The organism is Kitasatospora sp. NPDC058048 (assembly GCF_042885555.1).
Taxonomy (GTDB): Bacteria; Actinomycetota; Actinomycetes; order Streptomycetales; family Streptomycetaceae; genus Kitasatospora; species Kitasatospora lactacystinica.
This window is the reverse complement of record NZ_JBHVRT010000021.1, coordinates 1-56,535: the sequence shown is the minus strand read 5'-3', so window position 1 is coordinate 56,535 and position 56,535 is coordinate 1. Positions and strand designations below refer to the sequence as shown.

Here is a 56,535-nt window from a genome sequence, read left to right as displayed (position 1 = left end):
ACGTTGCGGCGGGTCTCGGAGACGTTGTCGCCGCCGAACTTCTCGTTCACCGCGTCCGCCAGCACCAGCGCGACCATCGCCTCGGCGACGATGCCCGCGGCCGGCACCGCGCAGACGTCCGAGCGCTGGTGGTGCGCCTTGGCCGGCTCGCCGGTGCGCACGTCCAGGGTCTGGAGCGCCCGCGGCACGGTGGCGATCGGCTTCATCGCGGCGCGCACCCGCAGCACCTCACCGGTGGACAGGCCGCCCTCGGTGCCGCCGGAGCGGCCGGAGGTGCGCTTGACGCCCTCGGCGGTCGGGACGATCTCGTCGTGCGCCTTGGAGCCCGGCACCCGGGCCAGCTCGAAGCCGTCGCCGACCTCGACGCCCTTGATCGCCTGGATGCCCATCAGCGCGGCGGCCAGCCGCGCGTCCAGCCGGCGGTCCCAGTGCACGTGCGAGCCGAGGCCCACCGGCACGCCGTACGCCAGCACCTCGACCACGCCGCCCAGGGTGTCGCCGTCCTTGTGGGCCTGGTCGATCTCGGCGACCATCGCCTTCGAGGCGTCGGCGTCCAGGCAGCGCACCGGGTCGGCGTCCAGTCGCGCCTCGTCCGAGGGCAGCGGCACCACACCGGCCGGCGCCTTGGCGGCGGCCAGCTCGACCACGTGGCTGACGATCTCGATCCCGGCCACCTCGCGGAGGTACGCGCGGGCGACGGCGCCCAGCGCGACCCGCGCGGCCGTCTCCCGGGCGCTGGCGCGCTCCAGGATCGGCCGGGCCTCGTCGATCGAGTACTTCTGCATGCCGGCCAGGTCCGCGTGGCCGGGCCGGGGGCGAGTGAGCGCCTCGTTGCGGGCCAGGCCCGCCAGCACCTCGGGGTCGACCGGGTCGGCCGACATGACCTGCTCCCACTTCGGCCACTCGGTGTTGCCGACCATGACCGCGACCGGGCTGCCCATGGTCAGACCGTGCCGGACGCCGCCGAGGAAGGTCACCTCGTCCTGCTCGAACTTCATCCGCGCCCCGCGGCCGTAACCGAGCCGGCGGCGCGCCAGCGCGTCGGCCACCACAGCGGTGGTGACCGGTACACCGGCGGGCAGGCCTTCCAGCGTCGCGACGAGTGCGGGGCCGTGCGACTCCCCCGCCGTCAGCCAGCGCAACGTACCCAACGGAGCTCCTTCATCAGCGGACCGGACCTCGGCACCGCCGGGGCCCGCCCCGGGCGTGCCTTGTGCCTGAATCCTTTCATGCCCCAGCAGCACCTGGGGGCACAGTCCGCGTGCCGGACGGCAACCGGCCACCATCCGGCCGGGAACCACCCGGGGAACCGGCCGCAGGACGGGCCCGGCACCCGGCCGGAGGACCGGGTCCGCGGACCGGCGCCCCGCCACTCGGCGCGGGGGCTCAGTGCCCGGCGAGCGCCTTCTCCCCCGCCTCGCGCATCGCCGCCAGCGGCCCGGGCGTCCGCCTGGTGAAGGCCTCGCTCTGCAGCACCGCCTGGTGCACCAGGAGGTCCAGCCCGCCCAGGACGGTCGCCCCGCGCCCGGCGCAGGCGGCGGCCAGCGCCGTCGGCCACGGGTGGTACAGCACGTCGAACAGCGCGCCCGGCTCAGCGGGCAGCGCCTCGGCGAAGACGTCCGTCGCGCCGACCGGCGTGGTGGAGACGGTCAGCGGCCGGGCCAGCGCCTCGGCGCCGCGCTCCCAGTCGGCGGTGCGGACGGCCACGCCCAGCCGCTCGCCCAGCTCGGCCATCTCCCGGGCCCGCTCGGCACTGCGCACGTAGACCGTCACCTCGCCGGTGCAGATCTGGGCGAGCGCGGCCAGCGCCGAGGAGGCGGTGGCCCCGGCGCCCAGGACGGCCGCCTCGGGCACCTCGGTGATCCCGCGCTCGCGCAGCGCGTTGACCAGCCCGGGAACGTCGGTGTTGTCCCCGGTGCGCCGACCGTCGGCGGTGAACACCACGGTGTTCACCGCGTCCACCGAGCGGGCCGTCGCACTGACCTCGTCGAGCAGCGGGATGATCGCCCGCTTCAGCGGCATGGTGAGCGACAGCCCGGCCCACTCGGCCTCGTCCAGCGCGGCGACGAACCCGGGCAGCCCGGCCTCGTCGACCTCGAAGCGGTCGTAGCGCCAGCCGTCCAGTCCGAGCGCCGCGAAGGCGGCCCGGTGCAGGTCCGGCGAGAGCGAGTGGGCGATCGGCGAACCGAGAACGGCCGCCCGGTGCTTGCTGGTCAACGCTGCCTCTCCGCGAACTGGCGGACTGTCGTCCGGCCGTGGCTACTTCTTGGTGGTGCAGTGGCCGCGCGTCTCGTCGAAGCCCTGCCCGGCCGACTGGCAGTACTCCTTGACGTTGGCGTAGTGCTCCTTGCTCGTCTCGGCGAACCGGGTCTTGGTCGGGGACATCGCGATGAAGTACAGCCACTTCCCGTCCGCCGGGTGCAGCGTCGCGGTGAGCGCCTCGTCGCCGGGGTTGGAGATCGGACCGGGCGGCAGGCCCGGGTTGATGTAGGTGTTGTACTTGTTGGACGCGTCGTCCATGTCCTTCTTGTCGAGGTCCTTGCGGTTCAGCGAGTACTGGAGCGTGGTGTCCATGCCCAGCCGGTGGTTGATCTCGCCGCCGGCCGCCAGCCGGTTCTGGATGGTCTTGGCCATCTTGGCGAAGTCTTCCGGGTTGTTGCCCTCGCGCTGGAGGATGCTCGCCTCGATGAGCACCTCGTAGCCGGTCTTCAGCCCCACCGAGGCGGCCTGGGCGTCCAGGTCGGCGTACTTCTCGGTGGCGTTCTTCACCATCTGCTTGAGCAGGTCCTCGGGCTTCATGCCCTCGGCGATGTTGTAGCGGGTCGGCCAGAGGAAGCCCTCGATGTTGCCGTTGGCGTACGGCGGCAGGCCGAGGTCGTTGACCTGGGCCTTGGCGACGCCCGCCGTGGTGCCCGCCTGCAGCTTCAGCTTGGTGTCGATGAGGGTGTAGATCTCGGTGGAGTTCTTGCCCTCGGGGACGACGATCGCCGCGCCGCCCGCCTGGGCCAGCAGCTCCTTGAGCGCGGCCGCGGCCGGCATCTCCTTCTTCAGCCCGTAGTAGCCGTACTGGATGGTGCCGCACTTGGGCTCGGCCTTGCAGGCCGCGGAGAACGCGTCGACGCTCTTGACCACGCCGGCGTTCTTCAGCGCCAGGCCGATCTGCCCGCCGACCGCGCCCTTCTTGACCTCGACCTGGACGGAGCCGGTGCCCTCGCCGGTGAAGTCCGCCGGCGGGCCGAAGTGGTCCTGGTAGAAGCCGTAGCCCCACCAGCCGGCCCCGCCCACGGCGCCGAGCAGCACCAGCGCGACCAGCAGACAGGCGCCGCCGTTGCGGCGGCCCGACTTCTTGCCCTTCTCCTTGCGCTTCTTCTGGGCCTCGCGGGACTCGTCCTGCTCCCCGAGGAAGGCGGCCTCCCCGGCCTCGGCGTGCTCGTCGAGGTAGCCGTCGTCCTCGTGGCGGACGTCCTGGTGGCGGACGTCCTGGTGGCCGTCCCACTCGTCCGTGCCGGCCTCGCGCGGGGCACCGACCGGGTCGGCGCCGGCCTCCAGCGCGGCGGCCTCGGCCTCCCAGTCGATCCCGTCCGGGCCCGGGCCGGACGCCGGCGCGGGCGCGGGCGCCGGGGCCTCCGGCTGCTGCCGCCGTCGCCGCCGCGGCGTCTGCTGCTCCTGCTGGGGAGCCTGCTGGGACTGGTCCTGCTGGGGCTGGGCGTGCTGCTGGGGCAGGGGCACCTGCTGCTGGGGGGCCTGCTGCTGGGCGGCCTGCTGGCCGCCGGGGAAGCCCTGCTGGTAGCCCTGCTGCGGCATCGGCGCCTGCTGCTGGGGCATCTGCTGCTGCGGATAGCCCTGCTGCACCTGCTGCTGCGCGTACCCCTGCTGGGGGTAGCCCTGCTGCGGCACCTGCTGCTGCGGCACCTGCTGGGGGTAGCCCTGCTGACCGCCCGGGTAACCCTGCTGCGGCATCTGCGCCTGCTGCTGCGGATAGCCCTGCTGCGCCATCATCTGCTGCTGCATCTGCGGCGTCATCTGCTGCTGGGCGTACCCCTGCTGCACGTCCCCGTACGGCTGCTGCTGGGCCGCCTGGCCCTGCTGCGGGTACTGCTGCTGCCACTGGCCGTCCTGCTGGCCGGGGACCGGCTGCCGGCCGTCGTACCCGGGATCACCGGGGTGCCACGGCTCGCCCTGGGGGCCGTAGCCCCCACCCAGATCGGTCATCGATCCCCTTAACCGACGGTGACGACCGGAGGATCAAACCGGCCGTCCGGGACGACGCCGTCCCGGCTGATTCTCGAACCGGCGTGCTAGCGCAGCGCCTGGAGGGAGACGTTACCGTACCGCAGCCTTACCCCCGGCCGGGCGGACGCACGGTCAGTGAGCGATCTCACCGACGGCACACAACACCGTTACGGTGCCCCCGACACCGTCACGGCGTCCCCGCACCGGACCCGGACGGCACCCCGGCCCCGCCCGCGCCCCCCGGGCCGGAGGACGCCGGGGAGGACGGGCCCGCGGCCGGGGCAGTGGGCCTGGCCGCCGCCCGGTTGGCGTTGAACTCGGCCACGTTGCGTTGCTGAACGTCGAAGCTGTCGGTGAAGCGGGTGTCCCCCGGCTTCACGGTGACGAAGTACAGCCAGTCCCCCGGCGTCGGGTCCAGCGCGGCCAGGATCGCCTGCCGCCCGGGGTTGGAGATCGGGCTCGGCGGCAGCCCGGGGTGCTGGTAGGTGTTGTACGGGGAGTCCAGCTTGGTGTCGGTCACCGAGGTGTTCAGGGTCGAGCGGCCGAGCGCGTAGTTGATGGTGGAGTCCAGCTGCAGGGGCATGCCCTTGGCCAGCCGGTTGTAGATCACCCGGGCCACCTTGCCCATGTCCTCGGTGTTGTCGGCCTCGCCCTGGACCATGCTGGCCACGGTGATCAGCCCGTACACGCTCTGCCCGAGGTTCTGCGCGACCACGGTGGCGTCGTCCCGGCCGAACTCCCTTCCGGCCCGGTCCACCATCTGCTTCAGCAGGTCGAAGGCGGTGGTGCCCTCGGTGACGCTGTACGTCGCCGGGAAGAGGTAGCCCTCCGGGCTGCCGTTGGTGAAGTCGGGCAGGCCGAGTTCGGCGCCCTGGTCCTGGGCGGTCTTCTGGGCGGTGCCCGCGGGCAGGTTCAGCTTCCGGTCGATGGCCGCGTAGATCTGGTAGCCGCGCCAGCCCTCGGGGATGGTCAGGCCGTTGGCGTTGGCCGGGTCGATCAGGATCGCCAGCGCCGCCGCGGCCGACATCTTCTGCTTCAGCGTGTACGTCCCGGGCTGGATCCGCCCGGCCGCCGCCGCGCTGCCCTTCGCGGCCCGGGTGAAGGCCAGCGAGCTGGCCACCACCCCGTTGCGGACCAGCGCGGAGGCGATCTGGGAGAGGCCGGCGCCCTCCGGGACGGAGACCTGCACGCTGCCGGTGCCCTGCCCGGCGAAGTCGGCGGCGGCCGGGGGTTTGCGCTGCGCCTGGAGCCAGGTGTACCCGGTCAGCCCGATCCCGCCGAACACCGCGATCAGCGCGAGCGCGGTGAGCCCGCAGGCCAGCCCGTTGCGCCGTCGGTGCGGATCCGGCGCATCGAAGCGCGGGCGGGGCGCGCCCGGCGGACGGCCCTCCGGTTCCAGCACCGGCGCGCCCAGATGCCCCGGCGTGAGCCCCGGGTGGAAGTCCTGGTCGGTCATGGCTCGCGCCCCCTCGGCGGTCCCGGATCGATCCGGATCGTTATCAATCGATATGAATCGATCCATAACGGACACGGAAGCGAACGAAAAAGGGTCCGTGCGGACGCGTCCGCACGGACCCCTCAAACGGGACGTTAGATCAGACCGGTCAGCCGACCGCCTCGACGCTCTCACCGGGCGGGCGTCCGCTCACCCGTTCGGACTCAAGGGCGGTCTGGAGGATCACCACCGCGGCGGCCTGGTCCACCACCGAGCGGCCCTTCTTCGCCTTGACCCCCGAGGCGCGCAGCCCGTGGGTCGCGGTGACGGTCGACATCCGCTCGTCCACCAGCCGCACCGGCACCGGGTAGAGCCGGTCGGCCAGCCGGGCCGCGTACGCCCGGACCTTCTCCGCCGCCGGACCCTCCTTGCCGCTGAGCGAGCGCGGCAGCCCGACGATCACCTCCATCGCGCCGTACTCGTCGACGATGGCGGCGATCCTGGCCTGCGACTTCACCCCGGCCGGGACGGTCTCCACGGGCGTGGCGAGCACCCCGTCGGGGTCGCAGGACGCGACCCCGATCCGGGCGTCCCCGACGTCGACGGCGATCCGCCGCCCACGCCGGAAGGGCCTCTCCTCCTGCTCCATCAGCTGGCGCGCTCCGCGACCAGGCCGCGCACCGCGGCGATGGCCTCGCCGACCGCGGCCGGGTTGGAGCCACCGCCCTGGGCGACGTCGTCCTTGCCGCCACCGCCGCCGCCGAGGGTCTTGGCGGCGGTCCGGACCAGCTCGCCGGCCTTGATGCCGCGGCCGCGGGCTTCCTCGTTGGTGGCGATGACGGTCAGCGGGCGGTCATTGGCCACCGTGAAGGCGGCGACCACGGCCGGGCGCGAGCCGAGGCGGCCGCGCACGTCCAGGACCAGCTTGCGCAGCTCGTCCGCGCCCACGCCGTCGGCGACCTGCGCGGCGACCACGGCGATGCCGTGCACGTCCTCGGCCGAGTCGGCCAGACCCGCCGCGGCGGCCAGCACCTTCTCGGCGCGGAAGCGCTCGATCTCCTTCTCGGCGTCCTTGAGCTTGGCGAGCATGCCCGAGATCTTCTCCGGCAGCTCCTCCGGGCGGCCCTTGACCAGCTCGGTGAGCTGGGCGACCACGGTGTGCTCACGGGCCAGGAAGCGGTACGCGTCGGTGCCGACCAGCGCCTCGACGCGGCGCACGCCGGAGCCGATCGAGGACTCGCCGAGCAGCTTCACCAGGCCCAGCTGGGCGGTGTTGCCGACGTGGGTGCCACCGCACAGCTCCTTGGAGAAGTCGCCGATGGTCACGACCCGGACCTCGTCGCCGTACTTCTCGCCGAACATGGCGATGGCGCCGGCCTTGCGGGCCTGGTCCATCGTCATGACCTCGGCGGTGACCTCCAGCTCACGGCCCAGCACGTCGTTGATCTTCTGCTCGACGTCGACCAGCACGCTGCCCGGGACGGCGGCGGGCGAGCCGAAGTCGAAGCGGAAGCGGCCGGGGGCGTTCTCGGAGCCGGCCTGGGCGGCCGTCGGGCCGAGCGCGTCGCGCAGCGCCTGGTGGGTCAGGTGGGTGGCCGAGTGGGCACGGGCGATCGCCCGGCGGCGCTCGATGTCGATCGTGGCGTACGCCGAGGCGCCCAGCACGACCTCGCCGAACAGCACCCCGCCGGAGTGCACCACGACGCCCGGGACGGGCTGCTGCACGTCGCGGATCTCCACCACCGCGCCGGACTCCAGCCGGATCCGGCCCTGGTCGGCGAGCTGGCCGCCGCCCTCGGCGTAGAACGGGGTGCGGTCGAGGATGATCTCGACCTCGTCGCCCTCGGAGGCGGCCGGCGACGGGACGCCGTCCACCAGCAGGCCGACCACGGTGGCCTCGCCCTCGGTGAGGGCGTAGCCGGTGAAGACGCTGGCGCCGGACTTGTCGGCGACCTCGCGGTACGCGGCGACGTCGGCGTGGCCCATCTTCTTGGCCTTGGCGTCCGCCTTGGCCCGGTCCCGCTGCTCCTGCATCAGGCGGCGGAAGCCGGACTCGTCCACCTGGAGGCCCTGCTCCTCGGCCATCTCCAGGGTGAGGTCGATCGGGAAGCCGTAGGTGTCGTGCAGCTTGAACGCCTGCTCGCCGGAGAGCACCGCGCCGCCGGCCTGCTTGGTCTCGGTGACCGCGACGTCCAGCAGGTTGGTGCCGGCCTTCAGGGTCTGGAGGAAGGCGCCCTCCTCGCCGACGACGACCGTCTCGATGCGCTTGCGGTCGCTTTCCAGCTCGGGGTACTGCGGGGCCATCGCCTTGATCGCGACGTCGATGAGCTCCTTGGCCACCGGCTCGGTGGCGCCCAGCAGGCGCATGTTGCGGATGGCGCGGCGCAGGATGCGGCGCAGCACGTAGCCGCGGCCCTCGTTGCCGGGGGTGACGCCGTCGCCGACCAGCATCAGCGCGGTGCGGATGTGGTCGGTGACCACGCGCAGCGAGATGTCCGACTTGTGGTCGGCGCCGTAGGTGTGGCCGGTGAGCTCGGCGGCGCGGTCGAGGATCATCCGGCTGGTGTCGATCTCGAAGAGGTTGTCGACGTCCTGCAGGATGGCGGCGAGGCGCTCCAGGCCGAGGCCGGTGTCGATGTTCTTGCTCGGCAGGTCGCCGAGGATCTCGAAGCCGTCCTTGCCGTCGCCGTGGCCGCGCTCGTACTGCATGAAGACCAGGTTCCAGATCTCCAGGTAGCGCTCGCCGTTGACGGCCGGGCCGCCCTCCTCGCCGTACGCGGGGCCGCGGTCGTAGTTGATCTCCGAGCACGGGCCGCACGGGCCGGGGACGCCCATCGACCAGAAGTTGTCCTTCATGCCCAGGCGCTGGATGCGCTCCGAGGGCACGCCGATGACGTCACGCCAGATCTGCTCGGCCTCGTCGTCGTCCTTGTAGACGGTGATCCAGAGCTTCTCCTTCTCCAGGCCGTAGCCACCGTCCGCGACGGGCGTGGTGAGCAGGTCCCACGCGAACTTGATGGCTCCTTCCTTGAAGTAGTCGCCGAAGGAGAAGTTGCCGCACATCTGGAAGAAGGAGCCGTGCCGGGTGGTCTTCCCGACCTCCTCGATGTCCAGGGTGCGCACGCACTTCTGGACGCTGGTGGCGCGCGAGAACTGCGGCTTGACCTCGCCCAGGAAGTAGGGCTTGAACGGCACCATCCCGGCGTTGACGAGCAGCAGGGTGGGGTCGTCGGCGACCAGGGACGCCGACGGAACGACGGTGTGGCCGCGCTCCTCGAAGAAGCGCAGCCAGCGGCGGCGGATCTCAGCCGACTCCATTAGTGGTCCTTCCGGTTCGGGGTGCCGCCCCGCGGCGGCAGGGCGCGGCGGGGCGTTTCTTCAGTGGTCCGGGGGGTGGTACGGGAGCTGCGGGACGGAGGCAGGGCGGCGGCCGGGCTACCGGGCGCCGCCGAGATAGCTCGGTACTGCGGCTCGCCGGAGGGGGGCAGCGCGGAACGCTTCCCCAGAAGGGACCGGCGGTCGCCGCGGGGCTCCACCACGGCGGTGCCGTGCAGCCCGAGGTCGTCCTTCAGCTGCTCCTCGCGCTCGGCCATGCCGGCCTGCACGTCCCGGGCGAACTGCTTGGCCAGGTCGCCCAGGTGCAGCGCGCCGCGGGCGGCGGTGCCGGAGAGGCTGTCCGGGGTGAGCCGGTGCACGGCCTCGTTGGCCTTGTTCATGGCCCAGACGGTGGCGCCGGCGCCGACCGCCATCCAGAAGATGCGTCGCACCATGCCGTCAGCCCCTCACCGCGCGCCGGACCCGGGAGAACAGGCCGCTCCTGGGCGCGGTCGCGGCGCGCACCTCGGCCCGGATCAGCCGGGCCAGCTCCTCGCGCTCGCCGGCCTGCGCCGGCACCGGCGGCAGACCGCCCTGCTGCCGGGCGACGGCCTTGCGCACGCCGTAGCTGAACGCCGCGACCTTCACCAGCGGTCCGCCCAGGGTGGCGGCCACGGTGGAGGAGAGCGCGTTGGCGTTGGCGGCGGCGTCCTGCACGTTGGCGGTGATCTCGTCGACCCGCTCCAGCTGCTCGTTGGCGCTGCGCACCGCGGCGCCCGCGTCGGTCAGCAGCGGAACGGCCTGTTCGGTGACCGCGGAGACCAGGACGGTGGCCTCCTTGAGCACTCGCGAGAGGCGGACCAGCACCACGGCGAGCAGGGTGACCAGGACCGCCCAGAACACGGCGACGAGCAATCCGGCCAGCTCTCCCACGGACACCTTTGCGCGCTCCCTCGCCTTGCAGTTCTCCTGGGCCTGTCAGACAGGCCCCAGCAGGAAACCCTATCGCGCCCGGGCCCGGTTTCCGGACCGGGTTGTTCGCCCGGCGATCCGGTCGGGTGTGCGATCCGCGCGCGTAACCTACCGATCGGTCACCTCGTTCTGCCTGGCAGGCCGTCGCACATACGGCCCGACGCACGTCCGGACCCCGACCGGTCCGGCCTGGAGCACGGGGAGCAGCCTTTGGCCGGGGACTGGACAGCACCGCCCGGGGAGCCCGCGGCCGGGCCGCACGGGCCGGAGCCCGGACGGCTGCCGGCCGAGGTGACCGGCTTCGTCGGGAGGCGGGGCGAACTGGCCGAGCTGGCCGGGCTGCTGGACTCGGCCCGGCTGGTGACCGTCACCGGGCCGGGCGGCGTGGGCAAGAGCCGGCTGGCCCTGCGCGCGGCGGCCCGGGCGGCCGACGCCTTCCCGGACGGCACCTGGCTGGTGGACGTGGCCCCGGTGCAGGATCCGCTGCTGCTCGGCCACGCCGTCCTGGAGGCGCTGCGGCTCGCCGACGGCTCCGCCCGTCCGCCGCTGGACGTCCTGATCGAGCGGCTGGAGGGCCGGTGCCTGCTGCTGGTGCTGGACGGCTGCGAGCACCTGGTGGAGTCCTGCGCCGAGCTGGCCGACGCGCTGCTGCGGGCGCTGCCCGGCCTGCGGCTGCTGACCACCAGCCGCACCGCCCTGCGGGCCTCGGGCGAGCACCTGCTGGCCCTCACACCGCTGCCGGTCGGCCCGGCGCCGTCCGGCCCGGTGCGGCCGGACGCGCTGCCGGACGCGGTACGGCTGTTCGTCGAGCGGGCCGGGGCGGTGCTGCCGTCCTTCGAGGTGACGGAGGCCAACGCGGAGGCGGTCGCGCTGCTCTGCCGCCGGCTGGACGGCATCCCGCTGGCCCTGGAGCTGGCCGCCGGCCGGCTGCGCGCGCTGTCGGTGGAGCAGGTCACCGCCCGGCTGGACGACCGTTTCCGGCTGCTCACCTGCGGCTCCCGGACGGCCCTGCCCCGGCACCGGACGCTGCGCACGACGGTCGGCTGGAGCCATGAGCTGTGCACCGTGCAGGAACGTTTACTCTGGGCCCGCCTGTCGGTCTTCGCCGGCGGATTCGACCTGGAGGCCGCCGAATACGTCTGCGCCGGCGAGGGCATCGAGGCCGAGGACGTCCTCGACCTGCTCGACGAGCTGGTCGCCCAGTCCGTGGTGCTGCGCGAGGACAGCGCCTTCGGCGTGCGCTTCCGGCTGCTGGACACCCTGCGCGAGTACGGCGGCCAGTGGCTGCGCGCCGCCGGCGAGGAGCAGCGGCTGCTGCGCCGCCACCGGGACTGGTACCTGGGCGTCGCCACCTGGGGCGAGGTCGAGTGGTTCGGCCCCCGGCAGGCGGAGACCGCCGAGCGCACCGGGCTCGCCCACGGCAACCTGCGCGCGGCGCTGGAGTTCTGCCTCGCCGAGCCGGGCGAGGAGCAGATCGCCCTGCTGCTGGCCGGCACGCTCTGGTTCTACTGGATCGGCTGCGGCCACCTCGCCGAGGGCCGGCACTGGCTGGACCGCGCGCTCGCACTGGACCGCGAGCCCACCGAGGCCCGGGCCAAGGCCCTCTGGGTGACCGGCTACATGGCCACCCTCCAGGGCGACCTCGGCTTCGCCCGCCCGGCACTGGAGGAGTGCCGCCGCCAGGCGCTGGACACCGGCGACGACCGGGCGCTGGCCTACGCCGTCCACCGCCAGGGCTGCGTCGCCCTGGTCGGCGACGACCCCGACCGGGCCGCCGAACTGTTCGAGGAGGCGCTCTGGCACTACCGGACCATCGGCGAGCTCAACAGCAACGTGGTGATGGCCATGCTGGAGCTGGGCCTGGCCCACCTCTTCCAGGGCGATCCGGACAGCGGCGAGCTCTGGCTCGGCCAGGCCCGCGAGCTGTGCGAGGAGCACGGCGAGCAGTGGGCCTACGGGTACGTGCTCTACGCGATGGCGTTCTCGCACTGGCTGGACGGCGCCGTGCAGCCCGCCCGGGTGCTGGCCCGGGAGTGCGTGCGGCTGAACCACCTCTTCCGCGACCTGCTCGGCATCGTGCTGGGCATCGACCTGCTGGCCCTGCTGGAGACCGAGCCGAGCGGACCGGGCGAGCCGGGCGACCTGCGCGAGGCCCGGGTGCTGCAGGGCGCCGCGCACCGGATCTGGCGCACGGTCGGCAACCCGTTCCTGGGCTCGCGGAACTTCTTCGGCCCCCACCAGGAGTGCGCCGAGCGGGCGCTGGCCGGGCTGACCGCCCAGGAGTACGAGGAGTGCTACCAGGCCGGGACCCTGCTGGACCTGGACGCGGCGGTCACCCGGGCGCTCGGCGGCGGAGGCCGGAGGCAGGGCCCGGAAGCGGCGCGGGGCCCCCGCTCGGTGCCGCCCCCGCCGGCGCCCCCGCCGGCACCTTCGACGGCGCGGAATAGTTGAAACTTGCCGATTGCTTGAGGAGGCAAGGAACTGCCCGGAAGGAGCATCATGGCCGTCCACAACGCCGCCAACGAGTACCGCATGGCGAAGTTCTACTTCGATTCCAAGGCGTACACCGACGCGGCGCGCACGCTCGAAGGTGTCCTGGCCGAGGAGCCGACCAACCTCTCCGTCCGGATGCTGCTGGCCCGCAGCTACTTCCACTCGGCCCAGCTCCGCCGCGCCGAGGCCGAGCTGCTGCGGATCCTGGAGGCCGACCCGGCCGAGGACTACGCCCGGCTGATGCTCGGCCGCACCCTGGAGCGCCAGGGCCGGCCCGAGGAGGCCCGCCCGCACCTGCGGCTGGCCGCCGCGATGACCGGCGAGAGCATCTGACCGCAGCGGGAAGGACCGCACGGAAAAGGGGCGAGCCCCCGTCGCCTCGAAAGGCGACGGGGGCTCGCTCGTGGTGCCGCGAAGAGCGGAGCCGGGTCAGCGCGAGTAGTACTCGACGACCAGCTGCTCGTCACAGATCACCGGGACCTCCTTGCGCTGCGGCGCACGGTCCAGGCGGAAGGCCAGGGCCTTCAGGTTGACCTCGAGGTACTTCGGGGTCTGGCCCTCACCCGCGTAGCCACCCTCACGGGCGACCTGGAAGGGGACCTTCTCCTTGGAGCGCTCGCGGACGGTGACCACGAAGCCCGGCTTCATCTGGAACGACGGCTTGTTGACCTTGCCGCCGTTGACCTCGATGTGGCCGTGGACGACCATCTGGCGGGCCTGGTAAATGGTGCGGGCGATGCCCGAACGCAGGACCAGGGAGTCCAGACGGGTCTCCAGGTCGGCGACGAGCGCCTCACCGGTCTTGCCCTCGGCCTTCTTCGCGCGGTCGAACGCGCGCGCCATCTGCTTCTCGCTCAGGTCGTACTGGGCGCGCAGACGCTGCTTCTCGAGCAGACGGACCTTGTAGTCCGAGTTCTGCTTGCGGCCACGGCCGTGCTGGCCGGGCGGGTACGGGCGGGCCTCGAAGTACTTGACGGACTTCGGGGTCAGCGGCACGCCGAGCGCACGCGCGATCTTGACCTTGGGACGCTTCTGGTTCGCCATGAACCAAACCTTCCTTGCTTACGAATACGGCTTCACCAGGTGTTGACGGAGGTCGCATCTCGCGACCCGGAGACAACCCATCGCCGAGGCGATGCGGTCAGCCGCTCTCCGGAGCCGGGCACAAAAGTGCTGGTCACACGGACCGGCCCAGAATCTGGGCCGTCCGCGACACCGAAACGGTGCGCGACGCTCCTGGTGCGGGCCCCTCGGAGGGGGCCTACGGCCGGTGCCCCGCTGGTGCGGCCGGTCGGTGGGGTCTCCCCCGCCGCCGTCCCGGGACATGGCACTCCGACCGAGTATACCGGTGGATCACTCGCCCTTTTCCCCGGGCTGCTCCTCGGCCTTCCGCTCCGGCTTCGCGGGCGCCTTCCCGTCCTTCTTCCCGGCCTTGCCCTCCACCCTGCGCTCCCCCCGCAGCCGCCCGCGCGTCCACTCCGCCACGTCCGCGTACCGGGCCTCGCCACCCCGCCTGGTCGGCCGGTAGTACTCCTTGCCGTGCACCGCGTCCGGCGCGTACTGCTGGGCGGCGATGCCCTCCGGCAGGTCGTGCGGGTACCGGTAGCCCTGGCCGTGGCCGAGTTTGCCCGCGCCGCCGTAGTGCGCGTCCCGCAGGTGGGGCGGGACGGCGCCCGCCAGGCCCTGCCGGACGTCCGCCAGCGCCGCGTCGATCGCCAGGTAGGCGGCGTTGGACTTGGGCGCCAGCGCCAGCGCGATGGCCGCCTGGGAGAGGATGATCCGGGCCTCCGGGAAGCCGATCAGGGCCACCGCCTGGGCCGCCGCCACCGCCGTCTGCAGCGCCGTCGGGTCGGCCAGGCCGACGTCCTCGCTGGCCGAGATCATCAGCCGGCGGGCGATGAACCGCGGGTCCTCCCCCGCCTCGATCATCCGGGCCAGGTAGTGCAGGGTGGCGTCCACGTCGCTGCCGCGGATCGACTTGATCAGCGCGCTCGCCACGTCGTAGTGCTGGTCGCCGTCCTTGTCGTAGCGCACCGCCGCCTGGTTGACCGCCGTCTCGGTGGTGGCCAGCGTGATGCTCGGCTCGCCCTTCTCCAGCGCGGCGCCGGCCGCCGCCTCCAGCGTGGTGAGCGCCCGCCGGGCGTCCCCGCCGGCCAGCCGCACCAGGTGGTCCTCGGCCTCCGCGGACAGCTCCAGCGCGCCCTCCAGGCCGCGCTCGTCGGCCACCGCGCGGCGCAGCAGCGCCCGGATGTCCTCGTCGGTCAGCGACTCCAGGGTGAGCAGCAGCGAGCGGGACAGCAGCGGGGAGATCACCGAGAAGTACGGGTTCTCGGTCGTCGCCGCGATCAGGGTCACCCAGCGGTTCTCCACGGCCGGCAGCAGCGAGTCCTGCTGGGCCTTGGAGAAGCGGTGGATCTCGTCCAGGAAGAGCACCGTCTCCCGGCCGGACATCCCGACCGCCCGCCGGGCGCCGTCGATCACCGCCCGGACCTCCTTGACCCCGGCGGTGATCGCGGACAGCTCCACGAAGCGGCCCTCGACCGCCTGGCTGATCACGTGCGCCAGGGTGGTCTTGCCGGTGCCGGGCGGCCCCCAGAGGATCACCGAACTGGTCGCCGCCGGGCCCCGCGAGCCCGCGACCAGCCGGCGCAGCGGCGAGCCGGGCTTCAGCAGCTGCCGCTGCCCCGCCACCTCGTCCAGGGTGCGCGGACGCATCCGTACGGCCAGCGGCGCCCGACCGGGCTCCCTGGTCTGGCGTTCCTCGGCTGCGGCGGTGAAGAGGTCCGGTTCGTCCACACCGGAAGCCTATGCGAGGCCCCGGACAGCCCGGCAGAACCCGCGACCGGCCCCGCCCTACTCCAGCCCGGCGGCGTGGTCCGGGACGTACTTCTGCAGGTCCCGCGGGGACCGCTGGTAGCCGCGCGAGGCCGGGCGGGGCGGCAGTTTGACCTGCGGAACCCTGATCTCCTGGTACGGCACGGTGGACAGCAGGTGGGCGATCATGTTGATCCGGGCCCGGCGCTTGTCGTCGCTCTCCACCACGTGCCAGGGCGAGTCCGGGATGTCGGTGTGGAGGAACATCTCGTCCTTGGCCCGCGAGTAGTCCTCCCAGCGGGTGATCGACTCGATGTCCATCGGGGAGAGCTTCCAGCGCTTCATCGGGTCCTCCAGCCGGCCTCGGAAGCGCCGCTCCTGCTCGGTGTCGCTCACCGAGAACCAGTACTTGCGCAGCAGGATGCCCGATTCGATCAGCATCCGCTCGAAGGTCGGGCACTGGTGCAGGAACTGCCAGTACTCCTCGTCGCTGCAGAAGCCCATCACTCGCTCGACGCCCGCGCGGTTGTACCAGCTGCGGTCGAACAGCACGATCTCCCCGGCGGCCGGCAGGTGCTCGACGTACCGCTGGAAGTACCACTGGGTCTTCTGCCGTTCGGTCGGCGTGGGCAGCGCCGCGACCCGGGCGATGCGCGGGTTCAGGTACTCCGTCACCCGCTGGATCGCTCCGCCCTTTCCGGCGGCGTCGCGGCCCTCGAAGACCACCACCAGCCGGGCGCCCTCGACCCGCACCCACTCCTGGAGCTTCACCAGCTCCTCCTGGAGCCGCAGCAGCTCCCGCTCGTACGGCCTCCTGGCCAGTTTCTCCGGCTTCCCGGTCCGCCGCTGCTCGGCCACCCTCGGGTCCTCCGTTCGGTCGAATGCTGATGAGCATTCACCGTAGGCGCCGGCGGCCGGATCCGCAGGTCGGCGAGGCCGTGGCGACCGGGCCGGTCTCGTGGACCGGCCCCGGGAGAGGCTCCCGAGGGAGCGGCGCTCGGGGCGGGGCAAGAGCCTGGAGGCAGGCTCTACACTGCGACGAAGGGCTCGGGGTAGCGGCAGAGCCCGCGCGGGGCCCCGTCGTACGCCGCCAGCGGCAGCACCTGGAAGTACGCCTCCGGCACCTCGAACGGGCCGGTGACCTCGTGCCGTCCGGCCGGCGCGAAGCCGAACCGCCCGTAGTACTCCGGATCGCCGAGGACGACCACGAGCTTCTCGCCCGCCTCCTCGGCCGCCGCCAGCACGGCCCGGACGACCAGCTCGCCGACGCCCCGGCGCTGCCACTCGGGCGCCACCGCGACCGGCGCGAGCGCCAGCGCCTTGCCGTCGCCGACCCGCAGCCGGGTCAGCAGCGCGTGGCCGATCACCAGCCCGGCGTCGTCGACCGCCACCACGGACAGCCCGGGCAGCCAGGCGGGATCGCGGCGCAGCGCGTCCACCAGGTCCGCCTCGTCCGGCCCCGGGAACGCGGCCATGTGGACGCGTCTGGTCGCCGGGACGTCGTCCGGACATTCGACTCTCGTTGTGACCTGCATTGAGTCAACCCTCCCTGTGTCACACACCGTTGTGGACCGGCCCCGGACGACGGGCGAGCCGTCCGGGGCCGTTGCAGGTTAGCGGATGACGCGACGTCAGGACTTGGGCTGAGCCTCGCCCTTGGCGTCCTCGCGGACCTTCGGCTGGGCGTCCACGCCGGCCTCGCGACGCTGCGCCGGGGTGATCGGGGTCGGGGCACCGGTCAGCGGGTCGCCGCCGGTGGACGTCTTCGGGAAGGCGATGACGTCCCGGATGGTGTCGTACCCGCCCAGCAGCGTGACGATGCGGTCCAGGCCGAAGGCGACGCCACCGTGCGGCGGCGGGCCGTAGTTGAAGGCGTCCAGCAGGAAGCCGAACTGCGAGGCCGCCTCCTCCTCGGAGAGGCCGATCGCGTCGAACGCCCGCTTCTGCACGTCGCGCTGGTGGATACGGATCGAACCGCCGCCCAGCTCCGAGCCGTTGAGGACCAGGTCGTAGGCGTTGGACAGGGCCGAGCCCGGGTCGGTGTCGAAGGTGGCCAGCGACTCCGCGGTCGGGGCGGTGAACGGGTGGTGCACCGCGTGCCAGCCCTGGAACTGGCCCTTGTCGTCCTCGATCGGCTCGAACATCGGGAAGTCGACGACCCAGAGGAAGGCCCACTGGGACTCGTCGATCAGCTCGCAGCGGCGGCCGATCTCCAGACGGGCGGCGCCGAGCAGCTCCTGCGAGGCGCGCTCCTTGCCGGCCGCGAAGAAGATCGCGTCGCCGTTCTTGGCGCCCGCGGCGGCGGCGAGGCCGGCCAGGTGCTCCTCGGAGAGGTTCTTGGCGACCGGGCCGCGCAGCTCGCCGGTCTCGGCGTCGATGAGCACGTAGGCGAGGCCGCGGGCGCCGCGCGCCTTGGCCCAGTCCTGCCAGGCGTCCAGCTGCTTGCGCGGCTGCGAGGCACCGCCGGGCATGACCACGGCGCCGACGTACGGGGCCTGGAAGACGCGGAAGTCGGTGCCCTTGAAGTACGCGGTCAGGTCGGTGAGCTCCTGGCCGAAGCGGACGTCCGGCTTGTCCGAGCCGTAGCGGCCCATGGCGTCCGCGTAGGTCATCCGCGGCAGCGGGTTCGGGATCTCGTAGCCGTGGACCTCGCGCCAGACGGAACCGATGATCTTCTCGCCGAGGGCCAGGATGTCCTCCTGGTCGACGAACGAGGCCTCGATGTCCAGCTGGGTGAACTCCGGCTGCCGGTCGGCGCGGAAGTCCTCGTCGCGGAAGCAGCGGGCGATCTGGTAGTAGCGCTCCATGCCGGCCACCATCAGCAGCTGCTTGAACAGCTGGGGCGACTGCGGCAGGGCGTACCAGTGGCCGGGCTGGAGGCGGACCGGGACCAGGAAGTCGCGGGCGCCCTCGGGGGTGGAGCGGGTGAGGTACGGCGTCTCGATGTCGAGGTAGTCGTTCTCCTCCATCACCCGGCGGATGATGTTGTTGACCTTGGAGCGCAGGCGCAGGCCCTTGGCCGGGCCCTCGCGGCGCAGGTCCAGGTAGCGGTAGCGCAGCCGGACCTCCTCGTTGACCGTGCCCGGCTCGTACTCGGCGACCGGGAAGGGCAGCGGGGCGGCCTCGGAGAGCACCTCGATCGCGCTGACGACGACCTCGACCGCGCCGGTCGGGATGTCCGGGTTCTCATTGCCCTCGGGGCGGACCCGGACGTCGCCGACGACCTTGACGCAGTACTCGGCGCGCAGGCCGTGCACCGAGTCGAGGTCGCGGACCACGATCTGCACGGTGCCGGAGGCGTCGCGCAGATCGATGAAGGCGACGCCGCCGTGGTCGCGGCGGCGGGCGACCCAGCCGGCCAGGGTGACGGTGGTGCCTGCGTGCTCCGGGCGGAGCGTGCCCGCGTCGTGCGTGCGGATCACAGCTGCTTCTCCTTCAGGGTGGTGACGAGTGCGTCGAGGGCGACGGGGGCCTGTTCGCCGGTGCTCAGGTCCTTGAGCTGGACGACGCCCTCGGCGAGGTCCCGGTCCCCGGCGATCAGGGCGAAGCGGGCGCCGGACCGGTCGGCGGACTTCATGGCGTTCTTGATGCTCTTGACGCCGAAGGCGAGGTCGGTGGCGACGCCGGCCCGGCGCAGCTCGACCACCTTGGCGAACAGGATGTTCTTGGCCTCCTCGCCGAGCGCGACGGCGTAGACGGAGGTGGCGGCCGGCAGGTCGAGGTCCACGCCCTCGGCCTCCAGGGCCAGGAAGGTGCGGTCCACGCCGAGGGCCCAGCCGACGGACGGCAGCGCGGGGCCGCCGATCATCTCGGACAGGCCGTCGTAGCGGCCGCCGCCGCCGATGGCGGACTGGGCGCCGAGGCCGTTGTGCACGAACTCGAAGGTGGTGCGGGTGTAGTAGTCCAGGCCGCGGACCAGCTTCGGGTCGTCGACGAAGGCGACGCCGTTGGCGGTGAGCAGCTCGCGGACCTTCTCGTCGTACGCCTTGCACTCCTCGCACAGGTAGTCGCGGAGCATCGGGGCGTCGGTGAGCTGGGCCTGCACCGACTCGCGCTTGTCGTCGAGGACGCGCAGCGGGTTGATCTCGGCGCGGCGGCGGGTCTCCTCGTCCAGGTCCAGGCCCGAGAGGAACTCGATCAGGGCAGCGCGGTAGACCGGGCGGCACTGCTTGTCGCCGAGGCTGTTGAGCAGCAGCGAGTAGTTGCTCAGGCCCAGCGAGCGGAAGGCGTCGTCGGCCAGGATGATCAGCTCGGCGTCCAGCGCCGGGTCCTCGGCGCCGATCGCCTCGGCACCGACCTGGGAGAACTGGCGGTAGCGGCCCTTCTGGGCGCGCTCGTAGCGGTAGTACGAGCCGGAGTACCAGAGCTTGACCGGCAGGTTGCCCTGCTTGTGCAGGTTGGCCTGGAGGGCGGCGCGCAGCACCGAGGCGGTGCCCTCCGGGCGCAGCGCCAGCTCGTCGCCGCCCTTGGTGGTGAGGGTGTACATCTCCTTGGAGACGATGTCGGTGGACTCGCCGACACCGCGGGAGAACAGCTTCACGTCCTCGAAGACCGGGGTCTCGACGTAGCCGTAGCCGGCCCGGCGGGCGGGCGCGGCGATGCGCTCGCGGATCGCCAGGAACGTCGCGGAGCTGGGGGGCAGCAGGTCGTAGGTGCCCTTGGGGGCGGTGAAGGTGCTCAACTTCTCTTCCGTCACATTCCTCGTCGCGGGAAAGCCGGGGCGCCGGCCGCCCCCGCTGCCTGTCGGAGGTAGGGGTTGGTGGCGCGCTCGCGGCCGATGGTGGTCTGACCGCCGTGGCCGGAGAGGACCACGGTGGAATCGTCGAGGGGCAGGCACACCCGGGCCAGCGAGTTCATGATCGCCGCGCTGTCCCCGCCCGGGAGGTCGGTACGCCCGATGGAGCCGGCGAACAGCAGGTCGCCCGAGAACAGCACCGGGGGGAGGTCCTCGGCACCGGGCGTCCGGAAGGTCACCGACCCCCCGGTATGGCCCGGGGCGTGGTCCACGGTGAGCTTCAGGCCGGCCAGCTCCAGCACGCTGCCGTCGGTGAGCTCGCGCACGTCGTCGGGCTCGCCGACGGTGAGCTCGCCCATCAGCTGGGTGCCCAGGGAGCGGCCGAGCGCCTTCTCCGGGTCGGACATCATGTACCGGTCCTCGGGGTGGATCCAGGCCGGGACGCCGCGGGCGCCGCAGACCGGGACCACCGAGGCCACGTGGTCGATGTGGCCGTGGGTGAGCAGCACGGCGACGGGCTTCAGCCGGTGCTCGCGGACCATGTCCTCGACGCCGCGGGCCGCCTGGTGGCCGGGATCGACGATGACGCACTCCTCGCCCGCCGCCGGAGCGACCAGGTAGCAGTTGGTGCCCCAGGCTCCAGCGGGGAATCCGGCGATGAACACGCGCGTCCTTCGGGTGTGCGGCGGTCGGCTGCGGCGGCTACCAGTGGTGATCGCTGCCAGTGGTGGTGCAGGTGCAGCCTACCGGCGCCGCGGGTCCGGTTGCGAACCAGATAGCGGTGACGGGGCGCCGCGGCCCGGCAGGTTCACCGGGTTCTTACAGGCCCGGTCCCTACACTTGGCCGCCGAGGGATGCGATGATCCGCTCCGGAATCCATCCACTTTTCCCGCACATCCGTAGGAGACACGGCCGGTGGTCAGCAGCGAACAACGGCGGCGGCAGCTCGCCCGAGACAAGTACGAGCGCCAGTTGGAGCGCCGGGTCGCGGCCGCGGCCGCGCGCAGGCGGCGCAACACGATCCTGGGCGCCTCGCTCGCCGTCGTGGTGCTGGCCGGCGGTGGCACCCTGATCGCCACCGGCGCGTTCAGCTCGGACGACAAGGGCGACAAGAAGGCCTCGGCGAACAGCGCCCAGGCGGCGCCGACCAGCACCGACGAGCCGACCACCCCGACCCGCAAGCCGGCCGAGGGCTGCGCCGCCCCGGCGCCGGGCGCGCCCAACGGCAAGCAGTGGCAGGCCGAGCCGCCCATGACGATCGACCCGAGCGGCTCGTACGCGATGACGCTGGACAGCAACTGCGGCAAGGTGACGATCGCGCTGGAGGCCGCCAAGGCCCCGCACACCGTGAACTCCTTCGCCTTCCTGGCCGGCGAGCAGTACTTCGACCACACCAAGTGCCACCGGCTCACCACCGACGGCATCTTCGTGCTCCAGTGCGGCGACCCGACCGCCAGCGCGACCGTCCCGGGCGGCACCGGCGGCCCCGGCTACAAGTTCGCGGACGAGAACCTGACCGGCGCGACCTACCCGGCCGGCACCGTGGCGATGGCCAACTCCGGCCCGGGCACCAACGGCAGCCAGTTCTTCCTGGTCTACAAGGACACCAAGCTGCCGCCGAACTACACCCCCTTCGGCAAGATCACCGGGGGCCTGGACGCGGTGCAGAAGATCGCCGCCGCGGGCACCCTGGAGGGCTCGCCGGACGGCCACCCGATGGCCGACGTCACCTTCAACTCCGTTACGGTGGCGAAGGGTTGACCTACCCCGGGGCCCTGCGGGGGCGGCCTGCGCGCCGTCCCCGCAGGGCCCCGGACCGAAATCGCCCGGCCCGGATGCGGACAGCACCGGTCCCGGTCGCCTATGTTGGCGTTGTATAGGGTGCCCGCACCCGCCTGGCCGTCACCCTCGGCAGCAAGGCACGGCGGACGGGGACGGCGGACTCTTTCGGTCCGTCGCACATCAACTGTGGACGACGGACGCGCGCCGCCCCGGCGCGGGCGCGACGTCATGTGGAGGACGCGCTATGAGCAGCGACCCGTGGGGCCGTGTGGACGAGCAGGGCACGGTCTACGTCAGGACGGCCGACGGTGAACGCGTCGTCGGTTCCTGGCAGGCCGGCTCGCCCGAGGAGGCCCTCGCCTACTTCGAGCGCAAGTACCAGGGCATCGAGGTGGAGATCGGCCTGCTGGAGAAGCGGGTGCGCACCACCGATCTGGCCGCCAAGGACGCCCAGACCGCGCTGGAGCACCTGCGCGCCCAGGTGGTCGAGGGACACGCGGTCGGCGACCTGGAGGGCCTGGCCAAGCGGCTGGACACGCTCGCCGGCGAGATCGAGAGCCGGCGCGAGGAGCGCAAGGCCGCTCGTGCCAAGGCCCAGGACGAGGCCCGTACGGCCAAGGAGGCCCTGGTCACCGAGGCCGAGCAGCTCGCCGAGTCGACCCAGTGGCGGGAGGCCGGGGACCGGCTGCGCGCCCTGGTGGACATCTGGAAGGGCCTGCCGCGGCTGGACCGCAAGAGCGACGACGAGCTGTGGCACCGCTTCTCGCACGCCCGCTCGGTCTTCTCCAAGCACCGCAAGGCGCACTTCGCCACCCTGGACGCCGAGCGCGAGAAGGCGCGGCAGACCAAGGAGGCGCTGGTCACCGAGGCCGAGGCGCTGTCCTCGTCCACGGAGTGGGGCAGCACCGCGGCCGCCTACCGCGACCTGATGGCGCGCTGGAAGTCCGCCGGCCGGGCCCAGCGGGACATCGAGGACGAGCTGTGGGCGCGGTTCCGCGGCGCCCAGGACGTCTTCTTCCAGGCCCGCTCCTCGGTGTTCAGCGAGCGGGACGCCGAGCAGGTGGAGAACCAGAAGCTCAAGGAGGCGCTGGCCACCGAGGCCGAGGCGATCCTGCCGATCACCGACCTCAAGACCGCCAAGGCCGCGCTGCGCGAGGTCAACGAGCGCTGGGAGGCCATCGGCCACGTGCCGCGCGAGGTCCGTCCGAAGCTGGACGGCCGGCTGAACACGGTCGAGCGGGCCATCCGCGAGGCCGAGGACGCCGAGTGGAAGCGCTCCAACCCGGAGGCCAAGGCCCGCGCGGCCGGCATGGTGGGCCTGTTCCAGGCCAAGGCCGACAAGATCCAGGCCGACCTGGACAAGGCCCGCGCGGCCGGCAACGCGTCCAGGACCGCCAAGCTGGAGTCCGAGCTGGCCGGCGTGCAGACCCTGCTGGAGCAGGCGCACCGCAGCCAGGAGGAGTTCAGCGGCTGACCGCCCCGAACGCTGAACGGCGAAGGCCCCCGGGAACGCTCCCGGGGGCCTTCCGCGTACCCGCGCGCTACTTGCGGGCGGAGGTGACGCGGTAGACGTCGTACACGCCCTCGACGCCGCGCACCGCCTTGAGCACGTGGCCCAGGTGCTTCGGGTCGCCCATCTCGAAGGTGAAGCGGCTCATCGCCACCCGGTCCCGGGAGGTCTGCACCGCCGCCGACAGGATGTTGACGTGCTGGTCGGAGAGCACCCGGGTGACGTCCGAGAGCAGCCGGGAGCGGTCCAGCGCCTCGACCTGGATGGCCACCAGGAAGACCGAGGACTGGGTGGCCGCCCACTCGACGTCGATCATGCGCTCCGGCTGCTGGCTCAGCGCCTCCACGTTGACGCAGTCGGCGCGGTGCACCGAGACGCCGTTGCCGCGGGTCACGAAGCCGACGATCGGGTCGCCGGGCACCGGGGTGCAGCAGCGGGAGAGCTTGACCCAGACGTCCTCGACGCCCTTGACGATCACGCCCGGGTCGCCCTTGGCCCGGCGGCGCACCGCGCGGCGGTTGTCGTGGGTCGGGGTGGCGGTCTCCGCCAGGTCCTCGGTCGCCCCCTCCTCGCCGCCGAGCGCCTGCACCAGCTTCTGCACGATGTTCGGCGCGGCGACGTGGCCCTCGCCGATCGCGGCGTAGAGCGAGGAGATGTCGGGGTAGCGCATCTCGTGGGCCAGGGTGACCAGCGAGTCGCCGGTCAGGATCCGCTGGATCGGCAGGCCCTGCTTGCGCATCGCCCGGACGATCGCCTCCTTGCCGTGCTCGATCGCCTCCTCGCGGCGCTCCTTGGAGAACCAGGCGCGGATCTTGTTGCGGGCACGCGGGGACTTGACGAAGCCCAGCCAGTCCCGGGAGGGTCCGGCGTTCTCCGCCTTGGAGGTGAAGACCTCGACGGTGTCGCCGTTCTCCAGGGTCGACTCCAGCGGCACCAGCCGCCCGTTGACCCGGGCGCCTATCGTCCGGTAGCCGACCTCGGTGTGCACCGCGAAGGCGAAGTCGACCGGGGTGGCCCCGGCCGGCAGGGCTATCACGTCACCCTTGGGGGTGAAGACGAAGACCTCGTTGCTGGCCAGGTCGAAGCGGAGCGACTCCAGGAACTCGCCCGGGTCGGCGGTCTCCTTCTGCCAGTCCAGCAGCTGCCGCAGCCAGGCCATCTCGTTGACGGCGCCGGCCTTGTCCTCCTTGCGGACCTGGGTCGGCGTGTCGGTGCGGACCTTGGACGCCCCGGCCACCGCGCGCTGCTTGTACTTCCAGTGCGCGGCGATGCCGTACTCGGCCCGCCGGTGCATGTCGAAGGTGCGGATCTGCAGCTCGACCGGCTTGCCCCCGGGACCGATCACCGTGGTGTGCAGCGACTGGTACATGTTGAACTTGGGCATCGCGATGTAGTCCTTGAACCGCCCCGGCACCGGGTTCCACCGCGCGTGGATGGTGCCCAGCGCCGCGTAGCAGTCGCGGACGGTGTCGACCAGGACCCGGATGCCCACCAGGTCGTAGATCTCGGCGAAGTCCCGGCCCCGGACGATCATCTTCTGGTAGACCGAGTAGTAGTGCTTCGGCCGGCCGGTGACGGAGGCGGTGATCCGGGCGCCGCGCAGGTCCGCCTGGACCTGGTCGATGACGGTCGCCAGGTACTCGTCCCGCTTGGGGGCGCGCTCGGCGACCAGCCGGACGATCTCGTCGTACATCTTGGGGTAGAGGATCGCGAAGGCGAGGTCCTCCAGCTCCCACTTGATGGTGTTCATACCCAGCCGGTGCGCCAGCGGGGCGTAGATCTCCAGCGTCTCGCGGGCCTTCTTCTCCTGCTTCTCCCGCTTGAGGTAGCGCATCGTGCGCATGTTGTGCAGGCGGTCGGCGAGCTTGATCACCAGGACCCGCGGGTCCTTGGCCATCGCCACGACCATCTTGCGGACGGTCTCGGCCTGCGCGGCCTCGCCGAACTTGACCCGGTCCAGCTTGGTGACGCCGTCCACCAGCAGGGCCACCGAGTCGCCGAAGTCCTTGCGCAGGGTCTCCAGGCCGTAGTCGGTGTCCTCGACGGTGTCGTGCAGCAGCCCGGCCATCAGGGTCGGGGCGTCCATGCCGAGCTCGGCCAGGATCGTCGCGACGGCCAGCGGGTGGGTGATGTACGGGTCGCCGCTCTTGCGCTTCTGTCCGCGGTGCCACTTCTCGGCCACCGCGTACGCCTTCTCGATGTCGCGCAGCAGCGCCGGGTCGGCCTTGGGGTCGTTCGCCCGGATCGAGCGGAACAGCGGCTCCAGGACGGGGTTCAGCACGCTGGAGCGCTGGCCGCCGAGGCGGGCCAGGCGGGCGCGCATACCGCCGGTGGAACCGCGGCCGGAGGGGCCGAGCGAACGCGAGGAGGTCGGCGCCGGGCGTGCCGGGGTGGCCCCCGAGGGCGTGGGACGGTCTTCGGGGGCGGCCGCTGCGGCCGTGGGCACAACCTCGTCGGGCAAGGACAACTCCTCGGGGCACCGGGGCCGGCCCCTGCCGGGGCCCGGACGTTCGGGGACAACCGGGAGGGGATGAATCTTCATGGTACCGAGCCCGGCGCCGGGGTGTTCATCCGGCCGGGCCAGGAAACGGAAGGACGGCGGTCGGATGTTCCGACCGCCGTCCTCCTGACGGATCCGTCAGACCGTGACCAGCGTCTCCAGCGGAGCGCCGCCCAGGTGCCCGGCCAGCCGCTCGCGGCCGTCCAGGAAGCCCAGCTCCATCAGCACCACGACGCCCGCCAGCTCGGCCCCGGCCTCCTTCACCAGGTCCAGCGAGGCGCCGATGGTGCCACCGGTGGCCAGCACGTCGTCCACCACCAGCACCCGCTCACCGGGCGCGAAGGCGTCGCACTGCACCTCCAGCGTCGCCGAGCCGTACTCCAGCTCGTACGAGCGCCGGAACACCTCGCCGGGCAGCTTGCCCTGCTTGCGGATCGGCACGAAGCCGAGCCCGGCCGCGAAGGCCGCCGGGGCCGCCAGCACGAAGCCACGCGCCTCCAGGCCCACCACCTTGGTCGCACCGAGCTCCGCGGCCCGGTCCGCCAGCGCCCGGGTGAGGGCGCCGAAGGCCTCGGCGTCGGCGAGCAGCGGCGCGATGTCCTTGAACAGCACACCCGGCTTCGGGTAGTCCGGGACGTCCCGGATCCGGCTGTTCAGCAGCTCGGCCAGTGCGGTGTCGGCGGTGGTCACGGTGGTGTCCTTCACGGTCTGGTGGGGCCCCGGGGTCGTGGTCGGGGTCAGCGCTTGGTGGACGGACGGCCCTTGGCACGGGAGGTGCCGGCCGTGCGGCCACGCTGTCCGACCATACCCGCAGGCTGCTCCTCGCCCGTCGGCTCCTCGTCCGCGGCCTCGGCCTTGGCGGCCGCGGCGGCGCGGTGCTGGAGGACCCGCTTGCGCAGCGCCTTCATCTCCGGCTGCTCCTCCTTGAGCTGCGCCAGCAGCGGGGTGGCGACGCAGATCGAGGAGTAGGCACCGGCCGCGAGGCCGATGAACAGCGCGAGCGAGATGTCGTTCAGGGTGCCGGCGCCCAGGAGGCCGCCACCGATGAACAGCAGTGCGGCGACCGGAAGCAGTGCCACCACGGTGGTGTTGAGCGAGCGCACCAGGGTCTGGTTGAGGCCCGCGTTCGCGGCCTCGCTGTAGGTGAGCTTGTTCTGCTTGGTGAGGTTCTTGGTGTTCTCCTTCACGGTGTCGAAGACGACGACCGTGTCGTAGAGCGAGTACCCGAGGATGGTCAGGAAGCCGATCACCGTACCCGGGGTGACCTCGAAGCCCACCAGGGCGTACACGCCGATGGTGATCAGGAGGTCGTGGATGAGGGCGACCAGGGCGGACACCGCCATCCGCCACTCGAAGGCGATCGCCAGGTAGACCGTCACCAGGACCATGAAGACGATCAGACCGGTGAGTGCCTTCTGGGAGATCTGCTTGCCCCAGCTGGGGCCGATCACCTGGGCCTCGACGGTGTCCAGCGGCACGTCGAGCTTCTGCGAGAGCTCGGCGCGGATCTGGTCGGAGCTCTTCGACTCCTCGGTGCTGACCTGGATGCGGATCTTGCCGTTGTCGGTCGACTGCACCAGCGGGTGCGAGGAGACGACCCCGTCCGCGGTTTCCTGTGCCTGGGAGACCGTCAGGCCGGGCTTGGCCACGGTGTAGACCGAGCCGCCCTTGAACTCGATGCCCAGGTGCAGGCCCATGGACAGGCCGATCGCCGCGACCAGCACGATCACGCCGGAGATGGAGTACCAGAGCTTGCGGCGTCCGACGAAGTCGAAGCTGACTTCACCCTGGTAGAGCCGGTGGCCCAGGTTGGAGAAGCGTGACACGGTGTCAGGCCTCCTTCACGGCGGCAGAGGAGGGGTTACGGCGACGGCTGCTGCGCAGCGGCGGGCGGGCGCCCAGCCGCTTCGGGTCCAGGCCGGACCACGGGTGGCCGTTCAGGAAGAACTTGCGGCGGGCCAGCAGCGTGATCAGCGGCTTGGTGAAGAGGAAGATCACCACGACGTCGAGCGCCGTGGTCAGACCCAGGGTGAACGCGAAGCCCTGGACCTTGCCGACCGAGACCACGTAGAGCACGGCGGCACAGAGGAAGGAGACGAAGTCCGAGACCAGGATGGTGCGCCGGGCGCGCGGCCAGGCCCGCTGGACCGCCGGGCGCAGCGGGGCGCCCTCGCGGACCTCGTCGCGGATGCGCTCGAAGTACACGATGAAGGAGTCCGCCGTGATGCCGATCGCGACGATCGCACCGCAGACCGCCGGCAGGTTCAGCGCGAATCCGATCGCATTGCCGAGCAGGCTCATGATCGAGTAGGTCAGGGCCGCCGAGACGAGCAGACCGGCGATCGAGACCAGGCCGAGGCCGCGGTAGTAGACCAGCGAGTAGGCGACCACCAGCAGCATGCCGATCGCGCCGGCCACCAGGCCGGCCTTGAGCTGGTCGCTGCCGAGCGCCGGGGAGACGGTGGTGATGTCGCTCTTGACGAACTCCAGCGGCAGGGCGCCGTAGCCGAGCACGTTGGACAGGTCCTGCGCCTCGGTCTGGGTGAACCGGCCGGTGATCACGGCGCTGCCGCCGGGAATCGCGTTCTTGACCTCGGGGTGCGAGACGACCTGGTTGTCCAGCACGATCGCGAACTGGTTGTTCGGCGGGGCCTGGGTGGCGAGCTGGCCGGTGATCTTGGTGAAGTCGTCGGTGCCGGTGCCGTTGAACTGCAGCTGGACCTGCCAGCCCGCACCCGACTGGGTGTCGAGGCTCGGCTGGGCCTTGGAGACGTCCGAGCCCTTCACGGCGACGGGGCCGAGGGCGAGCTTCTCGTAGTAGCCGTTCTCGGGCTTCTGCGAGCAGGCGACGACGGCCTTGTCATCGGCGCCGGTCTGGGCGGTGCGGACCTCGGGCTTGGAGCAGTCCAGGGCGGCGAACGCGGCGGTCAGCTCCGGCGGCACGGTGCCCTGGGTCATCGCGGCGGTGAGGTCGGCGGCGCTCGGCGGGGTGGCCGCGGCACTCGGGGCGCCGGTGGCGGCGGCGGAGGGCGCGGTGCTCGCGCCGGTGGCGGCGGCGGTCGGGCTGGCGCCCTCGGCAGCCAGGGCCTCGCTCGCGGGGCGGCCCTGCTTGGTGGCGCTCGCGGACGGGCTGCCGGTCGCGGGGGCGGACGGGGTCGCCCCCGGGGTGCCGGTGGCGCCCGCGGACGGGGTTCCGGTCGGCAGCGGAGCGGTGACGCCGCTGGGCGCCACGGCCAGGACCGGACGGAAGAACAGCTTGGCGGTGGTGCCCACCTGGTCCGCCGCGTTCTGCTGGTTTCCGCCCTTGGGGATGTTCACGATGATCGTGTTGTCGCCCTGGGTCTGGACCTCCGCCTCGGAGACACCCATGCCGTTGACGCGGCGCTCGATGATCCCGGTGGCGATGTCCATGTTGGACTTGCTGATCGCCTTGGGATCGGTCGACTTCGCGGTCAGCGTGATGCTGGTGCCACCGGCGAGATCGATCCCGAGCCTGGGCTTGGTGGTGCCCGTCCCGAACATGAGGGCGACCAGTCCGACGGTGACGACCAGGATGAGGGCCAGCGCCCGCCCTGGGTAGCCGTCGCGCGGGCGCGACTTGGGTGTTGCCACCTTGCTCGTTTCTCCCTGTCCATGCCACTTCCCCGACCGGACCCCCGTCCGGCTCGTGGCGGGACAGGGGTCCGGCGGTTCTGCGGCCCTGAGGTCCTGTGGGCTCGCGGCACTGCGCCGCGCGGCCGGGCGGGTTGCCCGTCCGTACTACTTGCTCGCGGGAGCCCCGCCCTCGACGTCACCCTTCTCGGCACCGTCCTTGCTGAGCGACAGCGGCTTGTCCTCGACCGGCTCGGCGTCGGCGGCCTCCGGCTCGGGCAGCTCGTCATCGGCGGGGCGGCCGTTGATGATCGCGTCGTACTCCTGGGGGTCCAGGACGGCCGCGATGGCGCTCTTGGTGAAGTGGGTGACCACGCCGGGCGCGATCTCCAGCTCGACGGTCTCGTCGTTGACCGCCTTCACCTGGGCGTAAAGACCGCCGATGGTGCGCACACCGGCCCCCGGCTCCAGCGCGGTCTGCATCTGCTGCATCTGCGACTGGCGCTTCTTCTGCGACCGGAACATGAGCACGATCGCGATGATCGGGAGGAGAAGGATGATGAGGTTCACTGCAGCCAGGGTCCTTTACGGGCCGCCGGCCGGCGGCCTGTGTGGTATTGGTCGGCCCGTCAGGTGAGAGGGGCGGTCCGGCGGAGTCTAGGCGACCCCGAATCGATCGGACAACGCCAAGCATCGCATCCTGCCACCGAAAGTGGCGAGCCTCCGCCTGCACAGTTTCCCCGGACCTCACTCCCGGCTCCTCCGTGTGCCACCACGGAAGCGCCGGGTGGGAACCGACCGGACCGACTCACCCGTTCAGCCGATGGCGGTCAACTTTCCTCGGCGGGGAGCAGCTCCGGTTGCGCCGGAACACGTCCGCGGACGGTCTGGACCGGTGGGGTCAGACCAAGGTGCTGCCAGGCCGCGGCGGTGGCGATCCGGCCGCGCGGGGTGCGGGCGAGCAGGCCCTCGCGGACCAGGAACGGCTCGGCGACCTCCTCGACCGTCTCGGACTCCTCCCCCACGGCGACCGCCAGTGTCGACAAGCCGACCGGACCGCCGCCGAACAGCCGCAGCAGCGCGTCCAGCACCGCGCGGTCCAGCCGGTCCAGGCCGCGGGCGTCCACCTCGTAGACGTCCAGCGCCTGGGCGGCGATCTCGACGGTGACCTGCCCGTCGTGCCGGACCTGGGCGTAGTCGCGGACCCGGCGCAGCAGCCGGTTGGCGATGCGCGGGGTGCCGCGCGAGCGCCCGGCGATCTCGGCCGCGCCGGCCGGGTCTATCTCCACGTCCAGCAGCGCGGCCGAGCGGTGCACCACCCGCTGGAGCTCGGCCGGGGCGTAGAACTCCATGTGCCCGGTGAAGCCGAAGCGGTCGCGCAGCGGCGGGGGCAGCAGGCCGGCCCGGGTGGTGGCGCCGACCAGGGTGAACGGCGGCAGCTCCAGCGGGATGGCGGTGGCGCCCGGGCCCTTGCCGACGATGACGTCGACCCGGAAGTCCTCCATCGCCATGTAGAGCATCTCCTCGGCCGGCCGGGACATCCGGTGGATCTCGTCGAGGAAGAGCACCTCGCCCTCGGTGAGCGAGGAGAGGATCGCCGCGAGGTCCCCGGCGTGCTGGATGGCCGGGCCGGAGGTGATCCGGATCGGCGCGCCCAGCTCGGCGGCGATGATCATGGACAGGGTGGTCTTGCCGAGCCCGGGCGGCCCGCTCAGCAGCACGTGGTCGGGCGCGCTGCCGCGCTTGCGGGCGGCCTGGAGCACCAGCGACAGCTGCTCGCGCACCCGCTCCTGGCCGATGAACTCGTCCAGCAGCTTGGGGCGCAGCGCCGCCTCCACCGCCTGGTCCTCACCGTCGGCGGCGGCCGTGACCAGCCGGTCGGCGGGTTCCGGGTCGTACATCGTCGCGGGCTCCAGAGTCTCCAGTATCGACAAATGGACAGATCGTCAGATGGTCAGCGGGCCCGGTTGAGGCCGCGCAGGGCGAGCCTGAGCAGGGCGCCGACGTCCGGCGTCGCCTGCGCCTCGGCCTCCGGGGTGACGGCCGCGACCGCCTCGTCCGCCTCGCGCGGGGCGTACCCGAGGCCGGTCAGCGCGGAGTGCAGCTGATCGCTCCACGGCGCCGGGCCGGTGGCGATCGGCTTCTGCGCCGGGACGGCGCCGTGCGGGGCGCCGAGTTTGTCCTTGTACTCCAGCAGCAGCTTGGCCGCCTTGGCCTTGCCGATGCCCGGCACCGCGACCAGCGCCTTCTCGTCGCCGCCCGCGACCGCGGCGCGCAGCGCGTCGGGGCTGTGCACCCCGAGGATCGCCTGCGCGAGCTTGGGGCCGACGCCGGGCGCGGCCTGGAGGATCTCGAACACGCCGCGCTCGTCGTCGTCCGCGAAGCCGAACAGGGTCAGCGAGTCCTCCCGGACCACCAGCGAGGTGGCCAGCCGGGCCGGCTCGCCCAGCCGCAGCCCGGCCAGCGTGTTCGGGGTGCACTGCACGGCCATGCCCACCCCGCCGACCTCGACCACCGCGGTCCCGGAGGAGATGGCCGCCACGGGCCCTTGCACGAAGGCGATCATCGGACGGTGCCTTTCGGAGGAGTGGAGCGGGGGGTGGCGCGGGCGGCCCGGACGGCGGCCTCCAGCCGGTTGGTCGCCCCGCCGCGCCAGATGTGGCAGATGGCCAGCGCCAACGCGTCGGCGGCGTCGGCCGGCTTGGGCGGCGCGTCCAGCCGCAGCAGGCGCTGCACCATGGCCGTGACCTGCGCCTTGTCGGCCCGGCCGGAGCCGGTGACGGCGGCCTTGACCTCGCTGGGGGTGTGCAGGGTGACGGGGATGCCGCGCCGGGTGGCGCAGAGCATCGCGACGGCGCTGGCCTGGGCGGTGCCCATCACGGTGCGGACGTTGTGCTGGGCGAAGACCCGCTCGACGGCGACCAGGTCGGGCCGGTGCTCGTCCAGCCAGGCCTCGATGCCCTGCTCGACCTGGAGCAGCCGCTCCCCGATCTCGGCCTCGGCGGGGGTGCGCACCACGCCGACCCCGGCCATCCGCAGCGGCCGGCCCGGCGCACCCTCGACCACGCCGACCCCGCACCTGGTCAGCCCCGGGTCCACGCCCAGTACCCGCACCACTCGCCCGTCTCCCTGTCACTCGCCACGAAGGACCTCCGCAGGCTACCGCCCGGGTCCGACAACCCGACCGACGACACCGGCCCGGTGGTCCAGAGACCACCGGGCCGGGCAGTGAGAACGGTCACTCACCGACGATCACTGAGCGGTGATCACTCGGCGTCGAGCTGCGCGCCGACCTCGTCGGAGATGTCGAAGTTGGCGAAGACGTTCTGCACGTCGTCGCTGTCCTCCAGGGCGTCGATCAGCTTGAGGATCTTGCGGGCGCCGTCGACGTCCAGCTCGACCTGCATGCTGGGGAGGAAGTTGGCCTCGGCCGAGTCGTAGTCGACGCCGGCGTCGACCAGCGCGGTGCGCACGGCGACCATCTTCGAGGCCTCGGAGACGATCTCGAACGAGTCGCCGAGGTCGTTGATCTCCTCCGGCTCCTGGTCGAGGACGACCTCGAACAGCTTGTCCTCGTCCACGCCGTCGGCCTTGGGGACGATGACGACACCCTTGCGGGTGAACAGGTACGACACCGAGCCCGGGTCGGCCATCGAGCCGCCGTTGCGGGTCATCGCGACGCGCACGTCGGAGGCCGCGCGGTTGCGGTTGTCGGTGAGGCACTCGATCAGGACCGCGACGCCGTTCGGGCCGTAGCCCTCGTACATGATGGTCTGGTAGTCGGCGCCGCCGGCCTCCAGACCGCCACCGCGCTTGACGGCGCGGTTGATGTTGTCGATCGGGACCGAGCTCTTCTTGGCCTTCTGGATGGCGTCGTAGAGGGTCGGGTTGCCCGCCGGGTCGGGACCGCCCGTGCGCGCCGCCACCTCGATGTTCTTGATCATCTTGGCGAAGAGCTTGCCGCGCTTGGCGTCGATCACGGCCTTCTTGTGCTTGGTGGTAGCCCACTTAGAGTGGCCGGACATCGCCAGCTCCTTTACGTCGCCAAAGGGAAATGAACAGATGAGATCTTACCGGTGTCGTCACCGGTGAAGCGCACACGGTCAGCGCGTGGTCGACGCCGTCAGCGCGCGTCCCCGGCGAGGTGCTCCTCGACCATCCGCACGAAGTACGCGTGCACCCGGTGGTCGCCGGTCAGCTCCGGGTGGAAGGAGGTGGCGAGCAGGTTGCCCTGGCGCACCGCCACGATCCGGCTCTCCGGGCCGTCCGCGGCGGGCAGCTCGGCCAGCACCTCGACGCCCGCGCCGACCGACTCGACCCAGGGGGCGCGGATGAAGACGCCGTGCACCGGCGCGTCGGCCAGGCCCGTGAAGTCGATCCCGGACTCGAAGGACTCGTTCTGGCGCCCGAAGGCGTTGCGGCGCACCGTCATGTCGATGCCGCCGACGGTCTCCTGGTCCTCGCGGCCGTCCAGGATCTTGTCCGCCAGCATGATCATGCCCGCGCAGGTGCCGTAGACCGGCATCCCGGCGGCGACCCGCTCGCGCAGCGGGTCCATCACGCCGAACAGCAGCGCCAGCTTGGACATGGTGGTGGACTCCCCGCCGGGGATCACCAGCGCGTCGACCTCGGCCAGCTCCTCGGCGCGGCGCACCGGACGGGCGAGCGCGTCGGCCTCGGCCAGCGCCACCAGGTGCTCGCGGACGTCGCCCTGGAGGGCGAGGACGCCGATGACAGGAGTGCTCACGGTCTTCAACCTCTATCGATCGTTACGACGGACTACGTGGCGCGGCCCGCCGCGCGCCGAGGCGCTGCGGCGGGCCGGCCCAGGACTACCGGGCGACTACCAGCCGCGCTTGGCGTAGCGCTCGGTCTCCGGGAGGGTGTCGCAGTTGATGCCGACCATGGCCTCGCCCAGGTTGCGCGACGCGTCCGCGATGACCTTCGGGTCGTCGAAGAAGGTGGTGGCCTTCACGATGGCGGCGGCGCGCTTGGCCGGGTCGCCCGACTTGAAGATGCCGGAGCCGACGAAGACGCCCTCGGCGCCCAGCTGGCGCATCAGCGCGGCGTCGGCCGGGGTGGCGACGCCACCGGCGGAGAACAGCACGACCGGCAGCTTGCCGAGCTCGGCGACCTCCTTGACCAGCTCGTACGGGGCGCGCAGCTCCTTGGCGGCGGCGTACAGCTCGTTGTTGTCCAGGGCGCGCAGCTGGCCGATCTCGTTCTTGATCTGGCGCAGGTGGCGGACGGCCTCGACGACGTTGCCGGTGCCGGCCTCGCCCTTCGAGCGGATCATGGCCGCGCCCTCGGCGATGCGGCGCAGGGCCTCGCCCAGGTTGGTGGCGCCGCAGACGAAGGGGGTGGTGAAGGCGAACTTGTCCGAGTGGTTGACCTCGTCGGCCGGGGTCAGCACCTCGGACTCGTCGATGTAGTCGACGCCCAGCGACTGGAGCACCTGGGCCTCGACGAAGTGGCCGATGCGGGACTTGGCCATCACCGGGATGGAGACCGCGGCGATGATCTCCTCGATCATGTTCGGGTCGGACATGCGGGCCACGCCGCCGTCCTTGCGGATGTCCGCGGGGACCCGCTCCAGGGCCATGACGGCGACCGCGCCGGCGTCCTCGGCGATCTTGGCCTGCTCGGCGTTGACCACGTCCATGATCACACCGCCCTTGAGCTGCTCGGCCATGCCGCGCTTGACCCGGGCGGTGCCGATCTGCGGCTGGTCTGCGGTGGTGGGGGTGGTGGACACGTGAGACCTCACTCGAAGATGAATCAGTGCTATCGCCCTATGGTAGGCAGAACGGGTGACCCAACCATGCGCCACCAAGTCCAGCCAGGACGACGGGACACGACAAACGGGCCGTATCCGGGGGACACCTTAAGCAGGTGCCCCTTCGGGTGTGAGAGCGGGCGGCGGGGCATCGTCCATTTCGAACGCCAGCGGGAAGGGCGCCTTGCCCGCCAGCCGGAAGTACCGCACCAGCCGGTGCTCGCGCACCGCCCGGGCCGCCCGCACCGCGTCGTTGTGGAACCGGCGGGCCATCGGCACCCGCCGCACCGCGGCCGTCAGATCACGAACCGCGTCCTCGCCACCCGGCTCGGCCGCCAGCGCCGCCATCTGCTCCGGCTCCTCGAACACCGCCCGCAGCGCCAGGCTCAGCTGGCTCTCCGCCACCTCGCGCTGCTCGTCATCGGCCTGCCGGGCCGCGTGCGCCGCGTCCAGCAGCAGCAGCGAGGCCGCCGGATCCAGCAACGAGGACGTCGCCAGCTCCAACGCCACCGAGGCCCGGCGGACCAGCTGCGCGTCCAGCGCCGCCCGCGCGGCGTCGATCCGGGCGTGCAGCCGGTCCAGACGACCGGCCGTCCAACTCAGGTACATGCCGAACAGCACCACGGCCACGCCGGCCCAGATCCAGGTAGTCACGGGCCGCTACGTTACCGGGTGTCACCGGTTCAGCCCTGGGCGGTCGCACTCCGGTAACTCTCCCGGTCGATGTCCGCGACGTTCACCGCCGTGAAAAGCCGGGTACCCGGCCGCGGCCGGACGTACTGCGCCAGCAGCGCCAGCACACCCTCGCTCAGCGCCGCCTTCGCCTCCGGCGAACGGCCCGGGAAGATCTGGAACTCCACGAACACCTGGGCGTCGGCGGCCGCCCCGCTGGTACCGACCACCAGCACCTCGCCCTGCCGGAACACCGTCTTGCAGGACTCCGGCTTCGCGTCGATCGTCGCCTCCGCCAGCCGGTTGATCGCCAGGCCGAGGCCCCGGCGGTCGAAGGTTCCGGCCAGGCCGGCCGAGTAGTCGACGGAGATCTGCGGCATCGTTGCCCCCGTGGATCGCAGTGGTACGGACGTCCGACCCTAACGCCACCGGCACCCCGGCCCGCCGCCCGGGACCGGTCCCGGACCGGCCCGAACCGCCGCGGCGGATCAGTCCCGGGCCAGCCCGAACCGACGCCGCCCGCCGCGCACGTCCTCCTCGACCACCGCCGCCTCGCCGGCCGTCACCGTCTCGTACACCGCCAGGATGTCCGCGCCCACCGTCGACCAGTCGAACCGCCGCACGTGCCGCGAGGCCGCCTCCCGCAGCTCCTCCAGCCGCGCCGGATCACCCAGCAGCCGCAGCGCCGTACGGGCCAGCGCGTCCGCGTCCTCCACCGGGAACAGCTCGCCCGCGTCCCCGCCGTCCAGCACCTGCTTGAACGCGTCCAGATCGCTCGCCAGCACCGGCGCGCCCGCCGACATCGCCTCGACCAGGATGATCCCGAAGCTCTCGCCCCCGGTGTTCGGCGCCACGTACAGGTCCACGCTGCGCAGCAACCGGGCCTTGTCCCGGTCGCTCACCATGCCGAGGAACTCCACCTGCCGGCGCACCTCGGGCGCCAGGCCCGCGACGGCCTCCTCCTCGTCGCCCTTGCCCGCCACCAGCAGCCGCACCCCCGGCCGCTCCGCCAGGATCCCCGGCAGCGCCGCCAGCAGCGTCGGCAGGCCCTTGCGCGGCTCGTTGATCCGGCCGATGAAGCCGATCGTGCCCGGCTCCCCCTTCGCCGCGCCGCCGGTCCACCGCTCGTCCGGCTCGGCCGCCGCGAAGAACCCCACGTCCACGCCGTTCGGGATCACCACCGCGTCCCCGCCCAGGTGCTCCACCAGGGTGCGCCGGGCGTACTCCGACACCGCGATCCGGGCCCGCATCTTCTCCAGCCCCGGCTGGAGGATCGGCGAGGCCGCGATCATCACCCGCGAACGCGGGTTGGAGGTGTGGAAGGTCCCCACCATCGGCCCGGTCGCCGACCAGGCGGCCAGCATCGACAGACTCGGCGCGGCCGGCTCGTGCACGTGCAGGATGTCGAAGCGCCCGTCGTGCAGCCAGCGCCGCACCCGGGCCGCCGACAGGATCCCGAAACTCAGCCGCGCCACCGACCCGTTGTACGGCACCGCCACCGACCGCCCGGCCGGGACCACGTACGGCGGCAGCGCCTCGTCGTCCTCGGCCGGCGCCAGCACCGACACCTCGTGCCCCAGACCGATCAGGTGCTCGGCCAGGTCCCGGATGTGGAACTGCACCCCACCGGGGACGTCCCAGTCGTACGGGCAGACGATGCCGATCTTCACGGGTTCCTCGAGCTCCTTCGGACAGTGGTGCGGGCAGGACGGAACGGCTCAGGACCCGGAGGCCTCGGCCGCGGGCTCCGGGAGCGCCTCCGCGCGCTCCGCGGGCGCCGCCTTCACCGTCTCACGGACCGGCAGGTCTGCCAGCCAGAACTTCTGCAGCATGTGCCAGTCCTGCGGGTGCTCGCGGATGCTCCGCTCCCACAGCTGCGCCATCGCCTGGGTCATCACCCGGGTGCGCTCCTTGCGGTCGCCCTCCTCGGGCACCGGCACCTCGGGATGGATCCGCGCCCGCAGCACCGGGCCGTCGTACCAGAGCGTCACCGGCAGCAGCGCCGCCCCGGTGCGCTGGCACAGCGCCGCCGGACCGGCCGGCATCCGGGTCGGCTCACCGAAGAACGACACCCCGATGCCCGCCTCCGACAGGTCCCGGTCCCCCACCAGGCAGACCAGCCGGCCCTCGCGCAACCGCCGCGCCAGCGTGCCGATCACGTTCACCGAACCGCCGGTCAGCGCCAGGACCTCCATGCCCAGGCCCTCCCGGAACGCCACGAACCGGTCGAACAGCCGCTCCGGCTTCAACCGCTCCGCGACGGTGGTGAACGGGTAGCCCTGCTGCGCCACCCAGGCCCCCGCGAGGTCCCAGTTGCCCATGTGCGGCAGCGCTATCACCGCGCCCCGCCTTGCCTCCAACGACTCCCGCAGATGCTCGAAGCCCTCCACCTGGACGTCCCGGGCCACCCGCTCCCGGCTCCACACCGGCAGCCGGAACGACTCCATCCAGTACCGCAGGTACGAGCGCATCCCGGCCCGGGACAACTCCCGCACCGCGGCCTCGTCCAGGCCCGGACGGACCCGGCGCAGATTCGCCTCCAGCTGGAGCACCCGCTTGCCGCGCTTGCGCCACGCGTAGTCCGCCAGCCGGTCGAACAGCCCCCGGGCCACCCGCTCCGGCAGGTGCTTCAGCAGCCCCCACCCCAGCGCGTACGCCCAGTACACCAGTCGGTCCGTCACCGCAGGACGCCCCCCATCAGCTCCCGGCCGCCGCTCGGTCGGCCTCGAACGCCTCCCGGCGCACGGTCAGCATCCGCTGGAACACCGTCACCAGGCTGCCCGCCGCCACCAGCCACAGCGCCACCGGCAGCAGCCACTCCACGTACGGCACACCGAATTTGTGCAGACCCGCGACCCCGGCCGCCACCAGGCTGGCCACCAGCCGCTCGGCCCGCTCCACCAGCCCCGACACGTCGCACGGCAGGCCCTGGCTCTCCGCCCGCGCCTTCGTGTACGACACCACCAGACCGCTCGCCAGGCAGAAGATCGCCACCGCACAGAGCAGGTTGTTGTCACCCTTGCCCGCGTACCACATCGCCAGACCGCCGAAGATCGCCGCATCGGCGACCCGGTCCAGGGTGGAGTCGAGGAACGCCCCCCACTTCGTGCTCCGGCCCAGCTGGCGGGCCATGTTCCCGTCCACCAGGTCCGAGAAGATGAACAGCGTGATCGTGATGGTGCCCCAGAAGAACTCCCCGCGCGGGAAGAACACCAGCGCACCGGCCACCGAGCCGGCGGTACCGATCAGCGTCACGGCGTCCGGGCTCACGCCCAGCCGGATCAGGAACGCGGCGAACGGGGTCAGGACACGTGTGAAGAAGGCACGCGCGTATTTGTTGAGCATGGCCTTCCCAGCCGCTCCGATCTCCCAGATACCCGCCTGGCGCAGAACGCGCGGCAGACGGCCGGGCGGATCAGCCCGTCCGGCCCACCCATCGTAGCCAGGCCGAGGACACGCTCCGGCGCACGCACCGCCGGACGTCGCCCCCGCCACGCCGCGCACACGCACGATCACCGATCGGCCGTACGACACGCGCCCCGCAGGACCCGACCCTAGACTGCGATGGACAAGCCTCGGCGCCACGGGAGGAGACCCCGATGCCCGACCGCAGCACGGCACGAGCCGGCCAGGCACCCGCCGTCACCGGCCCGAAGGACCTGCGCAACGTCGTCCTCATCGGCCCCAGCGGTGTGGGCAAGACCACCCTCGCCGAATCCCTCGCCCTCGCCGCCGGCGCCACCGGCCGGGCCGGCCGCGTCACCGACGGCACGACCGTCTCCGACCACGAGGACATCGAGCACCAGCAGCAGCGCTCCGTCCAGCTCTCGCTCCTCCCGCTCGAATGGAAGGGCGTCAAGATCAACCTGATCGACCCGCCCGGCCACCCCGACTTCGCCGCCGACCTGCGCGCCGCCCTGCACGCCGCCGACGCCGCCGTCTTCGTCGTCTCCGCCACCGACCCGGTCACCGCCCCCACCCGCGCCCTGTGGCGCGAATGCGCCGCCGAGGGCATCCCCCGCGCCATCGCCGTCGCCAAGCTCGACCTCGCCCACACCGGCTTCGACGACATCCTCACCGCCTGCCACGACGCCTTCGGACTCGGCCCGGACACCCTGCGCCCGCTCTTCCTGCCCGTCCACCACGACGGACACCCCGACGGCAGCGTCGACCTCCTCACCGGCGACACCTACGGCGACGCCGACCCCCTGCCCGACACCGCGCCCGCCCACGACAGCCTCGTCGAAGCGATCTCCGGCCAGGACGACACCCTCATGGAGCGCTACCTCTCCGGCGACACCCTCGACACCGACTCCCTCGAAGCCGGCCTGCGCCGCGAGGTCCTCTCCTGCGCCCTCCACCCCGCCGTCCCCACCAGCGAGAACGGCCTCGGCGCCGCCGAACTCCTCGACCTCGTCGCGCACACCTTCCCCGACCCCACCGAACGCACCCGCCCCGCCCCCGAGTGCGACCCCGACGCCCCGCTCGCCGCCCAGGTCGTCCGCGTCACCGGCGACGCCTACGTCGGACGGATCAGCCTGCTGCGCCTGTACGCCGGCACCCTGCGCCCCGACACCAGGATCCACCTCGTCGGCCCCGCCCACACCGCCGACCAGAACGGCGACGAACGCGTCACCGGCCTCACCAGCCCCTTCGGCAAGGCGCAGCGCCCCGTCCCGCACGCCGTCGCCGGCGACCTCGTCTGCGCCGCCAAACTCACCACCGCCCGCGCCGGCGACACCGTCCACGACCCCGGCCACCCCGTCGCCCTCGACGGCTGGACCCTCCCCGAACCGCTCCTCCCGATCGCCGTCGAGGCCCACAGCAAGGCCGACGACGACAAGCTCTCCCAGGCCCTCGCCCGCCTCACCGCCGAGGACCCGGCGCTACGCCTGGAACAGAACCCCGACACCCACCAGCTCGTCCTCTGGTGCACCGGCGAGGCCCACGCCGACGTCGTCCTCGACCGCCTCCGCACCCGCCACGGCGTCCACGTCGACACCGTCGAACCCAAGGTCGCCCTGCGCGAGACCTTCGGCACCGCCGCCGCCGGCCACGGCCGCCTGGTCAAGCAGTCCGGCGGCCACGGCCAGTACGCCATCTGCGACCTGGAGGTCGAACCGCTCCCCGCCGGCTCCGGCTTCGAGTTCCAGGAACACGTCGTCGGCGGCTCCGTCCCCAAGCACTTCATCCCCTCCGTCGAGAAGGGCGTCCGCGCCCAGCTCGCCAAGGGCGTCACCACCGGGTACCCGCTCGTCGACGTCCGGGTCACCCTCACCGACGGCAAGGCGCACTCCGTCGACTCCTCCGACGCGTCCTTCCAGAACGCCGCCGCCCTCGCCCTGCGCGACGCCGCCGAGCACGCCGTCATCCGCCTGCTCGAACCCGTCGCCGCCGTCAGCGTCCTGCTCCCCGACGACTACCTCGGCGCCGTCCTCGGCGACCTCTCCGCCCGCCGCGGCCGCGTCCTCGGCAGCGAGACCGGCGGCACCGGCCTCACCCTGCTGCGCGCCGAGGTCCCCGAACTCGAACTCGCCCGCTACCCGATCGACCTGCGCTCGCTCACCCACGGCACCGCCGAGTTCTCCCGCGCCTACCTGCGCCACGAACCCATGCCGCCCGCCCTCGCCCAGCGCTACACCGACTGAGCGGCCCCACGGCCGGACGGTCTCACGGCCGGACGGGCTTGCGGGCCGGCAGCTCGCACGCCGCCGTCCCCCCCGGCATCCGGTGCCGGTTGCGCGCCACCCAGCGGTAGGCCAGCCCCGCGAGCGGCCGCACCGGCGCCGCCGTCAACACAGCGCCCAGGTATGCCCACACCCCGCCGGAGCGCATCAGAAGCCGCGCAACCGCCTGCGCGCCCCCGTACACCCGGCCGCTCGGCGTCACCCAGAGCACCTCGCGCTCCGCCCGCTCCGCCGACACCTCACCCCGGCCGCCCGCGTGCCCGTCCAGGCCCGCCAGATCCGCGAACTGGAACGGCACCGCCTCCCAGCCCCCCGAGGCCAGCGTCTGCCGCAGGTACCGCTCCGACCAGCGCACGCAGGACGAACAGAACGAACAGTCCCCGTCGTAGACCAGCACCGGATCCTTCACGGCCGCTCCCCTTTCCTCGCTCCCACCGTCCATCCTGCCCCACCTCCCCCATCCACCTCCCGACGGGTATCGACCCGCCCGAAGCTGGGCATCATGCCCCTCAGGCCTCCGGTGACGGTACTTCAGACGATCATCCGCGCGGGGGTGCCACGGCACGGTAACCTGCCGCTGACAAGGGGAGGAGGGGACGCCACCGTGACCACACTCGACATGACCCCGGGTGCGCAGATACCCCGGACCGACGCCGGCCCGCAGACCGCCATCACCCAGGGACTCTCCTCGACCGCGTACCGCGACGGCGAGATCAAGGGCTTCGTCGGCGCCGTCACCGACGCCACCGAGAAGAAGGGCCGCTTCGCGCTCTTCCGCCCCAACCTCGGCGAGGCCTTCAGCAAGGCGCTGATCTCCCGTGCCCTGGGCGGCGGCCGCAAGCCCATCGTCCCGGCCTTCGGAGTCGACACCCGCCAGGTCGTCGAACACTGCCTGGCCGCCGAGGAACTGCGCAACACCCGCGACCGGCAACTCAGCACCGTCTCCATCGCCACCGGCGTGCTCTTCCTCCCCGGCACCCTGGTCTGGCTCGGCGCCTTCCAGCTCCGCGCCTGGCTCAAGCGGGACAACCCGAAGAACGCGGCCGTCTACGGCGGCATCGTGCTCGCCGCGGCCGCCGCCCTCGCCGTCCTGCTCGCGCTGCGCCCGCCGGCCAGCGGCTTCATCGGCGTCTACCTGCGCGTGACCATGCTCGCCCCGGTCGTCGGCTGGTACCTCGCCCGCCGGATCGTCGAGCGCTCCGCCAAGGACCTGCGCTCCCGCTGGCAGGCGCTGGTCGAGGGCAGCGTGGTGGCCGCCTCGGTCGCCAAGGCCGTCCCCCGGGACGACCTCGACAAGAAGGCCGCCGACCTGCGCGACAAGCTCGGCCGCCTGGACGCCGAGCAGGAGACCAACATCCACCACTACGCCGGCCCCAAGGGCATCCTCGGTGCCGGCCGCCGCTGGGGCGAATGGCGCCTCGCCGACACCCTCCACCCCGCGGAGGGCCACGCCGACTTCCGCGCCTTCCACCCCTGGGACCTGATCCGCCGGATCTCCTCCCACCTCAAGGGGCTCGGCGTCAGCCACGTCGCCAACAGCGGCATGCCCAACGTCGCCATCAAGCAGTGGGTGGTCTTCGACATCGGCGAGGGCGCCGACGAGATCAGCCGCCCCGGCAACGCCGACATGGACGGCGACCGGATGCGCGACTTCGCCGTGCAGAGCGTCGCCGACAAGCAGACCTTCTCCGGCGGCCCCCGGCACTACCTCGCCACCCAGTTCATCACCCACGACGGCAAGCTGGTCCTCACCTTCACCGTCACCGTCACCCTGCTCGCCAACGTCCTGAACATCACCGTGTCCGGCTACGCGCTCGGCCCGGTCAAGGGCGTCTTCTTCGACAAGCCCAAGGACAAGGAGAAGTCGGTCGCCAAGACCGTGCGGTTCTGGGAGGAGCGCACCGTCAAGCTCCCCCTGATCGACAACGACGAGGTCGTCCGCCAGGCCGTCCGCGCCCCCTTCTACCGGATGCCCGGCCTGCTCGGCTGGCTCGGCGGCGGACTCGGCCTGCCCGAGCCCTTCGGGCTGCGGCACATCTGGGCCGGCCGCGCCTGGGAGAACCGCTCCATGGTCGACAACGCCCAGAACGCCGCCGTCCCGGTGCTCGCGGCGGTCCACGCCGCCACGCTGGAGTTCCTGGAGGAGCACGACCTGGACGCCGACCGCTTCTTCAAGAACCGCACCTCGATCATCAAGTCCGAGGCGCAGAGCCCCCGCCCCTACGACGTCGACACCTTCAACGCCGGCTGATCCGGCGCAGCGCATGCGGGAGGGCCCCACCGAGGATCTCGGTGGGGCCCTCCCGCGTCGTTCCTCGGATCAGCCCTGCGGCCAGGCCTCGGCCAGCATCTTCCGGGTGTCCGCCAGCAGCTGCGGCAGCACCTTGGTGTGGCCGACCACCGGCATGAAGTTGGTGTCCCCGCCCCAGCGCGGCACCACGTGCTGGTGCAGGTGCGCCGCGATCCCGGCCCCGGCCGCCGCGCCCTGGTTCATCCCGATGTTGAACCCGTGCGCCCCGGAGGCCGCCCGCAGCGCCGTCATCGCCTTCTTGGTGAAGTCCGCCAGCTCGGCCGTCTCGGCCTCGTCCAGGTCGGTGTAGTCGGCGACGTGCCGGTACGGGACCACCATCAGGTGCCCGCCGTTGTACGGGTACAGGTTCAGCACCGCGAACACGGCACTCCCCCGGGCGATGATCAGCCCGTCCTCGTCGCTCAGGGACGGGATCGAGCAGAACGGACAACCGTCGTCCGGAGCCGGGCCGGTGGGCTTGTTCTCACCCTGGATGTACGCCATCCGATGAGGCGTCCACAGGCGGCGGAAGCCGTCCGGCTCACCGACGCCCCGCTGAAGTTCCGGCTCAGTCGTCATGCTGATCAGCATATTCGCCCGACGGTGCTTGCAAAGCCGCGCGGGGCAGACTCGTCGAGAGCCTGCCCCGCGCCGTCCCCGCTCGGGCGGGGCCGAACTCACACCTGGATGCGACTCTTCACCGCGTCCACGATCTCCTGAACCGCGTCCGCCAGCGGAACGCCGTTCTTCTGCTCGCCGTTGCGGTAGCGGAACGACACCGCGCCCGCCTCGACGTCGTCGTTGCCGGCGATCAGCATGAACGGCACCTTGGTCTTCTGTGCGTTCCTGATCTTCTTCTGCATGCGGTCGTCCGAGGTGTCCACCTCGACCCGGATCCCGTGCTTCTTCAGCTCGGCCGCGACCTCCAGCAGGTACGGCACGTGCTCGTCGGTGATCGGGATGCCGGTCACGGTGACCGGGGCCAGCCACGGCGGCATGGCGCCGGCGTAGTGCTCCAGCAGCACCGCGAAGAAGCGCTCGATCGAGCCGAACAGCGCCCGGTGGATCATGACCGGCCGCTGGCGCGAGCCGTCCGCCGCGGTGTACTCCAGGTCGAAGCGCTCGGGCAGGTTGAAGTCCAGCTGGATGGTGCTCATCTGCCAGGTACGGCCGATGGCGTCCTTCGCCTGCACCGAGATCTTCGGGCCGTAGAAGGCCGCGCCGCCCGGGTCCGGGACCAGCGGCAGGCCCTGCTTCTCGGCCACGCTCGCCAGGACGCGGGTGGCCTCCTCCCAGGTCTCGTCGCTGCCGACGTACTTGACCGGGTCCTTGGTCGACAGCTCCAGGTAGAAGTCGGTCAGACCGTAGTCGCGGAGCAGGTTGAGCACGAAGGTCAGCGTGGAGTCGAGCTCCTCCGCCATCTGCTCACGGGTGCAGTAGATGTGCGCGTCGTCCTGCGTGAAGCCGCGGGCACGGGTCAGGCCGTGCACGACGCCGGACTTCTCGTAGCGGTACACCGTCCCGAACTCGAAGAGGCGCAGCGGCAGTTCACGGTACGAGCGGCCGCGCGCGTCGAAGATCAGGTTGTGCATCGGGCAGTTCATCGGCTTGAGGTAGTAGTCCACGCCCTCGTCGAGCTGCATGGGCGGGTACATACCGTCCGCGTACCAGTCGAGGTGGCCGCTCTTCTCGAAGAGCTTCCCCTTGGTGGCGTGCGGGGTGTAGACGAACTCGTAGCCCTCCTCCTCGTGCCGCTTGCGCGAGTAGTCCTCCATCGCCCGGCGGATGACGCCGCCCTTGGGGTGGAAGACGGCGAGACCGGAGCCGATCTCCTCCGGGATGGAGAAGAGGTCGAGCTCGTTGCCGAGCTTGCGGTGGTCGCGCTTCTCGGCCTCGACGAGGAAGTCGAGGTGGGCCTTGAGCTCGTCCTTGGTCGGCCAGGCGGTGCCGTAGATACGCTGCAGCATGGGGTTCTTCTCGCTGCCGCGCCAGTAGGCGGCCGCGTTGCGCATCAGCTTGAACGCCGGGATGTTCCGGGTGCTGGGCAGGTGCGGGCCGCGGCAGAGGTCGCCCCAGCACTGCTCGCCGGTCTTGGCGTCCAGGTTGTCGTAGATGGTGAGCTCGCCGGCGCCGACCTCGACGTCGGCGCCCTCGCCGGCGGTGGCGGCGGAACCCTTGAGGCCGATCAGTTCGAGCTTGTACGGCTCGGCGGCCAGCTCCTCGCGGGCGGACTCGTCGGTGACCACGCGGCGGGAGAACTTCTGCCCGCGCTTGATGATCTCCTGCATCTTCTTCTCGATGGCCTTGAGGTCATCGGGGTGGAAGGGCTTCTCGACATCGAAGTCGTAGTAGAAACCGTCCTTGACCGGCGGGCCGATGCCCAGCTTGGCCTCGGGGTAGAGCTGCTGCACGGCCTGGGCCATGACGTGCGCGGTGGAGTGGCGCAGGATGTCGAGGCCGTCCTTGCTGCCGATCTCGACCGGCTCGACCTCGTCGCCGTCCTGGACGGCGTAGGCGAGGTCCTTGAGCTGGCCGCCGACGCGGGCGGCGATGATCGAGCGGTCGTCGGCGAAGAGCTCGGCGGCCGTGGTGCCCGTCGTCACCACGCGCTCTTCCCGATCGGGTTCGCGGCTGATGATTACCCGGACGTCCGTCACCGGTCTCTCCTGACGTGCTGGATTTCAGAGGGCGCAACACTGCGCTGCGCGTGACGATGGTACCGAGAGCGCCGCCCCCGCCGTCCACCTACGCCCCTTCCCCCTCCCGCTCCGCCTTCTCCCCGAGCGCCTTCAGCAGCCGCTCGCGGTCCCCTTCCTCCCAGCCGCGGAGTTCCAGTCCGTGCGGGCGGGTCAGCCTGCGGAAGCCGCCGTGCCGCTCCAGCCGGCCGGAGACCCGGACCGGCAGGCCCGCGAGGTGGGCCTCGGCGGCGAGCCGGTAGTCGGGGTCGGGCAGGCGGAGCTTGAGCTCGCGGACCTCGGCGCCGGTGAGCACCCGCAGTCGTACCGAGCCGGGACCGGCCGGGTCGGCGCGCTTGAGCCGGGTGACCACGCCGACCACGGTGACGTCGACGGCGGGCTCGATCCGTTCCAGCAGCTCGGCGGCCTCCGCCAGGGCGGGCAGGTCGCCGGGCGAGAAGTCGAGGTCGATCCGGCGGTCCCCGAAGCCGCCCGGGGTCCCGGCGGCCGGCGACCAGGCGACGCTGAGCCGGGCGGCCGTCGCGTCGCGCACCAGCTCCTCGACGGACCGGACGAGCTCCCGGCTGACCCCGGCCCGGACGGCGTTCCCGAAGGCCTCGGGCCCGCCGCTGACCCGGCGGTAGTCGACGGCGTCGCGCAGTGCCTCCAGGGCTCGGACCAGGGTGGTGACGGCGGCGCGGCCCTCGGGGGCGGGGGTGTGGGCGGTGAGCTCGGCGCCCTGTTCGACCAACAGGACGCGGTCCAGGAAGTCCTCGGCGAGGGCGTCCAGCCGGGCGCCGAAGTAGCCGGCCCTGGTCCGGGCGGCCTTGGCGCCGGCGGCGAGCATCCCGCGGGCGGCCCGCCGGAGCCGCTCGGCCTCGTCCCAGGGGGTGGCCCCGGCGGGGCCGGACGGTTCGCGGTGCCAGCGCAGTTCGTCGCCGGGGACGGTGAGGGCGAGGAGGATCGAGCGGGCGGAGGGGGTGTGGGAGCGGGAGAGCGCGGTGACGGCGTCGGCGAGGAGTTCGACGGCGTCGTCGAAGCCGTCCCCGGCCGGGACGAGCAGGCTGGTGCCGGGTTCGTCGTCGGGCGGGGTCCAGCGTCCGTACCGGGCGGCCGGTCCGCCGCGGCGGACCCAGCCGTGCCGGGCGAGCAGGGTGGCCAGGACCGTCGGGTCGACGGTGGCCGGGTCGGGCAGGGGCCGGGCCGGTTCGCCCGGTGCGTGCGGCGGTGTCATGGGTCCGGTTCCTCCCTGCCGGGCCCGGGCCGTCACGGGCTGCCGCCCGCGCCGACCCGGGCCATGATGTCGCAGAGCGCGCGGTCGTCGAAGACCCTGGCGGTGGGCACCCGGACGTTGGTGCGCCGCTGCCCGGTGACCGGGTGGCCGGCCAGGTTGACCCAGTAGCAGCAGTGCCGCAGTTCCAGGGCGTCCGGGCGGGCCCGCAGCCACTGGTCGACCCGGCGCGGCAGCAGCAGCACGACCAGGATCCGCGGCACGGCGACCCGGGGCCGGGCGAGCTTGCGCAGGTGGTCGTTGTCCAGGGTGAAGCTGAAGAACGGCCCGGCCGGGTCGGGCGCGACCTGCTGGGTGGCCTTGAGCTGGATCTTGACGGTGACCTCGTCGTCCACCTCGTGCGCCCGGGAGCCGTGGCTGACGTGCCAGTCGATGCCGTTGTCCGGGAACGGCTGGGAGAGCGAGCAGCCGGCCGCGGCGGCGACCGCGTGCAGGTAGCCGACCTGCAGGGTCTCCATGCAGGCGGTGACCGCGAGGTTCCCGCGCAGTACGGCCGCCGCCGCCTCCTCGGGCTGCGGCTGGGTCAGTGCCATCGCCCCGTGCCCTCCCCCGGTTCCGGGCCCGTCCCACTCCGGACGGGCCGGTCGATTCGAACGGGACAGTCATGGGCAGGATCCCCGGCCGGGCTTGGGCCAAACGGGTTGAAGGGGCGTCAGAACCGGGTATCAACCGGTTGCAACGCTCGTCTGAGGGGCAGTCATGCAGCAGCACTGGTACACCGGCCCGCTCGCCTCCTTCGACACCGAGACGACCGGCGTGGACGTGGAGAACGACCGGATCGTCTCCGCCGCCCTGGTCGTCCAGCTCGCGCCGGGCGAGCCGGCCCGGACCACGACCTGGCTCGCCGATCCGGGGGTTCCGATCCCGGACGGCGCCCGCGCGGTGCACGGCATCACCGACGAGCAGGTGCGCGCCCACGGCCGCCCGGCCCGCACGGTGGTGGCGGAGGTCACCCGGGCGCTGGCGGCCGAGGCGCGGGCCGGGCGTCCGGTGGTGGTGATGAACGCGCCCTACGACCTGACGCTGCTGGACCGGGAGCTGCGCCGCCATCACGGGCTGACGCTGGCCGCGGGGCTGGCGGCGTCCGGGCTGGTGGTGCTGGACCCCCGGGTGCTGGACAAGCACGTGGACCGCTACCGCAAGGGCCGCCGGACACTGACCGACCTGTGCGCCCACTACGGCGTCGTCCTGGCCGGGGCGCACGACGCGGCGGCGGACGCGGCGGCGGCACTGGCGCTGACCCGGCGGATCGGCTCCCGCTACCCGGCGGCGCTCGGCGGGCTGTCGGCGGCGGAGCTGCACCTGCGGCAGGCGGTCTGGCACGCGGCGCAGGCACGCGGACTGCAGAACTGGTTCGACCGCTCGGGGACGCCGGAGCGGGTGGACCTGTCCTGGCCGCTGCGGCCGGCCCGGTGCGGATGCGGGCGCCGGCTGGAACCGGAGCACCGTTGCGAGGCGGCGGCGTGACGCGCGGCCCGGCGCTCCGGGCCCGAAACGCGCCGCAGGCCCTGACCGGTTTCCTGGTCAGGGCCTGCGTGCTGTCCGGTGGGCGATACTGGGATCGAACCAGTGACCCCTTCGGTGTGAACGAAGTGCTCTCCCGCTGAGCTAATCGCCCGGGCAACGAGAAGAACTCTAGCACCATTCGGGGCCGGTCGTACAACTCGCCCGTTCCGGGTACCGCCGACGCCTCCGCAGAACTCGCGCCCCGCAGGGAAGGTGACTGTCCCTCAGCCGATTACCGGCGGCCCTTCAGGCGGATTCCGGAAATACACGTGAGGCCCAGCCGATAATCGGCTGGGCCTCACGTATCACAATGCATTCCGGTGGGCGATACTGGGATCGAACCAGTGACCCCTTCGGTGTGAACGAAGTGCTCTCCCGCTGAGCTAATCGCCCGGGTGCAGAGAAAACATTACCGCATCCCGGAGGGTGCTCCGAACACGCTCCCCGCCCGCGGCCCCGCGTCCGGGCGGGTCAGCTCCCGTCCAGCTGCCAGGGGGCGGCCAGGCCGTAGCGGGCGAAGTACCAGCCGCCCACCCCGACGAGGGCGGCCAGCCCGATCGCGGTGAGCGTCAGGTTGCGGCGGCGCACCCGCGGGTCCATGGCCCGCTGGGCGGCCTCGGCGACCTTGCGGCGGGTCCAGCGCAGGGCCAGCTGGGCCCAGACGAACTCGGTCGCCCAGATCCCCATGCCCAGGAAGATCACCAGCCAGCCGGGGCCGGGCAGCGGCAGCATGATCAGCCCGAGCACCACCACGGCGAGGCCCGCCAGGAAGATCGCCACCTGCCAGACCCGGTGCAGCGCGGGCGAGCGGCGGACGAAGGCCGGGGCCCGCGATCCGACCGCTCGTCCGCCGTCGACGGCCGCGTCAACCGCCACAGCCGCTTCACCCGTTCCCGTGTTCCCGGCCGTCTTGTCGTTTCGCACAGTCATGCCAGGAAACTAACCAAGAAGCACCGGGTAATGCCCGGCCCGGCCGCTGCGGGGCGATTCCGCAATGCGCCGTAAGGGGTACGACTCGCGCCCGAATCGGGACAGAGGGGTTTACATCGGTCTTGGGGGTGGGATGGTCCGTTCGCCGACGTGCGATTCCCCGAGCGCACACTGAGCGAAAGGCCATGGCGCTTATGAACACCACGGTCAGCTGCGAGCTGCACCTGCGCCTCATTGTGTCCAGCGAGTCATCACTGCCCGTCCCCGCGGGCCTGCGCTACGACACCGCCGACCCCTATGCCGTGCACGCCACGTTCCACACAGGCGCCGACGAGACCGTGGAGTGGGTGTTCGCCCGAGATCTCCTCGCGGAGGGGCTGCACCGACCCACTGGTACCGGCGACGTCCGGGTGTGGCCGTCGCGCAGCCACGGGCAAGGGGTGGTCTGCATCGCACTGAGCTCTCCGGAAGGAGAAGCCCTGCTGGAGGCCCCGGCCCGAGCGCTTGAGTCGTTCCTCAAGCGGACGGACGCCGCGGTGCCCCCCGGCACCGAACACCGTCACTTCGACCTCGACCGGGAGCTGTCCCACATCCTCGCCGAAAGCTGACCCCATCCGGAGGCGGTCACGCCCCGCCGACGGCGGGGCCCTACCCCCTGCCTCATCGCAGCCGTCCTACTCGGGGGCACGGCAGCGGACTCAGCCGCGCACGACGCGGTCTCGGGGCCGGTGAGCGGCTCCGCTCCCACCGGAGCGGGTCCACAGCACCGCAGGCGCCCGGTTTCGGACGCCTTGTCGGACTGCGCACACATCTTCGAAAGAAGGCGCCGCCCTACCGGCACAAGGCCCGGTATGGTCTGGGGTAACCGTGGACGCGGGGTATCGGAGTCCCCTGCGCGAGGAGCCCCCAACGTGCTGATCACCCATGACACCGAGTGCGCGCTGAGCCTCCTCGTGGAGCTGCTCAACACCGCACCCGAGGTGTGCGGCGCCGAGCGGCTGCCGGACGTCGCCGCGCTGGACGCCTTCGTGGTCCGCCGGGAGATCAGCGAGATCGACTCGCTGACCGAGGACGACCTGCGGCGGGTGCACGAGCTGCGCACCCGGCTGCGCGAGGTGTTCGCGACGGAGTCCACCGCGCAGGCCGCGGAGCTGGTCAACTCCATCGTCGCGGCCGCCGGGACGACGCCCCGGCTGACCAACCACGACGACCACGACTGGCACATCCACTACTTCGCGCCGCACGCCGCCCTCGGTGACCACCTGGCGGCCGAACTGGGCATGGCGCTGGCCCTCATCCTCATGGCGGGCGAGCGGGAGCGGCTGCGCCGCTGCGAGGCGCCGGACTGCGCGCGGGTCTTCGTGGACCTCTCCCGGAACCGCTCGCGGCGCTACTGCGACAGCCGCACCTGCGGCAACCGGCTGCACGTCGCCGCCTACCGGGCGCGGCAGCGGTCGGCGGAAGCCGTCCCCTCCGCCTGACCGGCCGGTCCTCCCGTTCAGATCCCGCGCTTGCGGAGGATCTCCTCGATGTCGGCGAAGTCGCCGAGGCCGTCCTCCCGCTTGCCCGCGGCCGGCTTCTTCGGGGCCCCGGGCGTCGGCGCCACCGCCGGACGCTCGGGCGCCGGCCCGGCCGCGGCCGGGCGCTCCGGGGCGCTCTCCACCGCCGCGCCGCCCCGGCGGCCCACCCAGCGGGTGGTGACCAGCAGCACCGCCGAGACGCCGAGCAGCGCGATGCCGGTCCACACCCGCGGGTCGAGGACCAGCTTGGTCGCCCAGTCGGCGAACTCCCGGCCGATCGTGCTCGCCAGCGGGAACAGGCCGGTCAGGTAGAGCCCGGCGGGCAGCAGGGCCACCGCGAACCAGCGGGTCGCCGACAGGAAGCGCCGCCGGTAGGCCCGCAGCCCGGCGAAGGCCACCCCGCCCGCGGTGAGGACGAAGCTGATCGCCGCGCTCAGCACGGTGCCGCTCCTTCGTGTCCGGTCGTCCTGGTCATCGGTGCCTTCCTCTCGGTGCGCCCTCGGGCGCACCTCCGGCCGGAGCGGGCGCCCACTAGTGGAACACTGGGGGAATGATCGATGGTTCCCTCCCCCGCCTCGAGTTCTGGTGCGACCTCCAGTGCCCGGACTGCCACACCGCGCTGGACGACGTACGGGCGCTGCGCGCGCAGTACGGCGACGCGCTGCCCGTGGAGGTGCGGCACTTCCCGCTGGAGAAGCACAAGCACGCCTACGCCGCCGCGGAAGCGGCCGAGGAGGCGTTCGCGCAGGGGCTGGGCTGGCCGTTCGTGGAGGCGCTGCTGGCCCGTACCGCGGAGCTGGACGCCCGCGGGCAGCAGGTGCTGCTGGACGTGGCCCGGGAGGTCGGGGCGGACGTCGACGAGGTGGACACCGCGCTGATCGACGGCCGGCACATGCTGACCGTCGACGCCGACCAGGCCGAGGGCAAGGCGATCGGGGTCACCGGCACGCCGACGTACGTGATCGGCGGGCAGCGCCTCGACGGCGGCAAGAGCCAGGACGGGCTGCGCGAGCGGATCGTGGCCGTCATCGAGGCGGCGAAGGCTTCCTGACGACACGCCGGGTCACAGCTGCTTGCCGTAGAGGCGCTCGGTGACCCGGTAGCCGATCGAGGTGTAGAGCCGGATGGCGACCTCGTTGCCGGAGAAGACGTTGAGGCCGAGGTTCCGCACCCCGGCGGCCAGGCACTCGCGTTCGGCGAGCAGCATCAGCGTGCGTCCGTGTCCCTGGCCCTGGTGGGCCGGGGACACCTCGACCTTCATCACCCAGGCGAGCGGTTCGCCGTCCGGCAGGTCGCGAAAGCGCGGCTGCAGCCAGAGCAGGCCGTACGGCTCCTCCCCGCCGTCGGCGCCGTACAGGCGGCGCAGGACCATGCCCGGGCTCTCCGGGTCCGGCGCGGCCGGGTTCCGCGGCCCGCCGCCCGAGCGGGCGCGGGCCTGTTCCTCGGTGAGGCCGGAAGCCACCATCACGCGGACGTAGTCCTGCACGGACCGGTCGAACCAGTCCCGGATATCGGCCTTCCGGTCGAACGGGCGCACGCTCAGCCCCGCGGGCAGGTCCGGGGCTACTGTCAACCGCTTGGCCATGGCCAGGGCCCGCTCGGTGTACCCGAGCGTGACGGCGAGCCCCCGGGCCGCCGCGGCCGGCTCCGGGACGCCGACGTCGACCCGGGTGCAGCCCCAGGTGCGCAGCACCTCCTCGGCGGCCAGCCCGCCGAACGTTCCCCGCCCCCGGCCGCGCCCCTCGGTGATCTCCAACTCGGATATCCGGCCCCAGAGTTGATCGCCCTGCGGGTCGGCGGTGGTGCGCAGCGCGCCGACCGGGTGGCCGTTCGCGAGGATCAGCCAGCGTCTGGTGCGGCCGCCGGCCGCGGTGGGTGTCTCCGGGCCCTCGGGGCGCAGCGTGGTGGTCATGTGGTGCTCCCTTCCCCTTGCACGGGGGGTTATCCACGCGGCCGGTGCGCTTCCCCGGCGTTCTTCCGGGGTGCTCTCCCGGGCGGGGATCACGGGTCGAGGTCGTCGCCGCTGCGCTCGGTGAAGACGGCCATGGCCTTGGCGGTGACGGGGCCGATGCCGGGCAGTTCGCGGTCGTCGACGCGGGTGACGGCCTGGACGTCGCGGGTGGTGGAGGTCAGGAAGACCTCCTCGGCGTCCTGGAGGGCGCTGAGCGGCAGGTCGGCCTCCTCGGCGCCGCACCAGTCGACGACGAGCTGCCGGGTGATGCCGGCCAGGCAGCCGGAGGCGAGGGCGGGGGTGAGCAGGCGGCCGCCGAGGACCACGAAGACGTTGGATCCGGTGCCCTCGCAGAGCCGTCCTGCGGTGTTGGCGAGCAGGGCCTCGGAGGCGCCCGCGCGGTGGGCGGCGGCCAGGGCGACGACGTTCTCGGCGTACGAGGTGGTCTTGAGGCCGGCGACGGCGCTGTGCTCGTTGCGGCGCCAGGGGACGACGGCGACGGCGGTCTCGTCGGGGCGGTGGCCGATCGCGCTGAGGGCGACGACCAGGGTGGGGCCGGCGGTGCCGCGCTCGGAGCTGAGCGGACCGTTGCCGCCGGTGTAGGTGACGCGCAGGCGGCCGAGCGGCGCGGGGTTGGCGGCGAGGACCTGGGCGCAGGCCTCGCGGACCAGGTCGTGGTCGGGGTCGGCCAGGCCGAGGCCGCGGGCGGAGCGGGTGAGCCGGTCCAGGTGGCGGGTGACCGCGAAGGCCCGGCCGTCGACCGTCTTCAGGGTCTCGAAGACGCCGTCGCCGGTGGTGAGGCCGTGGTCGAGGACCGAGACGGCCGCGTCGGCGGAGTCGACGAGGGAGCCGTTGACCCAGCTCGTGGTGCGGTTGTGCATCGGGTGCTGCTCCTAGGCGGTGGGGGCGCAGGCCCCGGTCGGGTCGGCTCCGGTGCCGGATTCGCCACCGGGTTCGCCGCCCGACGCTATCGCGACGAGGCGGGCGGCCTTCAGTTCGGTTTCGGCCCATTCCCGCTCGGGGTCGGAGCCCCAGGTGATGCCGGCGCCGGTGCCGAAGCGCAGGACGGGCGCGCCGGGGTCCGCCCGGTCGATCCAGAAAGTGCGGATGCCGACGGCGAGTTCGGCCTCGCCGCGGTCGGCGTCGACCCAGCCGACGGCGCCGCAGTACGGGCCGCGCGGGGCGGTCTCCAGGGCCTCGATGATCCGCAGGGCGCTGGACTTGGGGGCGCCGGTGACGGAGCCGGGCGGGAAGGTGGCGGCGAGGAGCTCGGGCCAGCCGGCTCCGTCGCGCAGGGTGCCCTCGACGGTGGAGACCAGGTGGACCAGGCCGGGGTGCTTCTCGACGGCGCAGAGGTCGGGGACGGTGACGCTGCCGGTCGCGCAGACCCGGCCGAGGTCGTTGCGGACCAGGTCGACGATCATCACGTTCTCGGCGTGGTCCTTGTCGAGGAGGTCGTCCTCGGTGCGGCCGGTGCCCTTGATCGGGCCGGAGGAGACGGTGCGGCCGGTGCGGCGCAGGTAGAGCTCGGGTGAGGCGGTGGCGATCTCGACGCCGTGCCCGGGCAGGCGGACGGTGCCGGCGTAGGGAGCGGGGTTGCCGTGGGCGAGGAGGCCGGTGAGGGCGTCGACGTCGCTGAGGTCCGGGTCGGGCAGCGGTGCGGAGAGCACCCGGCAGAGGTTGGCCTGGTAGACCTCGCCGGCGGCTATGTGCTCGCGGATGCGGCGGACGCCCGCGGTGTAGGCGGTGCGGTCGAGGGAGCTGTGCCAGCTGCCGGCCTCCGGTCCGCGCCAGCCCGCGCCGGAGGGCGGGGCGGGGGCCGGGCGGACCTGGTCGAAGCGGGCGCAGGTCAGCCGGCCCTCGAAGTCGTGGACGACGGCCCAGTAGCCGGCGGAGTCCAGGGCGGCCGGGTCCGAGGTGACGTCGCGCAGTCCGGTGGCCAGGCGGCCGCCGAAGCGGGCGAGCGGGGTGCGGGGGTCGGGGTGGCCGGACACGGTTCTCCTGCGCGGTGGTGCTGGGCGGCGGTGCCTGAAGTGTAGGTCGGGGGGCGTGGGCCCGGTCCGGTTCGCGCCCCGCGCACGAGCAGCTGTGTGCGTCACGCGGGTGTGCGCCGGGTGACCTGCGGATGATCGTCCGGGAGCGCCGCAGGTGGCGGCCGGTGGCCGTCCGGGAGCGCTGACGGGACGGCGCTCACCGGCCATCCCCTCGGCATGCTGCGGGAACGGATTTTTAGCTGGCCCGGGAATCCGCTAGAGTTCAACACGTCGCCAGGGAGCGCAGCCGAAGAAAAGCGGTGAAGCCCCCCGGAAGACAGGCGGACGTGGCTCAGTTGGTAGAGCATCACCTTGCCAAGGTGAGGGTCGCGAGTTCGAATCTCGTCGTCCGCTCGATGGAGAACAGTGTAAGATCGTTCTTCATGCGTTGCCTGGTGGAGTGGCCGAGAGGCGAGGCAACGGCCTGCAAAGCCGTGTACACGGGTTCAAATCCCGTCTCCACCTCCAAGAGGTCCCCCGGTTCGACCGGGGGCCTCCCCGCGCGATTAGCTCAGCGGGAGAGCACTACCTTGACACGGTAGGGGTCACTGGTTCAATCCCAGTATCGCGCACGTCGGACCCTTCGAGGTCTGCTGCAGGACCGCCACATCAGGCGCGATTAGCTCAGCGGGAGAGCACTACCTTGACACGGTAGGGGTCACTGGTTCAATCCCAGTATCGCGCACAGTAACGGGCCCTCCGGGGTCTGCTGCAACACCGCCGCACCAGGCGCGATTAGCTCAGCGGGAGAGCACTACCTTGACACGGTAGGGGTCACTGGTTCAATCCCAGTATCGCGCACGTCGGACCCTTCGAGGTCTGCT

General features: G+C 72.3%; 51 protein-coding genes and 7 tRNA genes (1 of these 58 only partly in view). 15 read left to right on the top strand and 43 right to left on the bottom strand.

The genetic code is table 11. The features are described 5' to 3' along the window. From aroC to ACFVVA_RS22470, 8 genes are all read right to left on the bottom strand, one after another. A protein-coding gene (aroC, locus tag ACFVVA_RS22505) for a chorismate synthase (RefSeq protein WP_380351179.1) crosses the window boundary here: on the bottom strand, positions 1–1,151 show its 5' portion. The gene continues 34 nt to the left of window position 1, outside the view; the window shows 1,151 of its 1,185 coding nt (coding positions 1–1,151); the start codon lies at positions 1,149–1,151; its stop codon lies off the left edge, out of view. Between the two features lie 235 nt (positions 1,152–1,386). After that, positions 1,387–2,217, bottom strand: coding sequence for a shikimate dehydrogenase (locus tag ACFVVA_RS22500; RefSeq protein WP_387691951.1), 831 nt, complete (start codon positions 2,215–2,217; stop codon positions 1,387–1,389). A gap of 42 nt (positions 2,218–2,259) precedes the next feature. Further along, positions 2,260–4,212, bottom strand: coding sequence for an endolytic transglycosylase MltG (gene mltG / locus ACFVVA_RS22495; RefSeq protein ID WP_387691949.1), 1,953 nt, complete (start codon positions 4,210–4,212; stop codon positions 2,260–2,262). 208 nt (positions 4,213–4,420) lie between these two features. After that, complete coding sequence (gene mltG / locus ACFVVA_RS22490; RefSeq protein ID WP_387691948.1) at positions 4,421–5,689, bottom strand: endolytic transglycosylase MltG; 1,269 nt, start codon at positions 5,687–5,689, stop codon at positions 4,421–4,423. Positions 5,690–5,837: 148 nt separating this feature from the next. Beyond that, positions 5,838–6,317, bottom strand: coding sequence for a Holliday junction resolvase RuvX (gene ruvX, locus ACFVVA_RS22485; protein WP_387691946.1), 480 nt, complete (start codon positions 6,315–6,317; stop codon positions 5,838–5,840). Continuing rightward, positions 6,317–8,986 carry an alanine--tRNA ligase gene (gene alaS / locus ACFVVA_RS22480; RefSeq protein ID WP_387691944.1) on the bottom strand — a complete coding sequence of 890 codons (2,670 nt, stop codon included), beginning with the start codon at positions 8,984–8,986 and terminating at the stop codon, positions 6,317–6,319. Before alaS ends, ruvX begins: the two co-directional genes overlap by 1 nt. Further along, positions 8,986–9,438 carry a DUF6167 family protein gene (locus ACFVVA_RS22475; protein ID WP_380546462.1) on the bottom strand — a complete coding sequence of 151 codons (453 nt, stop codon included), beginning with the start codon at positions 9,436–9,438 and terminating at the stop codon, positions 8,986–8,988. The genes alaS and ACFVVA_RS22475 overlap by 1 nt, the downstream gene beginning before the upstream one ends. Before the next feature lie 4 nt (positions 9,439–9,442). Continuing rightward, positions 9,443–9,922, bottom strand: coding sequence for a DUF948 domain-containing protein (locus ACFVVA_RS22470; protein WP_387691942.1), 480 nt, complete (start codon positions 9,920–9,922; stop codon positions 9,443–9,445). Between the two features lie 243 nt (positions 9,923–10,165). Here ACFVVA_RS22470 and ACFVVA_RS22465 point away from each other — a divergent pair, with 243 nt between their 5' ends. Both ACFVVA_RS22465 and ACFVVA_RS22460 read left to right on the top strand, forming a co-directional pair. After that, positions 10,166–12,406 (top strand): ATP-binding protein, encoded by a 2,241-nt coding sequence (locus ACFVVA_RS22465; protein ID WP_387691940.1) that lies wholly within the window; start codon positions 10,166–10,168, stop codon positions 12,404–12,406. A gap of 48 nt (positions 12,407–12,454) precedes the next feature. Next, entirely contained in the window at positions 12,455–12,781 is a 327-nt protein-coding gene (locus ACFVVA_RS22460; protein ID WP_359897459.1) for a tetratricopeptide repeat protein, read from the top strand. A 96-nt stretch (positions 12,782–12,877) separates the two neighbouring features. On the opposite strand, the gene rpsD is transcribed toward ACFVVA_RS22460, so the two are convergent. The 7 genes from rpsD to ACFVVA_RS22425 form a co-directional block, all read right to left on the bottom strand. Continuing rightward, positions 12,878–13,492, bottom strand: coding sequence for a 30S ribosomal protein S4 (gene rpsD, locus ACFVVA_RS22455; RefSeq protein ID WP_030240707.1), 615 nt, complete (start codon positions 13,490–13,492; stop codon positions 12,878–12,880). Between the two features lie 309 nt (positions 13,493–13,801). Next, positions 13,802–15,244 carry a replication-associated recombination protein A gene (locus ACFVVA_RS22450; RefSeq protein WP_387691938.1) on the bottom strand — a complete coding sequence of 481 codons (1,443 nt, stop codon included), beginning with the start codon at positions 15,242–15,244 and terminating at the stop codon, positions 13,802–13,804. A gap of 57 nt (positions 15,245–15,301) precedes the next feature. After that, positions 15,302–16,120: a polyphosphate kinase 2 gene (gene ppk2 / locus ACFVVA_RS22445; RefSeq protein ID WP_387691936.1), complete on the bottom strand. Its 819-nt coding sequence runs from the start codon at positions 16,118–16,120 to the stop codon at positions 15,302–15,304. 170 nt (positions 16,121–16,290) lie between these two features. Beyond that, positions 16,291–16,797 (bottom strand): GNAT family N-acetyltransferase, encoded by a 507-nt coding sequence (locus ACFVVA_RS22440; RefSeq protein ID WP_387691934.1) that lies wholly within the window; start codon positions 16,795–16,797, stop codon positions 16,291–16,293. Positions 16,798–16,893: 96 nt separating this feature from the next. After that, positions 16,894–18,684, bottom strand: coding sequence for an aspartate--tRNA ligase (gene aspS, locus ACFVVA_RS22435; protein ID WP_380546471.1), 1,791 nt, complete (start codon positions 18,682–18,684; stop codon positions 16,894–16,896). Beyond that, positions 18,681–19,943: a histidine--tRNA ligase gene (gene hisS, locus ACFVVA_RS22430; protein WP_387691932.1), complete on the bottom strand. Its 1,263-nt coding sequence runs from the start codon at positions 19,941–19,943 to the stop codon at positions 18,681–18,683. Before hisS ends, aspS begins: the two co-directional genes overlap by 4 nt. An 11-nt stretch (positions 19,944–19,954) precedes the next feature. Next, positions 19,955–20,662 carry an MBL fold metallo-hydrolase gene (locus tag ACFVVA_RS22425; protein WP_380351198.1) on the bottom strand — a complete coding sequence of 236 codons (708 nt, stop codon included), beginning with the start codon at positions 20,660–20,662 and terminating at the stop codon, positions 19,955–19,957. Positions 20,663–20,912: 250 nt separating this feature from the next. Here ACFVVA_RS22425 and ACFVVA_RS22420 point away from each other — a divergent pair, with 250 nt between their 5' ends. Further along, positions 20,913–21,758, top strand: a complete 846-nt coding sequence (locus ACFVVA_RS22420) for a peptidylprolyl isomerase (protein ID WP_387691930.1) — start codon at positions 20,913–20,915, stop codon at positions 21,756–21,758. A 265-nt stretch (positions 21,759–22,023) separates the two neighbouring features. Further along, entirely contained in the window at positions 22,024–23,253 is a 1,230-nt protein-coding gene (locus tag ACFVVA_RS22415) for a DUF349 domain-containing protein (RefSeq protein ID WP_387691928.1), read from the top strand. A 67-nt stretch (positions 23,254–23,320) separates the two neighbouring features. On the opposite strand, the gene ACFVVA_RS22410 is transcribed toward ACFVVA_RS22415, so the two are convergent. The 16 genes from ACFVVA_RS22410 to pgsA form a co-directional block, all read right to left on the bottom strand. Next, complete coding sequence (locus ACFVVA_RS22410; protein ID WP_380351201.1) at positions 23,321–25,831, bottom strand: RelA/SpoT family protein; 2,511 nt, start codon at positions 25,829–25,831, stop codon at positions 23,321–23,323. A 96-nt stretch (positions 25,832–25,927) separates the two neighbouring features. Beyond that, entirely contained in the window at positions 25,928–26,479 is a 552-nt protein-coding gene (locus ACFVVA_RS22405) for an adenine phosphoribosyltransferase (protein ID WP_359897469.1), read from the bottom strand. Between the two features lie 47 nt (positions 26,480–26,526). After that, complete coding sequence (gene secF, locus ACFVVA_RS22400; protein WP_387691925.1) at positions 26,527–27,615, bottom strand: protein translocase subunit SecF; 1,089 nt, start codon at positions 27,613–27,615, stop codon at positions 26,527–26,529. A gap of 4 nt (positions 27,616–27,619) precedes the next feature. Further along, positions 27,620–29,401, bottom strand: coding sequence for a protein translocase subunit SecD (gene secD / locus ACFVVA_RS22395; protein WP_387691923.1), 1,782 nt, complete (start codon positions 29,399–29,401; stop codon positions 27,620–27,622). Between the two features lie 147 nt (positions 29,402–29,548). Next, positions 29,549–29,950, bottom strand: coding sequence for a preprotein translocase subunit YajC (gene yajC, locus ACFVVA_RS22390; protein ID WP_387691922.1), 402 nt, complete (start codon positions 29,948–29,950; stop codon positions 29,549–29,551). A 260-nt stretch (positions 29,951–30,210) separates the two neighbouring features. Next, positions 30,211–31,281, bottom strand: coding sequence for a Holliday junction branch migration DNA helicase RuvB (gene ruvB, locus ACFVVA_RS22385; protein WP_387692087.1), 1,071 nt, complete (start codon positions 31,279–31,281; stop codon positions 30,211–30,213). Positions 31,282–31,334: 53 nt separating this feature from the next. After that, positions 31,335–31,946, bottom strand: coding sequence for a Holliday junction branch migration protein RuvA (gene ruvA / locus ACFVVA_RS22380; RefSeq protein WP_359897474.1), 612 nt, complete (start codon positions 31,944–31,946; stop codon positions 31,335–31,337). Next, positions 31,943–32,494, bottom strand: coding sequence for a crossover junction endodeoxyribonuclease RuvC (ruvC, locus tag ACFVVA_RS22375; RefSeq protein ID WP_359897479.1), 552 nt, complete (start codon positions 32,492–32,494; stop codon positions 31,943–31,945). Before ruvC ends, ruvA begins: the two co-directional genes overlap by 4 nt. A 152-nt stretch (positions 32,495–32,646) precedes the next feature. Then, entirely contained in the window at positions 32,647–33,405 is a 759-nt protein-coding gene (locus tag ACFVVA_RS22370) for a YebC/PmpR family DNA-binding transcriptional regulator (RefSeq protein ID WP_049651428.1), read from the bottom strand. Between the two features lie 98 nt (positions 33,406–33,503). Continuing rightward, on the bottom strand, positions 33,504–34,127 hold the full coding sequence (gene pdxT / locus ACFVVA_RS22365) for a pyridoxal 5'-phosphate synthase glutaminase subunit PdxT (RefSeq protein WP_359897475.1): 624 nt from the start codon (positions 34,125–34,127) through the stop codon (positions 33,504–33,506). Between the two features lie 96 nt (positions 34,128–34,223). Next, positions 34,224–35,135 (bottom strand): pyridoxal 5'-phosphate synthase lyase subunit PdxS, encoded by a 912-nt coding sequence (gene pdxS, locus ACFVVA_RS22360; protein ID WP_359914516.1) that lies wholly within the window; start codon positions 35,133–35,135, stop codon positions 34,224–34,226. A gap of 129 nt (positions 35,136–35,264) precedes the next feature. After that, complete coding sequence (locus ACFVVA_RS22355) at positions 35,265–35,810, bottom strand: hypothetical protein (protein WP_359914514.1); 546 nt, start codon at positions 35,808–35,810, stop codon at positions 35,265–35,267. A 29-nt stretch (positions 35,811–35,839) separates the two neighbouring features. Further along, the gene (locus tag ACFVVA_RS22350; RefSeq protein WP_387691919.1) at positions 35,840–36,208 is read right to left on the bottom strand and encodes a 5-carboxymethyl-2-hydroxymuconate Delta-isomerase; all 369 of its coding nucleotides are present in this window, start codon (positions 36,206–36,208) and stop codon (positions 35,840–35,842) included. A 108-nt stretch (positions 36,209–36,316) separates the two neighbouring features. Then, entirely contained in the window at positions 36,317–37,498 is a 1,182-nt protein-coding gene (locus ACFVVA_RS22345) for a glycosyltransferase family 4 protein (RefSeq protein ID WP_387691918.1), read from the bottom strand. A gap of 48 nt (positions 37,499–37,546) precedes the next feature. Next, complete coding sequence (locus tag ACFVVA_RS22340) at positions 37,547–38,509, bottom strand: phosphatidylinositol mannoside acyltransferase (protein ID WP_387691916.1); 963 nt, start codon at positions 38,507–38,509, stop codon at positions 37,547–37,549. Positions 38,510–38,525: 16 nt separating this feature from the next. After that, the gene (gene pgsA, locus ACFVVA_RS22335) at positions 38,526–39,173 is read right to left on the bottom strand and encodes a phosphatidylinositol phosphate synthase (RefSeq protein WP_224278759.1); all 648 of its coding nucleotides are present in this window, start codon (positions 39,171–39,173) and stop codon (positions 38,526–38,528) included. Positions 39,174–39,427: 254 nt separating this feature from the next. On the opposite strand from pgsA, the gene ACFVVA_RS22330 reads away from it, so the two are divergent. Next, positions 39,428–41,476: an elongation factor G-like protein EF-G2 gene (locus ACFVVA_RS22330; RefSeq protein ID WP_387691914.1), complete on the top strand. Its 2,049-nt coding sequence runs from the start codon at positions 39,428–39,430 to the stop codon at positions 41,474–41,476. A gap of 22 nt (positions 41,477–41,498) precedes the next feature. Here ACFVVA_RS22330 and ACFVVA_RS22325 read toward each other — a convergent pair whose 3' ends face one another. Further along, entirely contained in the window at positions 41,499–41,924 is a 426-nt protein-coding gene (locus ACFVVA_RS22325) for a thiol-disulfide oxidoreductase DCC family protein (RefSeq protein WP_387691912.1), read from the bottom strand. A gap of 195 nt (positions 41,925–42,119) precedes the next feature. Between ACFVVA_RS22325 and ACFVVA_RS22320 the strand changes: the two genes are divergently transcribed. Then, entirely contained in the window at positions 42,120–43,766 is a 1,647-nt protein-coding gene (locus tag ACFVVA_RS22320) for a hypothetical protein (RefSeq protein WP_387691910.1), read from the top strand. Positions 43,767–43,835: 69 nt separating this feature from the next. Here the strand turns inward: ACFVVA_RS22320 and ACFVVA_RS22315 are convergent, their stop codons facing one another. The 4 genes from ACFVVA_RS22315 to ACFVVA_RS22300 all read right to left on the bottom strand — a co-directional run bounded on the left by ACFVVA_RS22315 (position 43,836) and on the right by ACFVVA_RS22300 (position 48,304). Then, positions 43,836–44,396, bottom strand: coding sequence for an HIT family protein (locus tag ACFVVA_RS22315; protein ID WP_380546494.1), 561 nt, complete (start codon positions 44,394–44,396; stop codon positions 43,836–43,838). An 86-nt stretch (positions 44,397–44,482) separates the two neighbouring features. After that, entirely contained in the window at positions 44,483–46,462 is a 1,980-nt protein-coding gene (thrS, locus tag ACFVVA_RS22310) for a threonine--tRNA ligase (protein WP_387691908.1), read from the bottom strand. 88 nt (positions 46,463–46,550) lie between these two features. Continuing rightward, on the bottom strand, positions 46,551–47,714 hold the full coding sequence (locus tag ACFVVA_RS22305) for a hypothetical protein (protein ID WP_387691906.1): 1,164 nt from the start codon (positions 47,712–47,714) through the stop codon (positions 46,551–46,553). 32 nt (positions 47,715–47,746) lie between these two features. Further along, positions 47,747–48,304 carry a DUF4365 domain-containing protein gene (locus ACFVVA_RS22300; protein ID WP_387691904.1) on the bottom strand — a complete coding sequence of 186 codons (558 nt, stop codon included), beginning with the start codon at positions 48,302–48,304 and terminating at the stop codon, positions 47,747–47,749. A gap of 166 nt (positions 48,305–48,470) precedes the next feature. Between ACFVVA_RS22300 and ACFVVA_RS22295 the strand changes: the two genes are divergently transcribed. Beyond that, the gene (locus ACFVVA_RS22295; protein ID WP_359914483.1) at positions 48,471–49,238 is read left to right on the top strand and encodes an exonuclease domain-containing protein; all 768 of its coding nucleotides are present in this window, start codon (positions 48,471–48,473) and stop codon (positions 49,236–49,238) included. 79 nt (positions 49,239–49,317) lie between these two features. Here ACFVVA_RS22295 and ACFVVA_RS22290 read toward each other — a convergent pair. The 3 genes from ACFVVA_RS22290 to ACFVVA_RS22280 all read right to left on the bottom strand — a co-directional run bounded on the left by ACFVVA_RS22290 (position 49,318) and on the right by ACFVVA_RS22280 (position 50,207). After that, positions 49,318–49,389 (bottom strand) — tRNA-Val (locus tag ACFVVA_RS22290). 209 nt (positions 49,390–49,598) lie between these two features. Beyond that, a tRNA-Val gene (locus ACFVVA_RS22285) sits at positions 49,599–49,670 on the bottom strand. Positions 49,671–49,748: 78 nt separating this feature from the next. Further along, on the bottom strand, positions 49,749–50,207 hold the full coding sequence (locus ACFVVA_RS22280) for a TIGR02611 family protein (protein WP_359914480.1): 459 nt from the start codon (positions 50,205–50,207) through the stop codon (positions 49,749–49,751). Between the two features lie 194 nt (positions 50,208–50,401). Here ACFVVA_RS22280 and ACFVVA_RS22275 point away from each other — a divergent pair, with 194 nt between their 5' ends. Further along, entirely contained in the window at positions 50,402–50,815 is a 414-nt protein-coding gene (locus ACFVVA_RS22275) for an SsgA family sporulation/cell division regulator (protein ID WP_030056266.1), read from the top strand. A 303-nt stretch (positions 50,816–51,118) separates the two neighbouring features. After that, the gene (locus tag ACFVVA_RS22270) at positions 51,119–51,688 is read left to right on the top strand and encodes a CGNR zinc finger domain-containing protein (RefSeq protein ID WP_359915386.1); all 570 of its coding nucleotides are present in this window, start codon (positions 51,119–51,121) and stop codon (positions 51,686–51,688) included. A 17-nt stretch (positions 51,689–51,705) separates the two neighbouring features. On the opposite strand, the gene ACFVVA_RS22265 is transcribed toward ACFVVA_RS22270, so the two are convergent. Further along, complete coding sequence (locus ACFVVA_RS22265) at positions 51,706–52,167, bottom strand: hypothetical protein (protein ID WP_387691901.1); 462 nt, start codon at positions 52,165–52,167, stop codon at positions 51,706–51,708. Positions 52,168–52,277: 110 nt separating this feature from the next. On the opposite strand from ACFVVA_RS22265, the gene ACFVVA_RS22260 reads away from it, so the two are divergent. After that, positions 52,278–52,778 carry a DsbA family protein gene (locus tag ACFVVA_RS22260; protein WP_380359240.1) on the top strand — a complete coding sequence of 167 codons (501 nt, stop codon included), beginning with the start codon at positions 52,278–52,280 and terminating at the stop codon, positions 52,776–52,778. A 12-nt stretch (positions 52,779–52,790) separates the two neighbouring features. On the opposite strand, the gene ACFVVA_RS22255 is transcribed toward ACFVVA_RS22260, so the two are convergent. The 3 genes from ACFVVA_RS22255 to ACFVVA_RS22245 form a co-directional block, all read right to left on the bottom strand. After that, a complete protein-coding gene (locus ACFVVA_RS22255) occupies positions 52,791–53,639 on the bottom strand; it encodes a GNAT family N-acetyltransferase (protein WP_387691899.1) in 849 nt (282 codons plus the stop codon). A gap of 89 nt (positions 53,640–53,728) precedes the next feature. Beyond that, entirely contained in the window at positions 53,729–54,559 is an 831-nt protein-coding gene (locus ACFVVA_RS22250) for an aminotransferase class IV (RefSeq protein WP_387691897.1), read from the bottom strand. Positions 54,560–54,571: 12 nt separating this feature from the next. After that, on the bottom strand, positions 54,572–55,672 hold the full coding sequence (locus ACFVVA_RS22245) for a chorismate-binding protein (protein ID WP_387691895.1): 1,101 nt from the start codon (positions 55,670–55,672) through the stop codon (positions 54,572–54,574). Positions 55,673–55,992: 320 nt separating this feature from the next. Between ACFVVA_RS22245 and ACFVVA_RS22240 the strand changes: the two genes are divergently transcribed. The 5 genes from ACFVVA_RS22240 (at position 55,993) to ACFVVA_RS22220 (ending at position 56,512) form a co-directional block, all read left to right on the top strand. Beyond that, positions 55,993–56,065 (top strand) — tRNA-Gly (locus ACFVVA_RS22240). Between the two features lie 40 nt (positions 56,066–56,105). Continuing rightward, positions 56,106–56,179, top strand: a tRNA-Cys gene (locus tag ACFVVA_RS22235). Positions 56,180–56,211: 32 nt separating this feature from the next. Continuing rightward, a tRNA-Val gene (locus ACFVVA_RS22230) sits at positions 56,212–56,283 on the top strand. Between the two features lie 41 nt (positions 56,284–56,324). Then, positions 56,325–56,396, top strand: a tRNA-Val gene (locus tag ACFVVA_RS22225). Between the two features lie 44 nt (positions 56,397–56,440). Then, positions 56,441–56,512: transfer RNA gene (locus ACFVVA_RS22220), tRNA-Val, on the top strand. Positions 56,513–56,535: the final 23 nt, after the last annotated feature.

What these genes read in the sequence shown, in the direction of transcription:
- ruvX (WP_387691946.1), bottom strand. Translation starts at nt 6,317, where the DNA reads ATGGAGCAGGAGGAGAGGCCCTTCCGGCGTGGGCGGCGGATCGCCGTC.
- ACFVVA_RS22475 (WP_380546462.1), bottom strand. Translation starts at nt 9,438, where the DNA reads ATGGTGCGACGCATCTTCTGGATGGCGGTCGGCGCCGGCGCCACCGTC.
- ACFVVA_RS22295 (WP_359914483.1), top strand. Translation starts at nt 48,471, where the DNA reads ATGCAGCAGCACTGGTACACCGGCCCGCTCGCCTCCTTCGACACCGAG.
- ruvB (WP_387692087.1), bottom strand. Translation starts at nt 31,281, where the DNA reads ATGTACGACCCGGAACCCGCCGACCGGCTGGTCACGGCCGCCGCCGAC.
- ACFVVA_RS22260 (WP_380359240.1), top strand. Translation starts at nt 52,278, where the DNA reads ATGATCGATGGTTCCCTCCCCCGCCTCGAGTTCTGGTGCGACCTCCAG.
- ACFVVA_RS22280 (WP_359914480.1), bottom strand. Translation starts at nt 50,207, where the DNA reads ATGACTGTGCGAAACGACAAGACGGCCGGGAACACGGGAACGGGTGAA.
- ACFVVA_RS22275 (WP_030056266.1), top strand. Translation starts at nt 50,402, where the DNA reads ATGAACACCACGGTCAGCTGCGAGCTGCACCTGCGCCTCATTGTGTCC.
- pgsA (WP_224278759.1), bottom strand. Translation starts at nt 39,173, where the DNA reads ATGCTCAACAAATACGCGCGTGCCTTCTTCACACGTGTCCTGACCCCG.
- ACFVVA_RS22250 (WP_387691897.1), bottom strand. Translation starts at nt 54,559, where the DNA reads ATGCACAACCGCACCACGAGCTGGGTCAACGGCTCCCTCGTCGACTCC.
- mltG (WP_387691949.1), bottom strand. Translation starts at nt 4,212, where the DNA reads ATGACCGATCTGGGTGGGGGCTACGGCCCCCAGGGCGAGCCGTGGCAC.
- ruvA (WP_359897474.1), bottom strand. Translation starts at nt 31,946, where the DNA reads ATGATCGCCTTCGTGCAAGGGCCCGTGGCGGCCATCTCCTCCGGGACC.
- ACFVVA_RS22415 (WP_387691928.1), top strand. Translation starts at nt 22,024, where the DNA reads ATGAGCAGCGACCCGTGGGGCCGTGTGGACGAGCAGGGCACGGTCTAC.
- alaS (WP_387691944.1), bottom strand. Translation starts at nt 8,986, where the DNA reads ATGGAGTCGGCTGAGATCCGCCGCCGCTGGCTGCGCTTCTTCGAGGAG.
- ACFVVA_RS22315 (WP_380546494.1), bottom strand. Translation starts at nt 44,396, where the DNA reads ATGCTGATCAGCATGACGACTGAGCCGGAACTTCAGCGGGGCGTCGGT.
- ACFVVA_RS22440 (WP_387691934.1), bottom strand. Translation starts at nt 16,797, where the DNA reads ATGCAGGTCACAACGAGAGTCGAATGTCCGGACGACGTCCCGGCGACC.
- ACFVVA_RS22300 (WP_387691904.1), bottom strand. Translation starts at nt 48,304, where the DNA reads ATGGCACTGACCCAGCCGCAGCCCGAGGAGGCGGCGGCGGCCGTACTG.
- ACFVVA_RS22255 (WP_387691899.1), bottom strand. Translation starts at nt 53,639, where the DNA reads ATGACCACCACGCTGCGCCCCGAGGGCCCGGAGACACCCACCGCGGCC.
- ACFVVA_RS22460 (WP_359897459.1), top strand. Translation starts at nt 12,455, where the DNA reads ATGGCCGTCCACAACGCCGCCAACGAGTACCGCATGGCGAAGTTCTAC.
- ACFVVA_RS22330 (WP_387691914.1), top strand. Translation starts at nt 39,428, where the DNA reads ATGCCCGACCGCAGCACGGCACGAGCCGGCCAGGCACCCGCCGTCACC.
- ACFVVA_RS22350 (WP_387691919.1), bottom strand. Translation starts at nt 36,208, where the DNA reads ATGCCGCAGATCTCCGTCGACTACTCGGCCGGCCTGGCCGGAACCTTC.
- rpsD (WP_030240707.1), bottom strand. Translation starts at nt 13,492, where the DNA reads ATGGCGAACCAGAAGCGTCCCAAGGTCAAGATCGCGCGTGCGCTCGGC.
- ACFVVA_RS22370 (WP_049651428.1), bottom strand. Translation starts at nt 33,405, where the DNA reads ATGTCCGGCCACTCTAAGTGGGCTACCACCAAGCACAAGAAGGCCGTG.
- ACFVVA_RS22305 (WP_387691906.1), bottom strand. Translation starts at nt 47,714, where the DNA reads ATGACACCGCCGCACGCACCGGGCGAACCGGCCCGGCCCCTGCCCGAC.
- ACFVVA_RS22410 (WP_380351201.1), bottom strand. Translation starts at nt 25,831, where the DNA reads ATGAAGATTCATCCCCTCCCGGTTGTCCCCGAACGTCCGGGCCCCGGC.
- mltG (WP_387691948.1), bottom strand. Translation starts at nt 5,689, where the DNA reads ATGACCGACCAGGACTTCCACCCGGGGCTCACGCCGGGGCATCTGGGC.